This is a genomic window from Nocardioides sp. NPDC057767 (assembly GCF_042798275.1).
In the GTDB taxonomy this organism is placed as follows: Bacteria; Actinomycetota; Actinomycetes; order Propionibacteriales; family Nocardioidaceae; genus Nocardioides.
The window spans coordinates 1-52,454 of sequence record NZ_JBHVKJ010000039.1; the positions used below are offsets into that span (position 1 = coordinate 1).

At 69.5% G+C, this 52,454-nt stretch carries 56 protein-coding genes; 19 read left to right on the plus strand and 37 right to left on the minus strand.

Features of this window, described 5'->3' with window-relative positions:
* The 8 genes from ACFVDI_RS19525 to ACFVDI_RS19560 all read right to left on the minus strand — a co-directional run.
* Nucleotides 1–326, minus strand: a 326-nt coding sequence (locus tag ACFVDI_RS19525; protein WP_378908502.1) for an acyl-CoA dehydrogenase family protein, incomplete at its 3' end; no start/stop codon positions are given.
* 25 nt (nucleotides 327–351) lie between these two features.
* Nucleotides 352–1,200, minus strand: a complete 849-nt coding sequence (locus ACFVDI_RS19530) for a 3-hydroxybutyryl-CoA dehydrogenase (protein ID WP_378908504.1) — start codon at nucleotides 1,198–1,200, stop codon at nucleotides 352–354.
* Nucleotides 1,201–1,345: 145 nt separating this feature from the next.
* Nucleotides 1,346–2,986 carry an L-lactate permease gene (locus ACFVDI_RS19535; RefSeq protein WP_378908508.1) on the minus strand — a complete coding sequence of 547 codons (1,641 nt, stop codon included), beginning with the start codon at nucleotides 2,984–2,986 and terminating at the stop codon, nucleotides 1,346–1,348.
* Nucleotides 2,987–3,055: 69 nt separating this feature from the next.
* A complete protein-coding gene (locus tag ACFVDI_RS19540) occupies nucleotides 3,056–4,384 on the minus strand; it encodes a (Fe-S)-binding protein (protein ID WP_378908511.1) in 1,329 nt (442 codons plus the stop codon).
* A gap of 3 nt (nucleotides 4,385–4,387) precedes the next feature.
* Nucleotides 4,388–5,554, minus strand: coding sequence for an FAD-binding oxidoreductase (locus tag ACFVDI_RS19545; protein WP_378908513.1), 1,167 nt, complete (start codon nucleotides 5,552–5,554; stop codon nucleotides 4,388–4,390).
* Nucleotides 5,554–7,020 (minus strand): FAD-linked oxidase C-terminal domain-containing protein, encoded by a 1,467-nt coding sequence (locus tag ACFVDI_RS19550; protein ID WP_378908517.1) that lies wholly within the window; start codon nucleotides 7,018–7,020, stop codon nucleotides 5,554–5,556. The genes ACFVDI_RS19545 and ACFVDI_RS19550 overlap by 1 nt, the downstream gene beginning before the upstream one ends.
* Nucleotides 7,021–7,168: 148 nt before the next feature.
* A complete protein-coding gene (locus tag ACFVDI_RS19555) occupies nucleotides 7,169–8,116 on the minus strand; it encodes a DUF1214 domain-containing protein (RefSeq protein ID WP_378908520.1) in 948 nt (315 codons plus the stop codon).
* Nucleotides 8,117–8,240: 124 nt separating this feature from the next.
* Nucleotides 8,241–9,317, minus strand: coding sequence for a YbhN family protein (locus ACFVDI_RS19560; protein WP_378908524.1), 1,077 nt, complete (start codon nucleotides 9,315–9,317; stop codon nucleotides 8,241–8,243).
* Nucleotides 9,318–9,551: 234 nt separating this feature from the next.
* Here ACFVDI_RS19560 and ftsH point away from each other — a divergent pair, with 234 nt between their 5' ends.
* Nucleotides 9,552–11,549 carry an ATP-dependent zinc metalloprotease FtsH gene (gene ftsH, locus ACFVDI_RS19565; RefSeq protein ID WP_378908527.1) on the plus strand — a complete coding sequence of 666 codons (1,998 nt, stop codon included), beginning with the start codon at nucleotides 9,552–9,554 and terminating at the stop codon, nucleotides 11,547–11,549.
* A gap of 200 nt (nucleotides 11,550–11,749) precedes the next feature.
* Entirely contained in the window at nucleotides 11,750–13,363 is a 1,614-nt protein-coding gene (locus ACFVDI_RS19570; protein ID WP_378908533.1) for an ABC-F family ATP-binding cassette domain-containing protein, read from the plus strand.
* Here the strand turns inward: ACFVDI_RS19570 and ACFVDI_RS19575 are convergent.
* The 3 genes from ACFVDI_RS19575 to ACFVDI_RS19585 are packed head-to-tail and all read right to left on the minus strand — an operon-like array spanning nucleotide 13,352 to nucleotide 15,917.
* A complete protein-coding gene (locus tag ACFVDI_RS19575) occupies nucleotides 13,352–14,014 on the minus strand; it encodes an enoyl-CoA hydratase-related protein (RefSeq protein ID WP_378908536.1) in 663 nt (220 codons plus the stop codon). The genes ACFVDI_RS19570 and ACFVDI_RS19575 overlap by 12 nt on opposite strands.
* A 17-nt stretch (nucleotides 14,015–14,031) precedes the next feature.
* The gene (locus tag ACFVDI_RS19580; RefSeq protein ID WP_378908540.1) at nucleotides 14,032–15,267 is read right to left on the minus strand and encodes an NADH:flavin oxidoreductase/NADH oxidase family protein; all 1,236 of its coding nucleotides are present in this window, start codon (nucleotides 15,265–15,267) and stop codon (nucleotides 14,032–14,034) included.
* Entirely contained in the window at nucleotides 15,264–15,917 is a 654-nt protein-coding gene (locus ACFVDI_RS19585; protein ID WP_378908543.1) for a TetR/AcrR family transcriptional regulator, read from the minus strand. Before ACFVDI_RS19585 ends, ACFVDI_RS19580 begins: the two co-directional genes overlap by 4 nt.
* 116 nt (nucleotides 15,918–16,033) lie before the next feature.
* Here ACFVDI_RS19585 and ACFVDI_RS19590 point away from each other — a divergent pair, with 116 nt between their 5' ends.
* Nucleotides 16,034–16,774 (plus strand): nucleotidyltransferase domain-containing protein, encoded by a 741-nt coding sequence (locus ACFVDI_RS19590; protein ID WP_378908545.1) that lies wholly within the window; start codon nucleotides 16,034–16,036, stop codon nucleotides 16,772–16,774.
* A 3-nt stretch (nucleotides 16,775–16,777) separates the two neighbouring features.
* Here the strand turns inward: ACFVDI_RS19590 and ACFVDI_RS19595 are convergent, their stop codons facing one another.
* From ACFVDI_RS19595 to ACFVDI_RS19615, 5 genes are all read right to left on the minus strand, one after another.
* Complete coding sequence (locus ACFVDI_RS19595) at nucleotides 16,778–17,278, minus strand: class E sortase (RefSeq protein WP_378908549.1); 501 nt, start codon at nucleotides 17,276–17,278, stop codon at nucleotides 16,778–16,780.
* Between the two features lie 288 nt (nucleotides 17,279–17,566).
* A complete protein-coding gene (locus ACFVDI_RS19600) occupies nucleotides 17,567–18,580 on the minus strand; it encodes a hypothetical protein (RefSeq protein ID WP_378908550.1) in 1,014 nt (337 codons plus the stop codon).
* An 11-nt stretch (nucleotides 18,581–18,591) separates the two neighbouring features.
* Nucleotides 18,592–18,975, minus strand: coding sequence for a hypothetical protein (locus ACFVDI_RS19605; protein WP_378908551.1), 384 nt, complete (start codon nucleotides 18,973–18,975; stop codon nucleotides 18,592–18,594).
* 368 nt (nucleotides 18,976–19,343) lie between these two features.
* Nucleotides 19,344–21,101 (minus strand): LVIVD repeat-containing protein, encoded by a 1,758-nt coding sequence (locus ACFVDI_RS19610; RefSeq protein ID WP_378908554.1) that lies wholly within the window; start codon nucleotides 21,099–21,101, stop codon nucleotides 19,344–19,346.
* Between the two features lie 327 nt (nucleotides 21,102–21,428).
* Entirely contained in the window at nucleotides 21,429–22,502 is a 1,074-nt protein-coding gene (locus ACFVDI_RS19615) for a class I SAM-dependent methyltransferase (RefSeq protein WP_378908558.1), read from the minus strand.
* Nucleotides 22,503–22,727: 225 nt separating this feature from the next.
* Here ACFVDI_RS19615 and ACFVDI_RS19620 point away from each other — a divergent pair, with 225 nt between their 5' ends.
* Complete coding sequence (locus ACFVDI_RS19620) at nucleotides 22,728–22,970, plus strand: hypothetical protein (protein ID WP_378908561.1); 243 nt, start codon at nucleotides 22,728–22,730, stop codon at nucleotides 22,968–22,970.
* Nucleotides 22,971–22,999: 29 nt separating this feature from the next.
* On the opposite strand, the gene ACFVDI_RS19625 is transcribed toward ACFVDI_RS19620, so the two are convergent.
* From ACFVDI_RS19625 to ACFVDI_RS19655, 7 genes are all read right to left on the minus strand, one after another.
* The gene (locus tag ACFVDI_RS19625) at nucleotides 23,000–23,212 is read right to left on the minus strand and encodes a dodecin (protein ID WP_378908565.1); all 213 of its coding nucleotides are present in this window, start codon (nucleotides 23,210–23,212) and stop codon (nucleotides 23,000–23,002) included.
* A 122-nt stretch (nucleotides 23,213–23,334) separates the two neighbouring features.
* The gene (locus ACFVDI_RS19630; RefSeq protein WP_378908570.1) at nucleotides 23,335–24,159 is read right to left on the minus strand and encodes a hypothetical protein; all 825 of its coding nucleotides are present in this window, start codon (nucleotides 24,157–24,159) and stop codon (nucleotides 23,335–23,337) included.
* Nucleotides 24,160–24,203: 44 nt separating this feature from the next.
* Nucleotides 24,204–24,758: a hypothetical protein gene (locus tag ACFVDI_RS19635; protein WP_378908572.1), complete on the minus strand. Its 555-nt coding sequence runs from the start codon at nucleotides 24,756–24,758 to the stop codon at nucleotides 24,204–24,206.
* Nucleotides 24,751–25,182: a hypothetical protein gene (locus ACFVDI_RS19640; RefSeq protein WP_378908576.1), complete on the minus strand. Its 432-nt coding sequence runs from the start codon at nucleotides 25,180–25,182 to the stop codon at nucleotides 24,751–24,753. The genes ACFVDI_RS19635 and ACFVDI_RS19640 overlap by 8 nt, the downstream gene beginning before the upstream one ends.
* A gap of 191 nt (nucleotides 25,183–25,373) precedes the next feature.
* Nucleotides 25,374–26,606, minus strand: coding sequence for a hypothetical protein (locus tag ACFVDI_RS19645; protein WP_378908578.1), 1,233 nt, complete (start codon nucleotides 26,604–26,606; stop codon nucleotides 25,374–25,376).
* A complete protein-coding gene (locus ACFVDI_RS19650) occupies nucleotides 26,606–26,905 on the minus strand; it encodes a hypothetical protein (protein ID WP_378908581.1) in 300 nt (99 codons plus the stop codon). The genes ACFVDI_RS19645 and ACFVDI_RS19650 overlap by 1 nt, the downstream gene beginning before the upstream one ends.
* Nucleotides 26,906–27,025: 120 nt before the next feature.
* The gene (locus ACFVDI_RS19655) at nucleotides 27,026–27,313 is read right to left on the minus strand and encodes a WXG100 family type VII secretion target (RefSeq protein ID WP_008356172.1); all 288 of its coding nucleotides are present in this window, start codon (nucleotides 27,311–27,313) and stop codon (nucleotides 27,026–27,028) included.
* A gap of 166 nt (nucleotides 27,314–27,479) precedes the next feature.
* Between ACFVDI_RS19655 and zwf the strand changes: the two genes are divergently transcribed.
* Nucleotides 27,480–28,925 carry a glucose-6-phosphate dehydrogenase gene (gene zwf, locus ACFVDI_RS19660; protein WP_378908585.1) on the plus strand — a complete coding sequence of 482 codons (1,446 nt, stop codon included), beginning with the start codon at nucleotides 27,480–27,482 and terminating at the stop codon, nucleotides 28,923–28,925.
* Nucleotides 28,922–29,914 carry a 5'-3' exonuclease H3TH domain-containing protein gene (locus ACFVDI_RS19665; RefSeq protein ID WP_378908588.1) on the plus strand — a complete coding sequence of 331 codons (993 nt, stop codon included), beginning with the start codon at nucleotides 28,922–28,924 and terminating at the stop codon, nucleotides 29,912–29,914. The genes zwf and ACFVDI_RS19665 overlap by 4 nt, the downstream gene beginning before the upstream one ends.
* A 29-nt stretch (nucleotides 29,915–29,943) precedes the next feature.
* Here ACFVDI_RS19665 and ACFVDI_RS19670 read toward each other — a convergent pair whose 3' ends face one another.
* Together ACFVDI_RS19670 and ACFVDI_RS19675 are read right to left on the minus strand one after the other, a co-directional pair.
* Entirely contained in the window at nucleotides 29,944–30,300 is a 357-nt protein-coding gene (locus ACFVDI_RS19670) for a hypothetical protein (protein ID WP_378908591.1), read from the minus strand.
* A gap of 389 nt (nucleotides 30,301–30,689) precedes the next feature.
* A complete protein-coding gene (locus ACFVDI_RS19675) occupies nucleotides 30,690–31,931 on the minus strand; it encodes a trans-sulfuration enzyme family protein (RefSeq protein WP_378908593.1) in 1,242 nt (413 codons plus the stop codon).
* 123 nt (nucleotides 31,932–32,054) lie between these two features.
* On the opposite strand from ACFVDI_RS19675, the gene ACFVDI_RS19680 reads away from it, so the two are divergent.
* Nucleotides 32,055–32,528, plus strand: coding sequence for an Lrp/AsnC family transcriptional regulator (locus ACFVDI_RS19680; protein WP_378908596.1), 474 nt, complete (start codon nucleotides 32,055–32,057; stop codon nucleotides 32,526–32,528).
* An 11-nt stretch (nucleotides 32,529–32,539) separates the two neighbouring features.
* Here ACFVDI_RS19680 and ACFVDI_RS19685 read toward each other — a convergent pair whose 3' ends face one another.
* Nucleotides 32,540–33,340 carry an alpha/beta fold hydrolase gene (locus ACFVDI_RS19685; protein ID WP_378908601.1) on the minus strand — a complete coding sequence of 267 codons (801 nt, stop codon included), beginning with the start codon at nucleotides 33,338–33,340 and terminating at the stop codon, nucleotides 32,540–32,542.
* 76 nt (nucleotides 33,341–33,416) lie between these two features.
* Here ACFVDI_RS19685 and ACFVDI_RS19690 point away from each other — a divergent pair, with 76 nt between their 5' ends.
* Nucleotides 33,417–34,328, plus strand: a complete 912-nt coding sequence (locus ACFVDI_RS19690) for a helix-turn-helix domain-containing protein (protein WP_378908606.1) — start codon at nucleotides 33,417–33,419, stop codon at nucleotides 34,326–34,328.
* Here the strand turns inward: ACFVDI_RS19690 and ACFVDI_RS19695 are convergent.
* Nucleotides 34,273–34,671 (minus strand): hypothetical protein, encoded by a 399-nt coding sequence (locus ACFVDI_RS19695; RefSeq protein WP_378908611.1) that lies wholly within the window; start codon nucleotides 34,669–34,671, stop codon nucleotides 34,273–34,275. The two genes, ACFVDI_RS19690 and ACFVDI_RS19695, sit on opposite strands and share 56 nt — an antisense overlap.
* Before the next feature lie 141 nt (nucleotides 34,672–34,812).
* On the minus strand, nucleotides 34,813–35,382 hold the full coding sequence (locus ACFVDI_RS19700) for a hypothetical protein (protein WP_378908614.1): 570 nt from the start codon (nucleotides 35,380–35,382) through the stop codon (nucleotides 34,813–34,815).
* Between the two features lie 89 nt (nucleotides 35,383–35,471).
* Here ACFVDI_RS19700 and ACFVDI_RS19705 point away from each other — a divergent pair, with 89 nt between their 5' ends.
* Together ACFVDI_RS19705 and ACFVDI_RS19710 are read left to right on the plus strand one after the other, a co-directional pair.
* Nucleotides 35,472–36,890 carry an MFS transporter gene (locus tag ACFVDI_RS19705; protein ID WP_378908619.1) on the plus strand — a complete coding sequence of 473 codons (1,419 nt, stop codon included), beginning with the start codon at nucleotides 35,472–35,474 and terminating at the stop codon, nucleotides 36,888–36,890.
* A gap of 198 nt (nucleotides 36,891–37,088) precedes the next feature.
* Nucleotides 37,089–37,670, plus strand: a complete 582-nt coding sequence (locus tag ACFVDI_RS19710; RefSeq protein WP_378908622.1) for a TetR/AcrR family transcriptional regulator — start codon at nucleotides 37,089–37,091, stop codon at nucleotides 37,668–37,670.
* A 5-nt stretch (nucleotides 37,671–37,675) separates the two neighbouring features.
* On the opposite strand, the gene ACFVDI_RS19715 is transcribed toward ACFVDI_RS19710, so the two are convergent.
* Nucleotides 37,676–38,944 (minus strand): oxygenase MpaB family protein, encoded by a 1,269-nt coding sequence (locus tag ACFVDI_RS19715; RefSeq protein WP_378908625.1) that lies wholly within the window; start codon nucleotides 38,942–38,944, stop codon nucleotides 37,676–37,678.
* Nucleotides 38,945–39,005: 61 nt separating this feature from the next.
* On the opposite strand from ACFVDI_RS19715, the gene ACFVDI_RS19720 reads away from it, so the two are divergent.
* Nucleotides 39,006–39,617, plus strand: a complete 612-nt coding sequence (locus ACFVDI_RS19720; RefSeq protein WP_378908628.1) for a TetR/AcrR family transcriptional regulator — start codon at nucleotides 39,006–39,008, stop codon at nucleotides 39,615–39,617.
* Here the strand turns inward: ACFVDI_RS19720 and ACFVDI_RS19725 are convergent.
* The 4 genes from ACFVDI_RS19725 to ACFVDI_RS19740 all read right to left on the minus strand — a co-directional run bounded on the left by ACFVDI_RS19725 (nucleotide 39,601) and on the right by ACFVDI_RS19740 (nucleotide 41,614).
* Nucleotides 39,601–39,876, minus strand: coding sequence for a DUF1905 domain-containing protein (locus tag ACFVDI_RS19725; RefSeq protein ID WP_378908631.1), 276 nt, complete (start codon nucleotides 39,874–39,876; stop codon nucleotides 39,601–39,603). The genes ACFVDI_RS19720 and ACFVDI_RS19725 overlap by 17 nt on opposite strands.
* Nucleotides 39,876–40,253, minus strand: a complete 378-nt coding sequence (locus ACFVDI_RS19730) for a VOC family protein (protein WP_378908634.1) — start codon at nucleotides 40,251–40,253, stop codon at nucleotides 39,876–39,878. The genes ACFVDI_RS19725 and ACFVDI_RS19730 overlap by 1 nt, the downstream gene beginning before the upstream one ends.
* Before the next feature lie 35 nt (nucleotides 40,254–40,288).
* Nucleotides 40,289–41,047: an ArsR/SmtB family transcription factor gene (locus ACFVDI_RS19735; protein WP_378908638.1), complete on the minus strand. Its 759-nt coding sequence runs from the start codon at nucleotides 41,045–41,047 to the stop codon at nucleotides 40,289–40,291.
* Nucleotides 41,048–41,122: 75 nt separating this feature from the next.
* On the minus strand, nucleotides 41,123–41,614 hold the full coding sequence (locus ACFVDI_RS19740; protein ID WP_378908643.1) for a MarR family winged helix-turn-helix transcriptional regulator: 492 nt from the start codon (nucleotides 41,612–41,614) through the stop codon (nucleotides 41,123–41,125).
* Nucleotides 41,615–41,721: 107 nt separating this feature from the next.
* Here ACFVDI_RS19740 and ACFVDI_RS19745 point away from each other — a divergent pair, with 107 nt between their 5' ends.
* Genes ACFVDI_RS19745 through ACFVDI_RS19755 form a run of 3 tightly spaced genes read left to right on the plus strand, consistent with a single transcriptional unit; the run spans nucleotide 41,722 to nucleotide 43,321 of the window.
* Nucleotides 41,722–42,231: a VOC family protein gene (locus ACFVDI_RS19745; RefSeq protein ID WP_378908647.1), complete on the plus strand. Its 510-nt coding sequence runs from the start codon at nucleotides 41,722–41,724 to the stop codon at nucleotides 42,229–42,231.
* Nucleotides 42,228–42,854, plus strand: coding sequence for an alpha/beta hydrolase (locus tag ACFVDI_RS19750; RefSeq protein WP_378908649.1), 627 nt, complete (start codon nucleotides 42,228–42,230; stop codon nucleotides 42,852–42,854). Before ACFVDI_RS19745 ends, ACFVDI_RS19750 begins: the two co-directional genes overlap by 4 nt.
* 29 nt (nucleotides 42,855–42,883) lie before the next feature.
* Nucleotides 42,884–43,321: a DoxX family protein gene (locus ACFVDI_RS19755; RefSeq protein ID WP_378908652.1), complete on the plus strand. Its 438-nt coding sequence runs from the start codon at nucleotides 42,884–42,886 to the stop codon at nucleotides 43,319–43,321.
* A gap of 95 nt (nucleotides 43,322–43,416) precedes the next feature.
* Here ACFVDI_RS19755 and ACFVDI_RS19760 read toward each other — a convergent pair whose 3' ends face one another.
* A complete protein-coding gene (locus tag ACFVDI_RS19760) occupies nucleotides 43,417–45,183 on the minus strand; it encodes an ABC transporter ATP-binding protein (RefSeq protein WP_378908691.1) in 1,767 nt (588 codons plus the stop codon).
* Nucleotides 45,184–45,335: 152 nt separating this feature from the next.
* On the opposite strand from ACFVDI_RS19760, the gene ACFVDI_RS19765 reads away from it, so the two are divergent.
* From ACFVDI_RS19765 to ACFVDI_RS19785, 5 genes are all read left to right on the plus strand, one after another.
* The gene (locus ACFVDI_RS19765) at nucleotides 45,336–45,851 is read left to right on the plus strand and encodes a GNAT family N-acetyltransferase (protein WP_378908657.1); all 516 of its coding nucleotides are present in this window, start codon (nucleotides 45,336–45,338) and stop codon (nucleotides 45,849–45,851) included.
* A 79-nt stretch (nucleotides 45,852–45,930) separates the two neighbouring features.
* Complete coding sequence (locus ACFVDI_RS19770) at nucleotides 45,931–47,148, plus strand: helix-turn-helix domain-containing protein (RefSeq protein ID WP_378908662.1); 1,218 nt, start codon at nucleotides 45,931–45,933, stop codon at nucleotides 47,146–47,148.
* Nucleotides 47,149–47,234: 86 nt separating this feature from the next.
* Nucleotides 47,235–48,650, plus strand: a complete 1,416-nt coding sequence (locus ACFVDI_RS19775) for a fatty acid desaturase (protein WP_378908667.1) — start codon at nucleotides 47,235–47,237, stop codon at nucleotides 48,648–48,650.
* The gene (locus ACFVDI_RS19780) at nucleotides 48,647–48,841 is read left to right on the plus strand and encodes a ferredoxin (RefSeq protein ID WP_378908672.1); all 195 of its coding nucleotides are present in this window, start codon (nucleotides 48,647–48,649) and stop codon (nucleotides 48,839–48,841) included. Before ACFVDI_RS19775 ends, ACFVDI_RS19780 begins: the two co-directional genes overlap by 4 nt.
* Before the next feature lie 2 nt (nucleotides 48,842–48,843).
* Nucleotides 48,844–50,046: an NAD(P)/FAD-dependent oxidoreductase gene (locus ACFVDI_RS19785; RefSeq protein WP_378908675.1), complete on the plus strand. Its 1,203-nt coding sequence runs from the start codon at nucleotides 48,844–48,846 to the stop codon at nucleotides 50,044–50,046.
* On the opposite strand, the gene ACFVDI_RS19790 is transcribed toward ACFVDI_RS19785, so the two are convergent.
* From ACFVDI_RS19790 to ACFVDI_RS19800, 3 genes are read right to left on the minus strand one after another with little or no spacing between them, the layout of a single operon-like run.
* Nucleotides 49,998–50,891: a universal stress protein gene (locus tag ACFVDI_RS19790; RefSeq protein ID WP_378908679.1), complete on the minus strand. Its 894-nt coding sequence runs from the start codon at nucleotides 50,889–50,891 to the stop codon at nucleotides 49,998–50,000. The genes ACFVDI_RS19785 and ACFVDI_RS19790 overlap by 49 nt on opposite strands.
* 35 nt (nucleotides 50,892–50,926) lie before the next feature.
* A complete protein-coding gene (locus tag ACFVDI_RS19795) occupies nucleotides 50,927–51,343 on the minus strand; it encodes a pyridoxamine 5'-phosphate oxidase family protein (RefSeq protein WP_378908682.1) in 417 nt (138 codons plus the stop codon).
* Between the two features lie 14 nt (nucleotides 51,344–51,357).
* A complete protein-coding gene (locus ACFVDI_RS19800; protein ID WP_378908686.1) occupies nucleotides 51,358–52,332 on the minus strand; it encodes a universal stress protein in 975 nt (324 codons plus the stop codon).
* Nucleotides 52,333–52,454 lie beyond the last annotated feature (122 nt).

A 52,454-nucleotide genomic window follows, 5' to 3' on the forward strand; every position in this document is an offset into this window, starting at 1 on the left:
TCCTCCGACCCACCGATCTGCACCGGCAACGACCCCAGCTTGTTCACCGCCGGGATCAACGAGGCCGACACATCCGCACGCGCGATCTCCTCGATCACCAACACCGTCGCCAGCGCGTCCGCACCGACACCCCCGTACGCCTCCGGAACATGCGGCGCGAAGAACTCCGTCTCCACCAGCGCGTCGTGCGCCTCCTGCGGATACCGAGCCTCCTCATCGACCGCAGCCGCAGCCGGCGCGATCTTCGCATCACAGATCTCACGGATGGCCTTGCGGATCTCCTGGTGCTCCTCGGAGAGGGCGAACAACGGGTACTGGTCGGACATGCGGACTCCACTCACGCGTGCGGGCTCAGTAGGCGTAGAAGCCCTGGCCGGACTTCTTGCCGAGCAGACCGGCGTCAACCATGCGGTCGAGCAGCGGCGGCGGCGAGTAGAGCGGCTCCTTGAACTCCTCGTACATCGAGATGCCGATCGCCCGGACGGTGTCGAGGCCGATCAGGTCCGACAGCGCCAGCGGGCCCATCGGATGGCCGCAGCCGAGGACCATCCCGTTGTCGATGTCGGCCGCGGAGGCGTAGCCCGCCTCGTACATCCTGACCGCGCTGAGGAGGTAGGGCACCAGCAGGCTGTTGACCACGAAGCCGGCCCGGTCGGTCGCCTCGATCGGCTGCTTGCCGAGCGTCTTACCGACGAAGGTCTGCATCCGCTCCAGCGTCTCCGGCGAGGTGGTCAGGCTCGGGATCAGCTCGACCAGCTGCATCACCGGCGCCGGGTTGAAGAAGTGCACGCCCATCACGTTCGCGGCCCGGCCGGAGACCGCACCAAGCTTCACGATCGGGATCGACGAGGTGTTGGAGGCGAGGATCGCGTCGTCCTTCTCCAGCAGCGCGCCAACGGTCCGGAACAGCTCGAGCTTGACGTCCTCCTTCTCCGAGGCCGCCTCGACCACGAGGTCACGGTCGCTCAACCGGCCGAGATCGGTCGTGAAGGTGATGCGGTCCAGCACGCCCACGAGGTCCTCCTCGCTGAGCTTGCCGCGGCTCACCGCGCGCTCCAGACTCCCCCGCACCTTCGCCTCGGCGGCCTGCGCCGCCTCCTGGCTGATCTCCACCGTGACGGTGTCCAGCCCGGAACGGGCACACACCTCGGTGATCCCCGAGCCCATCAGCCCGCCACCGATCACGCCAATCCGATCCATCCCCAGCTCCTCGTTCACAGGTCGGTCACGGGTCACAATTACTTGGACACCATAGTATCCAACTACTTGGACATCAAAGCATCTGGCTCGCAGCAGCCTGTTCGACGGGAACGAGACTTCGATCAGCCTCGGGCGGCAAGGGGCGTCAGGGGACCATCCAGCCGAGCACAGGAGTCGACTGGAGGGCGACGAGGACGCACATGAAGGCCAGCATCGCGATGCTCCAGCCGAAGACCTTGCGGAAGATCTCGCCCTCCTTGCCGGCCATGCCGACGGCCGCCGCCGCGATGGCGAGGTTCTGCGGGCTCACCATCTTGCCGAGCACACCACCCGAGGAGTTGGCGGCGGCCATCAGCACCTGGTCGAGGCCGGCCTCCTTCGCAGTGGTCACCTGGAGGAGACCGAAGAGGGCGTTGGAGGAGGTGTCCGAGCCGGTCACGGCCACGCCGAGCCAGCCGAGGATCGGCGAGAGGATCGCGAACGCGCTGCCGGTGCCCGCCAGCCAGGCACCGATCGAGCCGGTCTGACCGGAGAAGTTCATGACGTACGCCAGGCCGAGCACCGCCATCACCGTGACGATGGCGGGAGCGAGCTGACGGTAGGTGTCGCGGTAGGTGGTCGCGACCGCGCCGGGTCGGATCCGCAGGCAGATAGCGGTGATGATGCCCGAGAGCAGCAGCATCGTGCCGGCAGTGGGGAACCAGTCGAACTTGAAGCCGCCCTGAGCGCCGGCGACGTCGCCGAGCCCCGGGAAGACCACGGTCGGGGTGTAGTCGGTCCCGGAGAGCGTGAACGGCCGGTGGGCCAGCGTCTCCTTGATCGCGGGGATGCTGACGATCACGAAGATGACGATGATGATCGCGTACGGCAGGAAGGCCTTGAAGACCTCAGTGCTGGTGTCACGCACGTCGTGCGCCTGGGCGCCCGGGCCCGACCCCGAACCGACGAGCGACTCGGCCAAGATCTTCTCCTGCGGCTGCCAGACCCGGAGCAGCCCGACGACCACGAGGACCGAGAAGAGCGAGGCGACGATGTCGGCCAGCGGGACGGAGATGTAGTTCGACGCGACGAACTGGGCGATGCCGAAGCCGAGGCCGCACAGCAGCGCCGGGATCCAGGTCTGCCTGAGGCCGCGCCTGCCGTCGACCACGAAGACCAGGATGAGGGGCACCACCACCGCCAGGACCGGTGTCTGGCGTCCCACCATCGCGCCCAGCGTCTCGACGCTGAAGCCGGTCTGGTCCGAGAGCGCGTTGATGGGCGAGGCCATCGCGCCGTACGCCACCGGGGCGGTGTTGGCGATCAGCGCGACGGCCGCGGCCTTGACCGGCTTGAAGCCCATCGCCATCAGCATCACCACGGTGATCGCCACCGGCGTACCGAACCCGGCGAGCGCCTCCAGGAGCGCGCCGAAGGAGAAGGCGATGATCAGCGCCTGGATCCGCTGGTCGTCGCTGACTTTGCTGAACGCCCGGCGCAGCACGTCGAAGTGGCCGGTGTGCACGGTCAGGTTGTAGACGAAGACCGCGTTGATGACGATCCACATGATCGGGAAGAAGCCCGAGAGCAGCGCGCCCTGGGCAGCGGACAGGATCGCGTCGTCGACCGGCATCTCGAAGAGGGCGACGGCGACGACCAGGGCGACGGCGAGCGAGATGAGGCCGGCCTGCCAGGCCTTCATCTTCAGCCCGCCGAGGAGGACGAACATGGTGATCAGCGGCAGGGCGCCGCACAGGGCGCTCAGGACGAGCGAACCGCCGACCTGGTCCGGTACTGGCTCAAACATGGCGACTCCGAGGGTCGTTGGTGTGGGAGATGAGCCCCCGAGACGTGGGGGTGTTCAGTTGTCGGAGGATCAGATGTTGCGGCTGCGCAGCGCCTCGGGTGAGGAGCCGCTGATCGAGGCGTCGAGCACCTCGACGAGGTGGGCCATGCCGAGCTGCTGTCCCTGTGCCGTGATCGCCGAGGCAACCTGGAGCAGACAGCCCGGGTTGGCGGTGACGAGCACCTCGGCGCCGGTGGCGACGATGTTGCGCGCCTTGCGCTCGCCCAGCTCGCGGGCGGGCTCGGGGTTGAGGATGTTGTAGATGCCCGCCGAGCCGCAGCAGATCGCACTCTCGGCGATCTCGCGCAGCTCGACGCCGGGGATGCCGCTCAGCAGCGCCCGCGGCTGGGCGCGTACGCCCTGGGCATGGGCGAGATGGCAGGCATCGTGATAGGCGATGGTGAGGTCGAGCGGGTGGCGCTCGGCGACCGGGCCGAGCTCGTCGAGGATCTCGGCGATGTCGCGGACCTTCGCCTCGAACCCCGCTGCCTTGACGGCGTGCGCGGGATCGTCGGCCAGCAGCCGGGCATAGTCCTTGAGCGTCGAGCCGCACCCGGCCGCGTTGATGACGATGTGCTCGACACCGGCGTCCTCGAAGGCGTCGATGATCCGGCGGGCGTACGCCTGGGCCTCCCGCTCGCGGCCGTTGTGCACCGAGAGCGCACCGCAGCAGCCCTGGCCGGCCGGGATGACGACGTCGCAGCCCTCGGCGGCGAGGACCCGTGCCGTGGCGGCGTTGACGCCCGGGAAGAACGCGCCCTGGACGCAGCCGGTGAGCATGCCGACCACCGCCCGCCGCTCCCCCGCCGCGGGCACACGCTCGGGCAACGGCGCGGCCTCGGTGATGGTCGGGGTGAGCCGCTCCATCGCGGCCAGGTGCGGTGCCATCCGCTCGAGCAGGCCGGTACTGCGGAGGCGACGGTCGAGGCCCGTACGCTGCAGCAGCTTCAGCGGACCGCGCATCGCGCGGAGCCGCCTGGGGTGCGGGAAGATCGCGAAGATCAGGCTCCGCAGCGCCTTCTCCTTCGGCGTACGTGCGTGGTTGCGCTCGACCTGAGCGCGGGTCTGCTCGATGAGGGTGTCGTAGCGAACGCCCGAGGGGCAGGCGGTCACGCACGACATGCAGCCCAGGCAGTTGTCCCAGTGCTGCACCATCGAGTCCGACATCGGCTCCCCCTCGAGGCCCTCCTTCATCAGGTAGAGCCGCCCGCGCGGGGAGTCCATCTCCTCGCCCCACAGCAGATAGGTGGGGCAGGTCGGCAGGCAGAAGCCGCAGTGCACGCAGTCGTCGAGCAGGTGCTGGTCGGGCGGATGCTCCTCGTCGAAGGCCCCCAGGTTTCGGATGTCCATGTCCGTCATGGGCTAGATCCCTCCTACGAAGCGGCCCGGGCTGAGCCGGTGATCGGGGTCGAACTCGTCCTTGACCCGGCGCATCAGCTCCAGGGCCGGGACCGGCCCCCACAGGTCCAGCTGCTCCTTGATCGCCTCCGGGGCGTCCAGGACCACGGTGCTGCCGCCGTGACGACCCGTGGTCTCGCGCAGCCGGTCGAGGAGCGTACGGATCTCGGTGATGTCCTGGCCGGCGGGGACGGCGACGTACGCGACGCCGACGCCGGCCGAGCCGCGCAGCCCGAGGTCGCCCGCGGCGCCGACGACCTCGGCGAGGCCGGAGAGCCGGAAGGTCACCTTGATCCCGACGTGGCTGTCGGTGGTGTCGTCCCACGGATAGCGGCCCCAGCCGGCGGGAGGTCGGTCGCTGATCTCGGCGCCGGGGAGCAGTTCTCTCAGCACGGCTGTACGTCCCGCCACGCCCTCCGGGCGCCCCTCGACCAGCACGTCGACCCGCACCCCGTCGGCGGTGACGTCCACCTCGAGACCGGAGGGAACGGTCTGCGAGTGCAGGACCGCCTGGGTGAGCTCCGCGGCGTGCGCGGCGTCGTGTGCGACGACACCGACCCAGCGACGGCTCTGCGGGACCGGGTGGAGCCGGAAGGTCGCTTCGGTGACCACCGCGAGCGTGCCCATCGAGCCGACGAGGAGCTTGCCGACGTCGTAACCGGCGACGTTCTTGACGACCTTGCCGCCGGCCCTGGCGACCACGCCGTCAGCGCGCACCATCGTCACGCCGATGAGCAGGTCGCGCATGGTGCCCGCGTGCATCCGCAGCGGACCGCTGGTGTTGGTGGCCAAGGTGCCGCCGACGGTCGCGCCGGGAACCGTCTCGTCGAGGGCGAGGCGCTGGCCGGCGGTGGCGACGTGCTCGTTCAGCCGGGCCAGCGGCGTCCCTGGTCCGACGGAGGCGATCAGGTCGCCGGAGGCGTGCTCGCTCACCTGGTCGAGGGCGGAGAGGTCGAGCAGGATGTCGGCCGAGGTCGGCGGGTTGCCCCAGCTCAGCTTGGTGCCGGCTCCGGTCGGGACCACGGACTCCCCCGCGGCCACCGCGGCGCGCATGATCTCGGCGACCTCGGCGGTGCTCGTCGGGCGCTCGATGCGGCCGGGAGTGACTCCGGAGACGGTGACGTCGCTCATCAGAAGACCTCCGCCACGCCGGCCTGCTGCAACGGGTGCGCGCCCTGACGGCGGCCCGGACGCTCGCCGCACAGCCGCGGGGTCGGGAAGATCTTGCCGGGGTTGGAGATCCGGTCCGGGTCGAAGGCACAGCGGACGAGCTGCATCGTGTCGAGGTCGTCGTCGGCGTACATCTTCGGCATGTGGGCCGCCTTGTCGGCGCCGACCCCGTGCTCGCCGGTGATCGAGCCGCCGTGCTGCAGGCACAGGTCGAGGATCCCGCGGCTGACCTCCTCGGCGGCCTCCCCGGCACCGGGGACGGCGTCGTCGAAGAGCACCAGCGGGTGCAGGTTGCCGTCGCCGGCGTGGAAGACGTTGGCGACGCGCACGCCGGACCGCTCGGAGAGCTCCGCGATCGCCCTCAGCACCTCGGGCAGGGCGGTCCGCGGGATGACGCCGTCCTGCACGATGTAGTCGGGGCTGATCCGGCCGACGGCCGCGAAGGCGGACTTGCGGCCCCTCCAGATCAGGAACCGCTCCTCGGGAGTCTTCGCGGTGCGGATCTCGAAGGCGCCGGCCTCCTCGCAGAACCGGACCACGTCCGCGTACTCCGCGTCCACCTCGGCGGCCGGACCGTCCAGCTCGATGACCAGCACCGCGCCCGCGCCGTCCGGGTAGTCGCAGTGCACCGCGGCCTCGGCGGCCTCGATCGCGAGCGCGTCCATCATCTCGATCGCCGCCGGTACGATGCCGGCCGCGATGATCGCGGACACGGCGGCGCCGGCGCGGTCGGTCGAGTCGAAGCCCACCAGCAGAGTGACCACCTTCTCCGGCAGCCGGACCAGCCGCACCGTCACCTCCGTGACGATCCCGAGGGTGCCCTCCGACCCGACGACGGCACCGAGCAGGTCGTAGCCGGGGCTGTCGGGGGCGTCGCCGCCGAGGCGTACGCGATCGCCGTCGGCGGCCACGAACTCGGCGGCGAGCACGTGGTTGGTGGTGAAGCCGTACTTGAGGCAGTGGGCACCGCCGGAGTTCTCCGCGACGTTGCCGCCGATCGAGCAGACCTGTTGGCTGGAGGGGTCCGGCGCGTAGTAGTAGCCCGCCGGGGTCGCCGCCCGGGTGACATCGAGGTTGATGACACCGGGCTCCACGACGGCGCGCTGGTCCTCTTGCCGGACCTCCTTGACGGCCCGCATCCGCGAGGTGACCACCAGGACACCCTCCGCGTGGGGCAGGCTGCCGCCGGAGAGCCCCGTGCCGGAACCGCGGGCGACGTACGGGATCTGCAGCTCGGCACAGCACCGCACGATCCCGGCGAGCTGCTCGGCGGTCTCGGGGATCACGACGAGCGCCGGGGTGACCCGGTAGTGGGCCAGCCCGTCGCACTCGTACGTCCGCAGCCGGGCGTGGTCGGTGATCACGCCGTCCTCGGGGAGGAGCGCCCGCGCCCGCCGGATCAGTGTCTCCAGTGGTGTCAGGCCCATCGCTCCCTCGATTTCGTATCGTGGAATCTTCCTTCTGCCCCCTGGAACTTTAGGGCACGGAAGGCAGTGAGGGCAATGGTTTGCTGTGACTCACGTCACCAGCGGTGTCCGGTCGCCCGCGCCGGGACGGGCGAACCCGGCCGACCGATCACGCAACAGGCACGACGGGCGGCACCTGCCAGGTGCCGTCCAATGCCTCGGGCCGGGGGCGGTAGAGCCGGATCAGGAAGTTCCAGCCCTCCATCACCGGGAGGAAGTTGGTCTTGCCGCTCGGGTCGACGCCGAAGTACACGGTCACGGCGCCATCCGGGTCCGGCGTCGCGGTGATGCTGTTGATGTTGTTCACGCCGAGCTCGTTGGGAACGAAGTAGCCCTCGGCGTTGTAGAGCGAGATCGACCAGAAGGCATCGACGGGCGGGTCCACGATTCGCAGGGAGTACTCCCCGACCGACAGCCCGGGGTTGACGTTGACATAGTGCGCCTCGTGCTCCGGAAGCCCGCCCCAGCCCGAGGCGGTGGCGATGAGGTGTCGAACGGGGTCGACCTCGTCCGGCCTTCCGAATGCCCCGCGGAAGTCGGGCAGTCCCTCGGAAAGCTGCAGCAGTGCCTGCCGGGTGCGTTTCATGGACTCCTCGTCGTAGTCGGGGAGCTCGAAGGATGTCGACTGCTCCGAGGACAGCCCGAGGGCGTCCTGCAGACGATTGACCTCGGCCACGTCGGCCGGGTCGCCGGGATCGACGAGGATCCGGGCGGCCAGAAGCACGAAGTCGCTGCCGAGCGCCTCTCGGGTCAGCTCGTACGACCCGGCGTCATGGAAGATCCTCGGGATGTAGTGGTCCTGGGTGACGACCATGACCGACAGGTAGCGGTCCCCCGGATCGGGGAGCGTGAGCGTGGCCGGCTGCGTCACGTCCACGATCGCCGCGCTGTAGAGCGTGTCGCGGTTCTGCCGGACGATGGGCTGGTGGTCCAGCGGAGCCGGCTCACGGTAGTGGACCCACGCACCGACACCACCGGTGTCGGCGACGATCCGGGAGAACATCAGGTTGGACTCGGCCCGAGGGAAGTTGATGGCATTGACGCGTATCGCGGACATTCTGGTGCCTCTCTCCGGGGCCCGGAAGGCCCCCGTCGTTCCGACCCGACGGACTGTTCCGCCGTACCGAACCCTGCGATCTGGGCTTCCGCGACACCTCCCACGGATCGGGTGAACGTGAGCATCAGCCACGAAGGTCATCACGCACTCGCCGGGGAAGGCCGCGCGCCCGAAGCCAGAGATAGGTTGCTCCGGCGACGGGTACGGGCAGCCAGAAACCGAAGAGGCGCCAGGTCAGGACGCCGAGCAGGGCGGCGTCGTGAGCTGTCCCGAAGGACACCAGGACCGGCGCTGCGACGCCTTCGACGAGCCCCAGGCCACCGGGCGTGATCGGCAACAGGGCGATCAGGCCCACCAGGGCGTACGTGGTGATCAGACCGCCCAGGCTGGGCCCGGCTCCGAAGGCGAGCACGCTGAGGTAGAGGCTGGCGGCGTCGAACGACCAGTACCCCAGCCCCCACAGAAGTGTCCGTCGACTCTGCGCACGGTTGCCGAGCACCAGCTGGACCTGGCTGATGATCGCCCGGACCAGCCGTTCGAACGCGTACGGGTGGACCAGCGGCAACCGGCTGGCCACAGCGTGCGTGACGGTCACGACCTGGTCCGGGCGCACGGTGAGCACCGCCACCAGACCACCGAAGGTGACCACCAGGACCAAGGTCAGGACCGAGGCCGTCTTCAGGAACGGGTGCGTCGCCGACAGTGGCACCGCGGCGATCAGGCCGAGCACGAACGCGGCGACGAACCAGAGAACGGTGAGCGCGAACTCCACGGCGCCTGCGGCGACCGCTTCGGCCGGCGGGACTCCGGCTCGACCGAGCAGTCGCATCCGTAGCGCCGCCGCGACCGCTCCCCCGCCGGGAACGACATGGCTGAAGCCGTTTCCGGTCACATCGATCGCCAGCACGGTCGGGTACGTCGGACGCGAGTGCCTCGGAAGAAGCGCGAAGGTGAGCCCGCTGTAGCAGCCGTAGGAGGCGGCCTCGAAGACGAGGGCCAGGATCAGGGCGACCGGTGCGGCGGTGCCGGCCGAGGTCCAGGACTGGCGAGCACCGGTGAGCAGGTCGACCGCGACGTACTCGAGGGCCAGCACCGCCACGATGACCAGGCCGACGCGACGGACCCAGGCCCATACCGATGCGACTCGACGACGCTCACGACCAGCCCGGTCGGCCTCGCGTGATGCAGGTTCCCTGAGCATCGGCCGGCCCGGTCAGCTGCGGGACGGCCCGCGTACCGAAGCATCAGACATGTCCGCTCCTTCCGGAATCACCGTCACCCCGACGACACGACGCCGGAAAGTGTCATTCGTCCCCGATCCCCCAGCCATCGGCCCGGCCAACGGCCCGGCCATCGGCCTCGAGGGACGTTGGCCCTGAGATCGCGCAGACCTCGGCCTCTTTCCCGATCCTCGCTCGGCTGTTGGCCTTGCAACATGTCATACGGAGGGCGTTACGACTGCGGGCACCAGCTGAGGCTGCGCTCCGTCCTTGGCCCGGGGACCCTCCGGTTCTCGGCGCCGGTCAAGTCCGGTCCACCGAAGGAGCCACCGAAGCCGGCGCCGCAGCCCCCACCGCGTTGGCAGCGGTGGCTGCTGCCGATCGCGTTGGCCGTCATGATCGCCCTGCTGTTCGCGCCTCTCCCGGAGGCGAACCCCACCAAGTCGCTCTCCTACACCGACTTCACCAGCAGCGTCACGGCTGGCAAGGTCACCTCGGTCACCATCGACGACGTCGGCACCGTCATCGGAGAGCTGGAGGATGGCACCCGGTTCCGGACCCAGATCCCCACCGCACTCGACACGACCGCCCTCTCCAGCCGGCTGCAGGCCCGGGGCGTGGAGATCACCGCCACGAGCGCCGACACACCGTGGTGGACCTCGCTCCTGGTGTGGCTGCCGCTGCTGCTGATTCTCGGGCTGCTCCTGTGGTCCAGCCGCGCCGCCCAGAAGGCCATGGGCGGCATGGGCGGTGCCGGCGGCTTCGGCCGGTCGAAGGCCAAGATCATCGAGGCCGAGCGGCCGACCACTCGTTTCGAGGACGTCGCCGGCTACGACGGGGTCAAGCAGGAGGTGGGCGAGATCGTCGACTTCCTGCGCCGACCCGAGCGGTACGCCGAGGCCGGGGCCAAGGGTCCACGTGGCGTGGTCATGGTCGGCCCGCCGGGCACGGGCAAGACGCTCCTGGCACGCGCCGTGGCCGGCCAGGCCGAGGTCCCCTTCCTCTCGGTGACCGGGTCGGCGTTCGTGGAGATGTTCGTCGGCGTGGGCGCTGCACGGGTGCGCGATCTCTTCGCCGAGGCGCGCAAGCGCGCCCCGTCGATCATCTTCATCGACGAGATCGACGCCCTCGGCTCGCGCACCGCCAGCCCAGGGCGGATCGGTAACGACGAGCGCGAGCAGACCCTCAACCAGCTGCTGGCCGAGATGGACGGGTTCGATCAGTCCACCGGGATCGTCGTGCTGGCGGCTACCAACCGGCCCGCGTCGCTCGACCCTGCCCTCCTGCGCCCTGGCCGCTTCGACCGTCAGGTGGTCGTGCCGCTGCCCAACCAGTCCGAACGGATGGCGATCCTCGACGTCCATGCCAGGAACAAGCACCTCGACCCCGGCATCGACCTGGCCGTCGTCGCCCGCGCCACCCCCGGCTTCTCGGGCGCCGACCTGGCCAACCTCGTCAACGAGGCCGCCATCAACGCCGTACGCGACGACCGCTCCGTCATCACCGCCGAGGACCTGGACACGGCCCGCAATCGCGTACTGCTCGGTCGGCGGGAGACCTCGAACGCGCTTCTCCCTGAGGAACGTCATGCGGTCGCGGTGCACGAATCCGGCCATGCCCTCGTCGCGCAGCTCTGCGAGCACGCCGATCCGGTCGCCAAGGTCACCATCCTTCCCGCCGGCATGGCGCTCGGTGCCACCGAGCAGCTTCCCGAGGCCGAGCGCCGCCTGTACAGCGAGGGATACCTCAACGACCTGCTCGCGGTCCGGCTCGGAGGCCGTGCCGCCGAGCTCATCGCCTTCGGCGAGGGGTCATCAGGTGCCGCGAACGACCTCTCCGGCGCCACCCAGATCGCCGAGCGGATGGTCGTCGAGTTCGGGCTCTCACCGGCGTTGGGACCGATCGGGTACGGCTCGGAGGCTCCGCAGTATCTCGGTCAGGCGACCGACGAGAACCTACGCCGGCCGTACTCCGAGCAGACCCAGCGCGTCATCGACCGCGAGATCGCCCGACTGCTCGGGCAGGCCCAGGAACGCGCCCTCGCGCTGCTCCGAGCGCACAGAACAGCTCTCGACCACCTGGCGCGGCTGCTGCAGGAGCGAGAGACTCTCGACGGAGCCGTCGTGTCCCAGGTGCTGGCCGAGGAGGCCGGCGACGGCGGTCGAGGTGCGCCGCTTCGATCAGTGCCTGATAAATTCGAGGCGTGGGACTGATCGAGGTGGACAAGTTCTAGCCACCGCACCGCCGGTGGCTCTCGCCTGACGCTTCGCGTCGGCATGCCAGGCGCGTTCGCCTTCGCGGACGCGCGATCGCGACCCTTCGGTCGACCTCGCGGTGCATACGTCTTCGACCTGTCACCCGATCCCGTCGCGCCCTCGTGGCGCTCGACGGCGGAGAAAAGAGAACCCACGCGATGTCCACCGCATCCATCACCCTGCGCGACCTGACCTTCGAATGGCCCGACGGCACGGTCGCGCTCGACGGTGTCACCGGCAGCTTCGGCACCGACCGGACCGGTCTGATCGGCCGCAACGGCGCCGGCAAGTCCACCCTGCTCCGCCTCGTCGCCGGCGAGCTGTCCCCGACATCGGGGCAGATCGAAACCGGCGGCGAGGTCGGCTATCTGCCGCAGACGCTCACTCTCCGTCGGGAGACCACGATCGCCGAACTGCTCGGCATCGACGGCATCCTCGCCGCGATCCGGGCGATCGAGTCCGGCGAGGTCGACCAACACCACTTCGACACCATCGGCGACGACTGGGACATCGAGTCCCGCGCCGATGAGGCCCTGGACCAGATCGGGTTCGCCGCTGCCGATCTCGACCGTCGGGTCGCCGAGATCTCCGGCGGGGAGGGCATGCTGATCGCGATCACCGGCCTGCGGATCCGCCGCACCCCGATCACGCTGCTCGACGAGCCGACGAACAACCTCGACCGAGCCACCCGCGCCAAGCTCGCCGAGTTCGTCGACCAGTGGCCAGGGACGCTGGTGGTCGTCAGCCACGACCTCGAGCTGCTCGAGCACATGGACAGCACGACCGAGCTGTACGCCGGGACACTGAGCACGTTCGGCGGGCCCTACAGCGCCTGGAAGGAACACCAGGAGCAGGAACAGGCGGCCGCTCTCCAGACCGCGCGGTCAGCGCAGCAGGCGCTCAAGGTCGAGAAGCGGCAGCGGATCGAGGCGGAGACGAAGCTCGCCCGCCGCGAGCGGACCGCGAAGAAGACCCAGAAGGACGGCGGGATCCCGAAGATCCTCGCCGGCAACCGCGCCAGCAGGGCCCAGGCGTCCGCCGGCTCCCTGCGCTCGACGCTGGACGACAAGGTCAGGTCCGCCGAGGCCGCCGTCGAGGCGGCCGGTGCCCGCGTACGCAGCGAGGAGCACATCCACCTCACCCTCCCCGACCCCGGCGTACCCCGCGGCCGGCGCATCGCTGAGCTCGAGGACGACGGCCGGACCGTCGTGATCCAGGGGCCGGAACGAGTGGCACTGATCGGCGCGAACGGGTCCGGCAAGTCGACCCTCCTCACCCATCTCGTGCAGGGATCCGATCCGGTGGCCGGGCGGCCGCACGGTCGTCTCCTCACCGACCAGGTGGGCCTCCTCCCCCAGCGCCTCGACGGTCTCGACGAGGAGGCCAGCGCGATGGAGAACGTAGGCGCCGTGGCGCCACAGACGCCGTCGGGCACGATCCGCAACCAGCTCGCCCGGTTGCTGCTTCGCGGCGACAGCGTGGACCGCCCGGTGCGTACGCTCTCCGGAGGCGAGCGCTTCCGCGTCTCCCTGGCCCGTCTGCTCCTGGCCGACCCGCCCGCTCAGCTCCTGATCCTGGACGAGCCGACGAACAACCTCGACATCACCAGTGTCGAGCAGCTCGCCGAGGCGCTCGACGCCTACCGCGGCGCGTTGCTCGTCGTCAGCCACGACTTCGGGTTCCTGGAGCGGATCGGCATCGACACCGTCATCGAGCTCGACGGCGCCGGGCGCATGCACCAGCGGCGCGAGCTGGACGGGTCAACGAGCTGAGGTGTCCTGCAGCGCGGCGACCGCCGTGGCGTACATCGTCGACTTGATCGTGCCGAGCGTCTCGGCCGGCTTGCCGACGAGCGGGGCGACGCGCGCGATCGCCTGCTCCAGGAGTTCGGCCTCGGCTGCGGTGCCGTCGACGATGCCCGCGGCGAGCGCGTCGGGGCCGGGGAACCGGCGGCCGGTGGTCATCGAGTCGGTCGCCGCTCGCGGGGTGAGCTTGGCCTGGATCAGGGCGGCCATGCCGGGGGTGAACGGGATCTGGATGTCGACCTCGGGGAAGCAGAAGAAGCCGCGGTCCTCGCGCATGACCCGCCAGTCGAGGGTCATCGCGAGCATCGCGCCGGCCCCGAAGGCGTGCCCGTTGATCGCGGTCGCCGTCGGCACCGGGAGGACCAGGAGGCGGGCGAGGAGGGCCTGCACCTGGGCGACGTACGGCTCGAACTGGTCGCCGTTCTGCCCGAGCCAGTCGAGGTCGAGGCCGTTGGAGTAGAACTTGCCGGTCGCGGTCAGGACCAGCGGCGCGGGCGCGGCCACGACCTTGTCGAGGGCGTCGTTCACCGACGTCATCCAGTCGGGGCTGAACCGGTTCTCGGTGTCGCCGATGTCGAGGACGTACACGCCCTCTGTCTGGGTCAGGGTCGTCGTCATTGTCGTTCCTTCCGGGGTCAGCCGCGCGGGGAGCGCAGGCTCTCGAGGCCGTTGTTGAGGAGGTACTGGGTCACGTTGAGGGCGGCGTGGCGGTCGGGGGCCGGCTCCTTGCCCTTGGCCATCCGCCACATCTGGACGCTGTAGTAGGTCAGCTCGGTGAGGCTGTCGAGCATCCGGATCCCACTCCGTCGCGGGTTGACGACGCTCTCGTCGGCGCGGCCGGCCAGCAGCTGCGCAGGGAAGTCGGGCTGCACCGTGAGCGGTCTTCCCAGGCCGACGAGGTCGACCGCACCGGACTCGACGGCATCGACCATTCCGGCGGCCGTACGGAACCCACCGGTGAGCATCAGCGGCAGCGCCGGGAGCTCGGCGCGGACACGCTCGGCGTAGGCGAGGAAGTAGGCCTCCCTGCGCCGGGTGCTCGCCTTCAGCGACGGGTCCACGCCGAGCATGGCCGCCGAGGTGTAGGTGCCGCCGGAGATCTCGAGGAGGTCCAGGCCCTCCTCGGCGAGCGCGTGGACGACTTCTAGCGACTCCTCCTCGCCGAAACCGCCCTTCTGGAAGTCGGCGGAGTTGAGCTTGATCGCGACCGGTGTCTGTTGTCCGACCTCTGCGCGGATCGCGCGGAGCACCTCGAGCACGAAGCGGCGCCGCTTCTCGGGGGTTCCACCCCAGGCGTCGGTGCGCTGGTTGGACAGCGGGGAGAGGAACTGGCTGATCAGATAGCCGTGCGCGCCATGGATCTGTACGCCGTCGAAGCCCGCCCCGGTGACGACCCTCGCGGTGGTGGCGAAGCGGCGGATCAGGTCCTCGATCTCGGCTTCGGTGAGCGCGCGAGGCTCGGCGAAGAGGCCGCCGGTCCCTGGCACTGCGACCGCCGAGGGCGCCACCGGGTGGGCGGTGAGCGTACGCGGCGTCTGCCGGCCCGGGTGGTTGATCTGGACCCACACCTTCGAGCCGCCTGCTCTGGCGATCTGTGCCCACTCCGCCAGGTCGTCGGCGCTGCGCTCGTCCTCGACCACGACGTTGCCCGGCTCGCCGATCGCGGTGCGGTCGACCATCACGTTGCCGGTGATCGAGAGTCCGACGCCGCTGCCGGCCCAGCGCCGGTAGAGGTTCTTGATCCGGCTTCCGGGCGTGAAGTCGCGACGCCCCAGGCCCTCGCTGAGAGCGGCCTTGGCGAGCCGGTTCGGGATCACGAACCCGTTCGGCAGCTCGAGCGGCTGGGCCAGGATCGACTGATCTCGGGTCACGGGTTGCTCCTCGGTGTGGACGTTTCGGTGGGTGATGTCTTGGACGAGCGTGGCTCGAGCGGGACGGCGAGGATGGCGCGTACGGCGGCCTCCAGCCGGGCAGCGGTCGCCTCGTCGGCCTCGCGGCCCTCGAGGAGGCGACGGCGCAGGATGCCGCCGGGCAGGTCGACGACGCAGACCGCGATCGCCTCGACCGCGATCCGGTCACCGCGGTCCCACACCCCGCGCGCCAGCGCGATCAGCACCTTGACGAACTTCTCCTGCACGGAACTCAGCTCGGTCTCGACCTCGGGCGGAAGGTCGGCGGAGAAGAGCTGGTCGCGGCGTTGGGCGAAGAACAGCCGCGCGCTGGCCGGGAAGCGGCGTACGAACTCGACGGGGGTCAGTGCCACCGCCACGACCGCATCCGCGCCCGTGGCGCCCTCCCTCATCGCCTCTGCCATCAGGTCGCCCAGCCGGCACCAGGACCGCAGCCAGAGCCGCGCGAGCAGCACGTCCTTCGAGCCGAACGCGTGGTAGATCGTCCCGTTCGACGCCCCCGCCGCGGCAGCCAGCGATCGCAGCGTCAGCCCGGAGGGGTCACCGCTCGTCACGATCTGCTCGGCGACGTCGAGGAGGTCGTCGAGCGTGTGCAGCCGCTGTCGGGACATGCGGAGACTCTAAATAGAGCATGTGCTCTAGATCAACGGTTCTCGGCTGTGTCCGGCGTCACATTCCGGGTGATAACCGGATGACTCTACGTCCATCGAACCGGCACGATCTACGCATGACTGCTCCGAACCGTCCGGATCCTGTTGCGGCCGCGCGGGACCTGGTCCTCGCCCGTTTCCCGTGTGCGCAGCAGGGGTGGCTCGGCGGGTCGGTGGTCCTCGGCGGAGCAACGCCGATGTCGGACCTCGACATCACCGTGCTCGACCCGACCGCGACAGCCCATCGCGAGTCGCTGCGTCATCTGGGCTGGCCGGTCGAGCTCTTCGTGCACACCGAGGCGAGCATCCGCCACTTCGTCACCCAGAACCTGGCCGAGCGCAAGCCCACGATGGCGCGGCTCGTCGCCCGAGGCGTACCCCTTCTTCCCGGTGACGGTGGAGCGGCCGTACGTCACTACTGCGACGAGGTGCTCCGAGCCGGCCCCGCTCCCCTGCCGACCGAGACGTTGACCGGCACTCGATACGCACTGAGCGATCTCGTCGACGACCTGCAGGGCGTCGGCGCGGGGCCGGAGCGCACCGCGATCGCTGTCGAGACGTGGCGGCGTACGGCCGAGCTCGTCCTCGACGTCAACGGCTGCTGGCGCGGCGGCGGGAAGTGGCTGATGCGCGAGCTCATCGCCCTCGATGTTGCGGCCGGGACCACCTGGGCGCCCCGCCTCGACACCGGCCTCGCCTCGGCCATCGCCGGCAACATTGGGCCGCTCCGGCGGGCCGCCGAGGAATGCCTCGCCCTGGCCGGCGGTCGCCTCTGGGAGGGTTTCCACCAGGCGGCCTCGATCGATCAGCGTCGCTGACCTTCAGCGGATGGCGATGAGGACGCCGATCTTGTCGATGCGGTGCTCCGGGTTGTCGAACCCGTCGGCCCAGTGGTTGGCGGCGGCGTGGTCCTCGGGCGTCGCGCAGGTCGACAACGTGATCATCGCGCGGGTGGGCTCCTCGCCCGGCTTCCCCGGGACCGGCGCCCGCTGCGCCCGCAGCGAAGACTCCGACCGGAACGACGTCTCCCGGGTGCTGGTGATGCGATAGACGTACGTCGCCTCCTCGGTCCGCACGGAGACCCGGTCGCCTCGCCTCAGCTCGGGCAGCCTGAGGAACGCCTGCGTGGACGAGAGCCGGTGGGCGGTCACCTGGTAGTTGCCGATCCCGCCCGGCCCGGTGCCGCCGCGAGGACCGTACGGGCTGGCCGCGACGCCGCCGTTCTGGATCTCGGTGCCCGGAGCGTCGTCGGTCCAGCCTCGGTAGGGCACGACCTCCAGGTCGCCGACGCCGATCGCGGGGATGGACAGTTCACCCCGCATCGGTCTCCCCTCGGATGACAGTGATTCCGACACGGTGGCGGTGGCAGTCGGTGACGGTGTGGATGTCGAAGATGCCGCCGCCGAGGGCGAGGATGACGGCGGGCCCGTCAATGCCGGGGTCTCTGCTCCGCAGCCGCCGAGTACGAGTGTGGCTAGGGCCGCGGCAATGATCGGCGATGGTGCGAACGTCATGGCGCCGCCTAGGGCAAACTGCTGGATGAATCCACGGTACGCCGAGACCCCTCGCCATGCAGGGCTGAATCCAGGGAGACCCGGATTCGCCGCGTCTCACGAAGGCTTGAGGGCCGCCGGCGGGAGCGCCTCGGGTCCATCCCATGAGTGCGGCTGATCCAGGCCATCCTTCACGAACTGATGCAGTTCCTCCACCAGTTCGTCCTTGAGGAACATCTCCACCAGCGGAAGCCAGCAGTGCTTCCACACCGTCTCGTGTCCGACCGGATCCGGGCACATGATCAACGCCAGAACTCGGAGCTTGGTGACAAGCAGTTCGATCTCGGCAGCTGGTCCAGCCATCAACCCATCAAGCGCGAGCTTGACCACACCGGCGACCGCGCCCTCGAGGACCGCGGCGTCGAGACCAGCCTCCTGGTCTGCCTCCGAGCGCAGCCGAGCTTCTGCCCTCGACTGCGGGTGGTAGCCGTGAGACGAACGGCGAGATCCCAGAATCCTCCCCCATCCCAGCGCGGCCAGTCTCCCGGATGCACCGGAGGTCTTGCTCTTGATCTCTTCCTGGACCGCCGTGACCTCGTCGATCGTCGCCACGATGGCAGCGAGGCAATCGCACCAAAAATGATCTGCCAACCGCCTCTGAACTCGACGCCGGGTCTCGACGTCCGACCTCGCCAGCTTGTCGAGCGTCGATACCCCTAGTTTGCTGATCTCTCCAGCCAGCCACTCGATCTGCTCCCGCTCCTCATCGTGCTCCACAAGCCAGTTCACCGTCACCACCGTGCGCACGTACTCGGCAGCTCCCGTGGCCCGCGCAGTGGTGAGAGAACGTGCCGCACTCCTACGCGCTTCCTTCTCAGACTGGTTTCCCGGCTTTGGCTTCAGCGCGCGAACCAGCTTCGCCAACCGGGACTTCGCTGCCCTCTTGGCTGTATCCCACTTCTTGACTCTCGCCGCTGTTTCAGGGCTGTTGTCGCCTGCAGCAGCCGCAGCACTCGCGGACGCCCACCGGATCCTGCCAACGCCGTGGCCAGCCCCGCCACAGTGACACTCGCATGACCACCCAACAGCGGTCTGGCAGCCCGCACTACAAGTCGTCTCCAGGTTCGACATGTCCACTCCGCTCACTTGATGAGGGACGATGCGACACCGATGGCCGCTACGAACAACCCGAGAGTGGCTACCTGCTGCTGCGCCCCCGTGAACCAGCCGCGAAACACGTTGCCAGCGGTATCGAGGCGGGTCAGGGCGCGGATACGCTGCCACTTGTGCTGGCGATACGTGCAGCCGCGAAGCAGGCCCGACGAGTTCATTCGGCACGGCTCGCCAGTCCGGGTCATGGCCCCGCACCATGTCGGCGCAGCGACCAGGATCCAGACGAAACAGAGCGCGAACGTTCCCGCGAGCACCAGTGGCCCGACATCGAAGCCGAACAGCAGGACCACCGCGCCGGCCAGGAGCAGATAGCCCCAGTACCTGCCGACAAATCGAGACTTCTTCTTCCCCATAGCACTGGCCTCCCGAGAGCGCGCGTCCCCGCTTCTCAAGCGTAGCCACGTTCTCACCCGTGCACCTGGGTTCGCGCAACTGACTGATCAACACCTGAGTCCGTCCCACGCTCGGGGTCGATCTACTCGATCTTCTCGGTCGTTGACCGACTACGACCGAACGCGGGAGTGGCGTTCGCGTTCGAGTGCGTGCAATGGACCTGGTCCGCGAGCGTTCTCCTGCCGCCGAGCAAGACTGTCTCGGTGGGTCGCCTGCGACCGCCGGCGCCCGCGCCTGCTGGGTCGACCGATCTCAATGGCCGCGGCGACGACCGCGTCGAGCCCACCGTGCTGCTTTCAGGGGCCCGCGCGGTCGCTGCCGTTGCGGCTCAACCCTGGCCGGTGTCCTCGAAGATCCACAGACCACTGTCGCGGTCGCTACCGAGGATGATCGTCCGGCCGTCGCGGACGAACACCTCGACGCCCCAGAAGTTGTTGCCGCCCTCGTCGAGGTAGCCGCCGACCTCCACCAGCTCGGTGCCCTGGATCTCGAGTGCTCGGAGCCCGCCGGAGTAGTACGACAGGTACGACCGCGCCGGATCGTCCGGGTGGGTGGCCACCTCGTGCACCGACAGGTCGCCGTGCCCCGTCGCGTAGACCTCCTCGTGAGCCTCGTCGATCGCATAGGTGTCGAGCTCGGCGAACTTGCCGTTGGTCGCCGTGTTGCTGAACAGGTGGACGTAGCCCCAGCCGTCGAAGGCAGCTGTCGCATCGATGCGCTCGCCGACGGTCCCGATCGCCGGTCCGTCGGGATAGGTCCACGGCGGCGCGAACGGTCCGGTGTTGAACATCTTGTGGTACGCCTCGTGGTTGGTGCAGACACCGACCACCGAGTCGACGAAGGCACCCGAGCCGCAGAACGGCGGGTTCTCGGTGCCGCCGTGCCGCTGGACGAAGACCACCGCGTCCCAGCCGGCTTGCACCGCCTGGTGCGCCTTCTCGCCCGGGAAGCACGCCGCCTCCGGCGCACTCGGGTCGCCGGTCGGCCCACGCTGCAGCACCACGATGCTCTCCTCACCCGCTGCGAGCGAGGCCTCGTAGCCGGGGATCGAGCTCGGCGACGGGATCGGTGCCGAGTCCGGGCAGCCGTAGCCGCCGTAGACGACGGGTCCGTTCAGACGCTCGTCGGGGAGGACCACGATCGGGGCGGATCCGGGCACCGGCACGGACGGGTAGCCGCCGGCGAACGCGCCGCTGGAGATCTGGAAGTCGGTGGCGCCGTAGGGGGCGAAGTCCTCGTCGGTGCCGATGAAGTACTGGTTGTCCGCCGTGAACTCCGCCTGGTGCCCGTTGCCTTCCGGCAGCAGGGCGGTCCCCGTCGACTCCAGCAGCTCGGGATCGGGGTTGGTGAAGTCCGTGTCACCGATCAGGGTCGGGTTGGCCGGATCGTCGACGTCGAGCTGGACGTACCCGCCGTCCCAGTACGACAGCAGCATCACCCAGCGGCCGTCGATCTTCTTGACGACGACGTCGTGCAAGTTGATCTGCACGAGCCCGAGCTGGACCTGGGTGATCCCGGGGAACATGGAGTCGAGGTCGAGCTCGCGGACGAGTCGCGGGCGCTTGGGGTTGGTGATGTCGAGGATGTCGACGTCGGTCGTCTCGAAGTTGTCGACCATGACCGCGTAGGCCTTGTCTCCGGTGTCCCAGGCGAACGCGCTGTGGATGTCGTTCGTGTCCCCGCGCGAGATGTTGGCGCGGTCGCCGAAGTGCTCGGAGAGCTTGACCGGCTTTCTCGGGTTGGTGACGTCGTACAGGGAGATCCCGCCTCGGCCGTTCTTGCCGCACTGCTCGTTGTTCATCACCAGGACCTCGCCGCTGAACTTGGGCGTGGTGATCGTGACCACCTGCATCCCCTCGCCCGGTCGGGTGTCCTGGCTGGAGGGGATGAAGCCGACCTTCTTCGGATCCTCGAGATCGCTGATGTCGACGACCCAGGCGCCTGCGTCCGGCGAGGTCTGGCCGCCGACCTCTGGTCCGGCGCAGTCAGGCTCGCCCCAGTTCGCGAGGTACGCCCACTGCCCGTCCGGGCTGACGGCCACGTCGGCGACGAGCTCGGGCGTGGTGGTGAGACGCTCGACCGACAAGAGGTCGATGGTGCCGAACGCCCCGCTTCCGATCAGATGCCCCTCGGTCGGGCCATGCTGACCAGGGTGCGAGCTCACTGACCCCGCTGCCCACAGTTGTCCGCCGAGCAGTAGGCCTGCTGCGACGAGCGCTGACAAAAGACGACCCTTGCGACCCATTTCGGGCTCCTCTCGGTGCCGATCGAGCGCCGATCTCCCGAGAGACGCCCGTCCTCAAATATGCCACCGCGCGCGGGAATCGTTCCCCACACATTTTCGGTATATCCGCGCAGGGGTCGGAGCGTGCGCGGGTCGGGCGATCTCGATCACGCCGCTGCGGCGATGCGGTCAAGACAGCCGGTAGAAGCGCCAGAATCCGAAGTCTTCGATCGGGAGCACCTCGAACCTGCTGAAGCCCGCCGCTTCGCCATAGCTCTTCAAAGTCGACGGCCGCATGACCGTCCCGGTCCCGACGCTCGGAGGCGACGAGAGCCCGTCGGGCAAGCACACCAGCAGACTGAACCCGTACATGATCCGCTCCAGCTCGTCGCCGTCCGGAGCGAAGCTGTCCGCCACGGCCTCGTCCATCACCACCATCGATCCCCCAGGCGCCAGCGTCTGCCGGACCGCGCCGAGGACGTCGACCGGCCGCGGCATGTCGTGCACGCACTCGAACGCGAACGCCACATCGACCGTTCCCTCGTCCAAGGTGGCGGCGTCCTGGCACAGGAACCGCACCCGATCCTCGACCCCCGCCTCGCGGGCGTTCGCCACGGCCATGTCGACCGAGGGCTGGTCGATGTCGATGCCGAGCACGGTGGCCTCCGGGTAGGCGCGGGCCAAGGCGATGCTCGACCATCCCCCACCGCAGCCGACGTCGAGAATCCGACACCCTCTCGCCGAGAGCGCCTCATGGACCTCGGGCACTCCGGCGAGCGCCGGCCCGAGCTGCTTCTCGTACCACGGCCGATTGGCGTCCGCCTGCGACTGCCGAGCGTCATCCCCCAGCTCGTCCCAGCTCACCCCACCACCGTTCCGGTACGCCTCGAGCAACTGAGGCAGCGCCGGCCCGACCGCCGCGAACATCCTGGCGATGGGCGCCAGATAGGCCAGGCTCGTCGAGTCCGTCATCACCTCCGCCGTGCTGGCCGGGATCGCGAACCGCCTCTCGTCAGGACCGCCGTCCTCCGCGACCACCAACAGACCGCTCACCGCCTGCTGCTCGAGCCACTCCCGTGCGTACCGAATCTGCGTCCCCGTACGCTCCGCAAGCTCGACCGCACTCGCCGGCCCCTCATCCGCCAGCGACCGATACCAACCGAGCCGATCCCCGATGAACACCGAGACGATCTCCACCGTTCCGAGCAACGACCCGAAGAGCCGCTCCGCCACCTCATCCGCCGTCTGCTGCGATGCATCCATCACTCAACCATCGTCCGATTCGCAATCACCCCGGCGGTCCAGTTTTGGCGATCATTGGTTTGAGGTACGGCACCCTCGACCGTTGACGCGATGCTCATGTTGTTGCCGCCTCCGGTCATCGCGCTTCGCCCGATCCTGCCTGGAGATACCACAGATCGAGTACGCAGATGCGACAGCGCTTTGTCAGCGGTGGTGCTGCTGGGCAAGTACACACTGAATCGTGTGGTGCTTACGCACGACCCAGTCACCTACTGCAGCTACCGCCGCGCCTCATCAGCCCCGTGGGATGCACTGGACAGGGTCGAGATCACCCCTGAGCCGAAGGTTCAGCTGCTCATCTGCGGACCTGGCACCGCGATCGAGGTTCCCCTGGGTCTCATGGCCAGCGGTCCGGTGCCGCTTGCGGCGTACGTCGACGATCTGCTTCGTCACCCCGAGCGACGGCCTGGCAAGGCCCGCACGAGCTAGGCCTTCCTCCTGCGGGAGGACACGCGCCGTCAGTCGTCTTCCATGCGGAAGCCGACCTTGAGCCCGACCTGGAAGTGCTGGATCTCGCCCTCCTCGAGGTGACCGCGGATCTGGGTGACCTCGAACCAGTCCAGGTGGCGCAGAGTCTGGGAGGCGCGGGCGAGGCCGGAGCGGATGGCGTCGTCGACGCCGACCTCGGAGGAGCCGACGATCTCGGTGACGCGGTAGGTGTGCGCAGACATGGCGTGCCTCTTCTCGTGTTGGGTGTCATCCGGCAGGCCGAGGTGAATCCGGCGCTGGCACCACCATGAGCGCTCCATCGAGACCGTGCAAGGGTCGGCCCACAATCGCCCGCGACCGGGGCTCAGCGACGATCCTGCTTGGCGTCCCAGGCCGCTTCGGTCAGCTCGTCCGCGTCGTCGCGGTGGTCGCGAGGTAGGTCGAGGATCGCGGCCAGCTTCGAGGCACCGATCGGGCCAGGCGTACGGTCGAGGTCTGTTGCGCCGCGGAGTCGTGCGCGCTCCGCGGCATGTGCCCACAGGCTCTCCAGATGGGCGAGGTCGACCTGCTCGCGACGCAACCGCGCCTCGAGCTCCTGCGTGGCTTGAGCGCGTTCCTCCGCGAGCGACGCCCGCGCCTCGCGACGTGCCCGGAGACCGGCGAGATCGCGGATGCGCGCAGCCTCGGCATCACGCGAGCGCCCGAGGTGCATCCAGACCACAGCAGCAGCCGTGACCACCACCGAGATCACGAGCGACGCCCGCTCCCAGGGCTTCACGCCGGGCAGGAACAGGGTGACGCCGCCAGCGACGACGACGAGTATGAGCGCGAACGTGCTCAACCTTGTCGAGTTCTGCCCCGCTGGCCGACGAAAGGACGCTGCCGCAAGCAACACGACCAAGACGGCCACCACGGGTGAGAGAGCGGGAGGCATCCAGGTCAGCCCCGGAGACTGCCCGAACCTGCCGAAGATCCCCCCGGCAGCAGCCGCGGCGATCACCAGCGCCAGCAGACCCACACAACCCAGGAACGGTCCGTCCTCGTGTGCGTGGGTCCCGTGTTCCGCGGACTGTCTGGTCTGCTTCGCCGAAGTGAAGAGATCTTCGAGGATGCCGTCGTGACCCGTCGCGCTCAGGACGATCTCGTCCAATCGAGACGAGGTCAGATCGATCTGGGGTGTGGCTGACACCGCATCATCGATCTTGGATCGTACGGCCTCGTCGCTGCTGTCGTTCAAGCTGTGACCTCCCAGGTCGATATCACCGGCTCGACAAGGGCCAAGACCATACCAGCGGCGGGAGACGACGCTGGAGAGAGCGCGACCGTCCCCAGCTTTCCGGCGATCGAGACGACGTAGGTTGTCTGCGTGAGATGCAAGGCGGTCGCATCCGTTCCCACGCTCCTTCCGACCTCAGCCGGATAGAGCTCAGAAACCCGATATCCGCGCACTCGGCCGAGCTCGACGGGGACGACAGTCGGCTCCCACGATCCGACCTGACCCCCAGTGACGAGGTTCAGCGCTTCAGGCACGGTTTCAGCGGGTTCCCTGTCGGTGTAGAGCGAGAACGTCGCCACTGCGTACAACGAAGACCGTGGCTCTTGCAGCAGCAAAGTAAGGTCCCCAGACGTTGAGCGGGCAGCGATCGCAAGCTTGGCCATCGTTGTAGCAACCCGCTCGCTGATCTCGTCGAGCCCCTCTGAGCGCTCTTTGACGAACTGCGCTTCCTCGGACGAACCGGGCACTTCGTGCCAGAGCGCAGGGTCGGGTTGGATCGTGAACTCAGCCATCGCGCTTCCATCGGAACGTACCGACGATGCTGTCGCTGAGAAGGGTCATGGCCGAGATTCCCTCGTCATCGATGTGGTTGCCCTCCGCGCCGTTCAGGATCGTGGCACGGATGATGAGCGCGGTCTCTGGGGCGTGAGGCACACGGATCAGATACGTGGGCTGGACGGTGTGCACCACACCGCCGTCGACAGGAAGATCTACACGGTCAACCCACCGAAGGATGGCGCCACTGTCGTCAAGCGGGCCCGCGCCGCGGCCGCTCACGAGTTGCTTGGCCAGGGACGTCATGGACCTTCCTGGGGGTGCCTCCAACCAGGCCAACGCCAGACTCATCGGAGCGAAGTCATCTACTGAAACGTCCTGCTGGGTGATCCAGGCGATCAGTCGCTCGTGTGACTCCGGGTTCCCTGCCTGGGCGATCACGGAGTCCACGCTCGCGCGTAGGCGAGCCCCGTCGGCACCCGGCACCCGCGCTATCGCTGACTGAACCTGTGCACCCAGCGATTCCATATCAGCCGGTCTGGCTACCCATCCTTCAGGCAAAAGCATCCCGAACGCTGGTGTCTTCGCTGTGGCTCCGAAGAGCTCAGCTCGTAATCCGTCTGCGATACCCATCAGCCGCCCGTCACTAGATCGCCCATGCCGACGATGTTGGATATCGAGGTCCCCACACCCTGGAACGTTCCTGCGATCGCATCCGCGGTCGATGTCGGCACCTGGCCTGGCTTGAAGCCGCACAAGCCGTGCAAGACCTGGCTGTACGTGTTGGGCCTGACATCCGTCGCCAGTGTAAAGGTGCGCAGCATGTTGCGCGTGTTCAACCCGTGACGCACCATCCAGTCCGCCGAATCGACTCCGAACTTACTCATGGCGGAGTTGTCCAGAGCGCGTCCCCACGTCCTTGCCGAACCGGCGAGCCGGGAGAACTTGAGAGATGAAAGCCCGTCAGCGAGTTTGCCGAGACTGGCAAACTTCCCAAAGGGAACCACGCCAAGTGCCGCGAGCGCCATACCTCGCCACGAACCGCGATCGCCCAAGAACTTCGACGCTTCCAAAGCGAGGGTCAACACACCCGCGACGATCCCGATCACCGCGGCGATGGCGGCGATGGGGCCGGTGAGGCAGATTGCGATGATGAGCGCCACGAAGCCGATCACCTGGAGCACCTTCAGTGCCCCCTCGACGAAGGGCATCGCGTCGTCCCAGAACCCGTCCTCGACGCCGTTCTCGTTGACCTCTTCGAGGTCGTCGCGGGTGTTCTCGTACGCGTCCTCCCATGTCGACACAGGGGCGTCGTAGCTGCCCCAGTATGTTTCCCAGTCCGAGACGGCCGAGTCGAAGGCCGCTTGCTCACCCGAAGCGTCGGGCCGCTGCGCTTCGGACTCGCCGTCGCTCTCGCCTGCGGGTTTGTTCTCGGCCTCCTGGTCGTGCTGCTCCTGCGCCTGCTGGACCTCGAGTAACGCGAAGGAGGTGGTGTTGACCGATTCCCAAGCCGTCTCGGCATTGGTGACGAGACTGTCGGTTTCGTCCTGAACGGTCTGGAGTGCTTGTGCGTACGCCTTCAGCGCCTCACCGCTGGGCGCGTAGCGCTGGCCCGCGGTGCGCAGGTCTGCGTAGACCTCTTTGGCCTGTTCGCGGATCTTCTCCAGGGAGTCGCCGATACCGAGGTCACCGTCGGCGAACAACTGAAGCGTGTCGGCCGCGGTGGACATCTTCTTGCCGAGGTCGATGATCGCGTCGGCACGAGTGCCGATGTCGCCTGCGTCGCCGTCGATCTTGAGCAGTTCCCGTCCACCGTGCGTGTCCGGCATCGACGGCCGGCGGTACTTGGGATCGTTCTCGGTCATCAGGAGCCCTCCTGCATCTGCGCGAGTTCGGCATCCAAGTCGGCCCAAGCCTGCCGGTTCTCGTCGACCCGCTTCTTCATGTCTTCGAGCTTCTCGCGCAACGTTTCACGCTTGTCGTCCCACTTCGACTCGAAGTCGCTTGCTCGGTCCCTCAGCGCAGTCCAGCCTGGAAGCGGGGTGCGAATGGCGTTCTCCAGCTCGCCCGTGCGCGAGCTCGCTTCTTTGAACTCGGTGATGATCAGACCGAGTGCGTTGCTCAGCTCCTCCATCCGCGCGAACGGAATCAACACGTCTGCCACGAAGTTTGCCTCCAGGTCCTTGCTGGTCTACACGATCGCGCCGAGGCCGCGAGCGACCTCGCAATGGTCAGGGGAAGCTGGTGGGGACGGTTCGTGTCCCCACCAGCTTGGGATCAACTCTCAGCCGCCGGCGAGCTGGCTGTCGAGGTCCTGGATGGCCGTGGCCATGTCACGCAGAGCCTGCGCCATGTCCTCGACGCCGGCAATAGCGTCCTTGAGGCCGGTGGTCATCTCGGTGTAGCCGTCCTGGAACTTGCCCGACGCCTTCTCCGTCTTGAACCCGTCCTGAACCAGCTCATCCACGTAGCCCTGGCACTCATCCAGAGCCGACTCGATCGTGTCCTTGCCCTGGTCGAGCTTGTCGGCGGTGCCGGTCATCTCGTCGTAGGTTGCCCCGAAGTCACTCATCGATCATTGCCTTCCTGTGATCTCGTTGGGCGGCACCCCAGCGGGGCACCGTTCGTCATCGTCGAGGGGGTTCTACCCACGACTCCGAGGTTTAAACATCTCACAAAGTAAAATGACGCCGCGCCGCCGGTCCGGTCTCCGTGGTCTCGAGTGGGAGACTGAGCACGTGTCCTCGAAACCAGCCCCGCACGTACTCGTTCTCTTCGGCGCGACCGGTGATCTGGCCGCGCGCAAGCTGTTTCCCGGGCTGTACCGGCTTGCGCTCGCCAGACGGCTCCCCGACCAGCTCGCGGTCATCGGCAGCGGGCGGCGCTCGCCGGGCACGGACGAGGAGTTCCGCGCCCTGGTTCGCCAGGCGCTGAAGGAGTTCGTCGGCGACATCGACGAGGCAGTCGCCGGGCCGCTGCTGGAGCGGATCCGCTTCGTCGCCTCCTCGGCCGAGGACGGTGCCGCGCTGGCCGAGGCGGTGCACGACGCCGAGGACCGGCTCGCGCTGGAGAGCGGGCAGACGGTGGGCGACGTACAGCGTCTCCTCTATCTCTCCGTGCCGCCGCAGGCGGTCGAGCCGATGGTCGGGATGCTCGCGCGCGAACGGCTGAACGTGCGCAGCCGGCTGGTCGCGGAGAAGCCGTTCGGCACCGACCTCGCCTCGGCACGCGAGCTCGACGCCGTGCTCGGCGAGGCATTCGACGAGCCGCAGATCTTCCGGATCGACCACTTCATCGGCAAGGAGGCCGTGCAGAACCTGCTGGCGCTGCGTTTCGCCAACGGTCTCTTCGAGCCCGCCTGGAACCGGCACAGCATCGAGTCGGTGCAGATCGACGTTCCGGAGAAGCTCACCGTCACCGGGCGCGGCAGCTTCTACGAGGGCACCGGCTGCCTGCGCGACATGGTCACCACCCACCTGTGCCAGCTGCTCGGGTTCGTGGCGATGGAGGATCCGCACGCCTTCCGTGAGGGCGCGATCCGCGCGGCGAAGGCCGCCGCCTTCGCGGCCGTGCGGCCGCTGGACCCCGAGCGCGTGGTCTTCGGGCAGTACGACGGCTATCGCGATGAGCCCGACGTCGCCGCCGACTCCGACGTGGAGACGTACGTCGCCATCGAGGCCTGGATCGACAACGACCGCTGGCGCGGGGTGCCGTTCTACCTGCGCACCGGCAAGGCGCTCGCCGCCGGACGACGGACCATCACGATCCGGTTCATCGACCCGCGACACCGCTGGCTGCAACCGGTGGATCCCGGCTCGGCGGAGCCCAACGAGCTGGTGATCGAGCTCAGCGACGACGCCCGCATCGAGATCGAGGTCCGGGCCAAGCGGCCCGGTCCCGGCATGGCGCTGACCGAGGGCGTCTTCCGCCTCGACCTCGCGTGCGACGCCCCGGACGCCGGTCCGCTGGAGGCCTACGAGCGGCTGCTCCTCGACGTCATGAACGGCGATCGCACCCTGTTCACCAGTGCGCGGGAGGTGGAGCGGCTGTGGGAGATCTGCCAGCCGGTCCTCGAGCATCGGCCCGCCGTGCACAGCTACCCGCAGGGATCCTGGGGCCCGGAGACTGCGCTCGAGCTGCCGGAGGGCGGCTGGCGGCTGGGACGGAGCCGCCCGACTCGATGAACAGCTCGCCTCGCCGCCTCCTGCTCGTCGTCGACGCACCGTCGCTGCTCCACCGCAACCATCACGCTCGCGCGCACACCCGGATGGTCGACCGTGCCGGGCGGCCCGCCTGGGCGCTGCACGGCATGCTGCGCCAGATTCTCGACTCGATCGACGCCTTCGCTCCGGACGCGGTGCTCTTCGGCCTCGACGACCGCACCGCGTCCGTACGCCGCGACGCCTACCCCGACTACAAGGCCGGGCGCGCCGAGAAGGACCCGATGCTGGTCGAGCAGCTCGGTCGGGCCGGTGCGATGCTCGACGCCCTCGGGCTCGCGACCCTCACTCCCCCGGGCCTCGAGGCCGACGACGTGAACGCCTCCGCTGCGGCGTGGGCTGTCCGCAACGGGTGGAACTGCGTCGTGATCACCTCCGACCGCGACGCGTTCGCGCTGATCAGCGACCACACTCAGGTCCTGCGGCTGATCAACGGCGGGATCAACGGCTCTCCCCTGCTCAACCCCGCCCGGCTGTATTCGATGTACGGCGTGCCTGCCTCTCGCTACCTCGAGTACGCGGCCCTCCGCGGTGACGCCAGCGACAACCTGCCAGGGGTGAGCGGCATCGGCGAGAAGACCGCCGCCGCACTCCTGGACCAGTTCGGCCCGATGGACGGCGTCTGGGCCGACATCTTCGACAACGGCGGACAGAAGGTGACCGAGGTTCTCGACGCGTGGGCGGCCGACACCGGCGTACGCCGCATCGGCGGCCGCGTCGTCCGCGCCCTGTCCGCGCCCGGCGCGCGGGAGCGCTACGACTTCAACCTGCGGATGATGGCCTGCCACGACGACCTCGACCTCCGTCTCACCCCGGACATCCCCGGCACCCCCGGCCTCCTCCCGCTCGACATCGATCGGGTCACCCGGGTCGTGGGCTTCCTCGGGGTCGAGGCGACCACGGCCGTGGCACAGCGGGTGCTGAGCACGAATCCCGCCTCGACGGTCTCGTAGACCCTCCGCTCACGGTCAGCAGCTCCGGCTCACGCCCAACGGTCCTGGAGCTCAGCGACCAGCCTTTCCGCGTCGCCGGTGTCGGGCGCACGACGTGCTGTCTCGACGCGCGATCTCGGAAGCACCACGTATCGATCTCCTCCGTTCAGACCGAGCTCCTTCAGTGCGTCGATCGAGTCCGTCTTGGGAAGGTCGACAACGTGGATGTCGTCGCCGAGCTGCTCGAGAAGGCTCTTGCCGGAGGCTGCCTTCACCTTCTTGATCTGCGAGGCAAGCTCCGAGGCGGCGGCACGGGTGTCGCGTACGGCGACCTCGGCGACCTTCATGTTGTTCTCCGCCGCCTGCATGTTCTGCATGGCCGCGCCGTGCTGCTTCTCGGCCTCCATCTTGTTCTTGTCGGCAGCGGTGGCAGCGGCCCTTCGCCGCGGCGCCGGTGACCGACACGCCGAGGAGGGCGCCGAGCACGAACAGAGCGATGTTCTGGACCCGGTCGATGATGCCGAGCAGCTGCTCCCAGTCTGCGCGCTCCTGCGCCTCGTTGTTCTGGACGATGTAGGCCCAGCCGAGTGCGAGGACCAGCAGCACAGCGATCAGGGCGACGGCCGCGATGGCCGCGGAGATCTGCCACGGCCACTTGCCGACCGGAGGTGGGCTCTGTACGTCGGGGCTCTCCTCGACCGGTTCCGGCTTCTGGAGCTCGGTCGGCGCCTCCGCCTCCCCGCCGACGTTGGTGTCCTGCGTCATCGCGTCTCCCAAGGCTGTGGATCAGGTGGCGTCAACGCTCCACGCTGGTGAATGCGCGATGTGGAACCGCGAGGTGAGGTACCGATTTTTCGGCACCCGGAGAACCGCTCGAGAACGCCGCGTCGAGGTCGCTCATCAGATCCTCCGGGCTCTCGAGGCCGATCGAGAGGCGTACGAGGTTCGCGGACGGTTTGGCGTGGGCGGCGACGGGGCGGTGGGTGAGGCCGGCGGGGTGCTGGATGAGGGAGTCGACTCCGCCGAGAGAGACGGCGTGGGTGAAGAGCTCGACCGAGGAGGTGAGGCGGGCAGCGGCTTCGTACCCGCCGCGCAGCGCGATCGTGACCATGGCACCGGGGCCGCGCATCTGCTTGCCCACCAGGCCGCGGTCATCGTCCTCCCCTGGGAAGTAGACGTGCTCGACTGCTCGGTGCGACCGAAGCCACGCCGCGATCTCGATCGCGCCGGCCTGCTGGGCGCGGACGCGGGTGGGCAGGGTGGCGAGGCCGCGGTGCAGGAGGTAGGCACCCAGCGGATGCAGGAGGCCGCCGGTGACGGCTCGGACCTGACGCAACCGTGCAGCGGTCTCCTCGTCGCAGGCGATCACGCCGCCGACGACGTCGCCGTGGCCGCCGATGTACTTGGTGGCACTGTGCAGCGACATCGCCGCTCCCAGCGTGAGCGGGTTCTGCAGGACCGGGGTCGCGAAGGTGTTGTCCACGAGCACCGGTACGTCACCGGCCGCTGCGACGACACCCGCGATGTCGACGAGGTCGAGGGTCGGGTTGGCCGGCGTCTCCAGCACCACCAGCGCCGTGTCGGACCGGACCGCCGCGGCGACCTCGTGCTCGGCGCAGAACGTCACCTCCACGCCCAGCAGGCCGGAGGCGAGCAGGTGGTCGGTGCCACCGTAGAGCGGGCGGACGGCGACGACGTGCCGCTTCCCGCTGAAGGACGTGCTGGCGATGATCGCCGCGGTCATGGCCGCCATGCCCGAGGCGTAAGCGACCGACGTCTCGGCCCGCTCCAGCCGCGCCAGCGCCGACTCGAACCGCGCGACGGTGGGGTTCCAGAGCCGCTGGTAGACGAACCCACCCTCGGGGTTCGGGTGACCGCCGGTCGCCATCGCCTCGTAGGACTCGCCGCCGCGCTCGATGTCGGGCAGCGGGTTGGTCGAGGACAGGTCGAGCGGCAGGGCGTGGACACCGAGCATCGTCAGGTCCTCCCGACCTGCGTGGACGGCGAGCGAGTCGAGGTGAGGGTTCACGAGCGGCATGCCAAGATGGTGGCGAGAATCACAAGATCGAGCCAGATCTCTTGCTGAAGATCCCGAAGAATCTTCGAATCCGCTCCATTCGAGCAATGCAACCAGCGATCAAGGGTGTCCAAATTGGCGAACGTGCAACCGTCCCTCGACTCCGTCGACCGGCGCATCCTGAGCGAGCTCGGCGACAATCCCGAGCTCACCAACAAGGCGCTCGCGGCGCGTCTCGGCCTCGCCGAGTCGACCTGCGCCTACCGGCTGCGGGCGCTGCGCGAGAGCGGCGTGATCGCCGGCCGCCGCCTCGACGTCGACGTCCGCTCCCTCGGCTACCCGCTGCAGGCCGTGATCAAGGTCCGGCTCGGCAGCCACAGCAAGGAGCACGTCGAGAAGCTCTACGACGACCTGGCCACCACGCCTGGCGTGATGCAGGCCTTCCACGTCGCCGGCGCGGACGACTTCCACCTCCACGTCGCCGTCGAGGACGCCGAGGCGCTGCGTGACTTCGTGCTGCAGCACGTGACCGTTCACCGGGTCGTACGACAGACCGAGACGCAGCTCGTCTTCGAGCTCCGCGAAGGTCCGGGCGTGCTGCCTCGCGAGACCGCATAGAGGCGCCGAGCTCAGCCGAGGACCTCGAGCAGCAGCTGGGCCGTCTCGGCCGGTGCCTCGAGCATGGCGACGTGCCCGACGCCCGCGAGGTAGGCGACGCGGCTGCCCGACACCGTGTCGTACGCCTGCGCGGACGCCGGATCCCACCGCGGGTCGGCGTCCCCGAAGATCACGAGAGGCTGCCGCCCGATCCGGTTCAGCCGCTCGGGGATGCTCTGCTCGGCGAGGTAGGCGCGGTTCGCCCGCATGATCGCCCGGAACGTCTTGAACGACGTGCGCCTCAGGTCCTCGACGGCTTCGTCGCTGATCGTCACGGGCTTCGCGGCGGTGGCGGCGACTCCCTTCCGGAGCAGCGCGTCGGTGCGCAGCGGCCAGATCACCGCACCGAGCACGGCCCCGGTGAGCAGCTTGACCAGAGCAGGCTCCGGACGCAGCGCCTCCATGGTCGGTCCGGTGCTGATCAGCACCAGCGGACCCACCAGGTCCGGTCGTCGCTCGGCCAGCGCAGTGGCAACGTACCCGCCGCTGGAGTGGCCGACGACCGCCACCTTCTCGAGGCCGAGCTCGTCCAGCACGGCCGTGACCCGATCGGCCTGATCAGGAACGGCATAGGTCGCCGCCGTACGCGACCTGCCGCAACCCGGCAGGTCGATCCGGAGCACATGGAACCGCTCCGCGAGCGCCGGAACCATCGGCTCCCAGGTCGACCCGCTGGCGCCGGAGCCGTGGATGAGCAGCAGAGGTGGCGCCGTCGCCGGTCCGTCGTGGACGAGGTGGACACCGTGGACGGTCGGGGTCTCGTAGGAAGTCATGCTCCGACGATCTCCCACGGATCGACAGGTCGTCTTGAACGAATGTCGGCCTTGCCCGCAGCTCTAGCCTGAAGCCATGGACTGGTCGCAGGTGGATGTCGCCACACCCCGCGGGTCGCGCTTCGCCACGTCGATCCCGGGCGTCCACATGGCCGGGTTCCGCTATCGCGGCACCGATCGTGTCGACCTCGAGATGGTCGCCCACCCGGCGGTCACGCTGCTCTTCGACCTCGGCGACCACGACTGGGCCGTCCACGACGGCACAGGACCACGTGCGCCGGGCGACGCCGCGATCGGGCTGCTGCCCGACAAGTTGTCGATCACCGGCTCGGACGCCGGCGAGTGCCTCCAGGTGCGGTTGTCGCCGGTTCTCGCCGCCCAGATCCTGAACACCTCAGCGCTCGTCGGCACCGTCACCGGCCTCCAGGACGTCCTCGGGCCTGCGGCGAGGCGACTCAGCGCCGATCTGCGAGGCACGAGCTCGTGGGAGGAGCGGTTCGCACTGACGTTCCGCTTCCTCGCCGGCCGCCTCGATGTCCGTCGCACGGTCGACCGCGAGGTCGAGTATGTCTGGGAGCAGATCCACCTTCGACACGGCCGACCCGACATCCACACCCTCGCCGAGGAGACGGGCTGGTCTCGCCAGCGGCTCTGGTCCCGTTTCCGCGCCCAGGTCGGACTCTCCCCCAAGCAGGCCGCCCGACTCGTACGCTTCGACCGCGCCGCGAGGTTCCTCGCCATGGGCACCCCGCCCGCCGAGGCAGCGGTTCGGGCGGGATACGCCGATCAGCCACATCTCAACCGCGAGGTCCGCTCGATCGTGGACGCAACTCCCCGAGACGTCGCCACCAGGCCCTGGCTCGCGGTCGACCAGGAGGCCTGGCCGACTCTCATGCGCCGAGCCGTGGGCATCCCCGCGCCGGCCCAGCGCCTCACCGCCCCCGACCGAGCGATGCACGGGCGAGCTGCGCCACCCGTACGTTGCTGATGCCCGTCTCCGCCGCGATCCGGCCGAACGACCAGCCGCGACGCCGCAGCAACCGGACCGCCTGGGCACTCTCCTCGTGCAGGTCCTCGAGGCGCTTGTCGACGGTGCAGCGCAGGCGCTCCAGGTCACGGAGGACGGCCACCGGGTCGTCGACATCGGCATCCACCGGCAGCGGCGCCCCCTGTCTGCGGGTCGGGGACGCACCCACGGCCAGCGCGGCCGGCGGGTTGAACGCCCACATCGTGTAGTCGTCCGCCCAGCGGATGAATCGAGCCATGCGAGTCTCACGGTGGGCCGTGAGCGGGACGTCGGTGTCCCGAGCGGGGCGTGTTTCGACTGCCATCTTCGCCTCCTTCACTGGAGCTGCAGGGACTGAAGGATCCTCGGTATCCAGCATGCCCGGCAGCGATGACTGCGCCGTTGAGGGCGGGTAACGGCCAGGTAAGGACTCGGCCGCCCAGCGTGCCGAACGCCACTCAGGCCGTCATCCGATGATCGCCAGCGTGATGGCGGCCGCACCGAAGAGGACGTCCAGGGCGATGCAGAACTCGGCCATGGACCGCGGAACCACCGCGTCGCGGCGCCAGTGGAGATAGTCCCAGGCCGCATGGCTGGCGAGCGCGACACCTGCCAGAGCCAGGCCGAGTCGAGGCGAGATCAGCACGGCTGCGACCGCGAGTCCGCCGAACCCGACCATGGCGAGCACCTCGGCGGAGAGCCACCGGACGGGAGTTCGCCGCAGCAGACCGATCACGACGAGGACCGCGGCCAAGACCGCGAGGCCGAGCCACCACGGAGCGCCGGCCAGCTCGCTCAGGACGGCCACGATCGAGCCGGCGAGGATGCTCACCCAGGCGATCCAGCGCAGCCCGAAGGCGGCCGCGGCCAGGTAGCAGCTCGCGGCGACGGCGACGGTGAGGGCGACGGCTTCGGTCGCCACCCCCGTCACGATCTGGAAGGTCGCCGCCGCGAACCCGAGCGCGGCCGGCCAGTGTCCCCAGATCGGGCGTTTCAGGAAAGCCGGCGCAGCCAGAGCGGTCGTTGTCGAGTCCATGAGTCTCCTGCAGTCGTGATTCCGTTTGTCGAACAGCACTGTTCGAGATAATCTCGAACAGCAATGTTCATGTTAGCCGAGGAGACCCGATGACCGAAACGACTTACGACCCCACCACGGAGCAGCCCGCAGACCCTCGCCGATGGCGGCTGCTCGGGCTGCTGGGACTGGCCCAGTTCATGCTCATCCTCGACGTCACGGTGGTGGCGATCGCGCTGCCGCACATGGGCGCCGACCTCGGGCTCGGGCGCGACGCGCTGACCTGGGTGGTGAGCGCATACACGCTCGCCTTCGGCGGCCTGATGCTGCTCGGCGGCCGGTCCGCCGACCTGTTCGGCCCGAAGCCGGTCGTGCTGGCGGGGTTGACCGTGTTCACCGTGGCCTCCCTGGCCACGGGCCTCGCCACCAGCGCGGAGCTGGCGATCGGCGGCCGGGTCGCTCAGGGGGTCGGGGCAGCGATGCTCTCCCCCGCCGCACTGTCGACCCTGGTTCGGCTCTTCGACGGTGACGAGCGCAACCGCGCACTCGGGATCTGGTCGGCGCTGGGCGCCGGCGGCGCGGCGATCGGCGTGCTCCTCGGCGGAGCCCTGACCGCCGGACCGGGCTGGGAGTGGGTGTTCCTGATCAACGTACCCGTCGGCGTGGTCGTCGTGGTCCTGCTGGCCCGACTGCTCCCGCCGCTGCCCGCATGGGGAGGCAACGTACGTCTCGACCTCGTCGGCGCGCTGATCGTCACCGTCGCCACCGGGCTCCTGATCCTCGGCTTCATCGAGGCCGGCGACGGCGGCTGGACGTCGTCCCGCACGGCCGGACTCGTCCTCGCCGGCGTCGTCGGCTACGTCCTGCTGGCCGGCTGGCTGAGGCGTACGCGACACCCGCTGATCGACCCGGCGCTGGTCTCGCGGCGACCGGTCCTGTCCGGCACGTTCGTGCTGTTCGTCGCGACCGCACTGATGGTGGCGGTGTTCTTCCTCGGTACGTTCTACCTGCAGAGCTCCGCCGGACACGGCCCCCTGACGACCGGGCTGCTGTTCCTGCCCGTCGCCGCGGCGACGATGCTCGGCGCACAGCTGGCCGGCAGGTTCATCGGTCGTGTCGGCGCGCGCCCCCTCGGCGTCGTCGGGCTGCTGATCGCCGGCGCCGGCCTCGTCGTACCCGCGATCAGCATGAGCACCCTCACGACCGTGATCGCGGTCAGCATCGGCTCGGCCGGCCTGGGCTCCCTCTTCGTGGTCGCCTCGGCCACCGCGCTGGGCCAGGTCGAACCTCATCTCGCCGGCGTGGCCTCCGGCGTCCTGAGCACCTTCCACGAGCTCGGCGCCTCGCTGGGCGCAGCGGTGATGTCGGGCGTCGCCGCGGCCAGCCTCGTCGAGGGCACGACCGCCGGCTTCGAGAGGGCCTACCTGGTCGCGGCCGTGATCGCGGCGCTCGCCGCCGTCCTCGCCGGAGCGCTCATCCCCGGCCGGCCTTCCGCAACCCTCGAGACCCACCAGGAGGCCGCGTCATGACGACAAACCTGCCGACCGAGGTCGCGCGCTCACCTTCGCGCTCCAATGTCTGCCGATCATCATCGCGATGCTCGTCGGGACGACGGCGCTCTACCCGGAGGCCATGCCCACCACGCGCACGCCCAGCGGGACGTGATGCGAACCCAGGAGGCCTAACCTGTACTCTGATGTTCATCATCTCGCGGAAGGTACTGGCCGATGACGACCCTGAAGCGCGCCGACGCGCGCAAGAACATCGAGTCGATCATGGATGCGGCGACGGCCTGCCTCGCGCGCGACCCAGACGTGAGCGTGGCCGAGATCGCGAAGGCGGCGGGCGTCGGGCGGGTGACCCTCTACGGCCACTTCGAGTCCCGGGCCACGCTGGTGACCCAGGTCGTCGAGCGCGCGATCCAGCACTCCGACGAGGCGCTCGCCGCCGTCGATCTCGACGGTGATCCGCGCGCGGCCCTGACCCGGCTCCTCGAGGCGTCCTGGGGGCTGACCCAGCAGTACGGCGCGCTCATCGTCGCGGCCGAGCAGAGCATGCCCCACGAGCGGTTCCAGCAGGTCCACATCGGGCTGGTCGACCGCTGGAAGCCGCTCATGGAGCGTGGCCGCCGAGACGGCAGCTTCCGCAGCGACCAACCGCTCGAGTGGCAGCTGACGCTGCTCCAGAGCGTGCTCCACGCCGCGTCCGGTGCCGTCTATCGGGGCGAGGTGAAGGCTGCCGACGCCGCCGCCCTGATCGACGGCACCCTGCAGGCCGCCCTCAGCCCTCCCGGCACCACCCGCGACTGAGCCGTTCACTCCGGCAGGTTGCCGACCGCTGCTCGCTCGCCGCCGAAGTAGCCGGCCAGCAGCGTCTCGGCGTTGCGATCCCCTCGCCTCTCCAGGCGAGTCCGACCCTTCGCGGTCCGCCCGAGGATCCGATACCTGACCAGGTTCAGCGGCACCACGTACGCGTGCGCCCAGGGCGGTCTCGTCGGCAGACCGAGCTCGTGCATCGACCTGGGCCCGAGGAAGACGGTCAGCATCGAGAGCAGCCGCTCCGCCTCGTACCAGCCCCGCAGCCGCCGCAACGATCCCGGCCAGCCTGGGTAGCGACGCTCGCGCTGGGCCTCGACCGCCGCCCGCGCCAGCTGCGGTCCGGCCTCGGAGATCTCCGCCTGGGAGAGCAGCACGTGGTAGTTGATCCGGTGCCGCTCCCACTCGTCGTCGACGAGGAAGTCCTCCTCGACGCCCATCAGCCAGCCGACGTACTTCCACAGATGCATCAGCGCCCGCGCGTCCCGCCCGGAGATCGGCACGCCCAGCGCGCGGCACCCGATGATGAGCACCCCGTCGAACAGGCCGAGCGTGGCCGCCTGGTCGGCCTGGTTGATCGGCAGCCCCCACCGAGCGGTGTCCCACCGTTGCTCGAACCCGGCGTTGACCAGCGCATGCATGGCCCGTACGTGCACCGTGAGCCGCCACGCCTCCCCCGATCTCGAACCCGATCCCGGCTCCGGCGGTCGCAGCGCACCGGACCGGCGGAGGCTCACCGCCCAGTGCTGGGTCTCGGCCAGGCGCCGGCGGGTGGTGCTGCCGGTCAGGCCACCGGTGGCCACGAGCAGGTCCGGCGGGCCGCCGAACCGGTAGCCGCTGATCAGCGAGAGCTGCAGGAGCACGTCGGCCGCGTTCTGGCCGAGTCGCGTGAACACCCGGCCGCCCTCGTCGACGAGGTCCCAGTCGACCCACTCGGGGGTCGCCTCGACCTGCGCGAAGAACTCGGCGAGCGCCGGAGGCGGGGATTCCACCGCGGCGACACCGTTCTCCAGGGCCGTACGCAGCTGGTTCATCGTGACCTTGCCGACGGTCCCGGCTCGCATCCGGATCGCCTCCGCCAGCCGCGCGCCGGCCTCGTCCCGCTCGCAGAAGGCTCGCCCGATCCGCTCCATCAGCTCCTCGTCGACCTCGTCGATGCGCCCCAGGAGGCGCAACGGCCGCCCGAGACGGCGCCCGCGCGCCTCACCTTCACGAAAACGTGTGGGGAATCCGGTGGGTTGGGTGCCCTGCGTCGCGAGTGTGGTCATGTCTCCAGCGTGATGCGAGCTAGAGCTCGCTTTCAATTCGCGTTCCACCTACGGTTACGACATGCGCAAGACACCCACCCAGGCGCGCTCGAAAGCGACGGTCGAGCGCATCCTGGCGGCCGGACGCCAGGTCCTGGTCGATGACGGCTACGAGGCGTTCTCGACCAACCGGGTCGCGGCCGCCGCGGGGATCAGCCCCGGGTCGCTCTACCAGTACTTCTCCGACAAGGCCTCGATCCTCGACATCGTGATCGGCCGCTACTGGGAGGACGTCTCCGAGCGCACCGCCTCAGCGCTCGCGCTCCAGGCGGACGCCGTCGGCACACCGGCGATCCGGTCGGTCGCCGACGCGCTCCTCGCCGGGCTGGAGCAGGACCCGACCCTCCTGCGCGTCCTGACCGAAGAGCTCCCCGCGTCCCGCAACCGGGACCGCCACGCGGCACTCCTCACCCGCGTACGCGACCTCACCGCCGCCTATCTGCACGCCGGGGCGGTCCCGAGGACCCGCCCCGACGCGCAGCTCACCGCGTGGGTGCTGGTGGTGGCCATGGAGAACATCGCGCTGCGCTGGGTGCTCGACCGACCGCCCTACCCGCGCGAGGCCGTGCTCGAGGAGATGGTCGCACTCACCGCGGGCTACCTGAGCCAGAGCGATCTCAGCGACGTTCGGTGAGGTGGATGGTGACGGCGTCGCCGGCGGACTTGCCGAGCGCCTCGCGGAGCTCGGCCTTGAGCGGCAGCTTGTGGGTGCCGTCGCCCAGAGCCATGAACGAGGCCTCGAAAGGGTGCGCGTCGATCGTCCCGGCGACCCTGACGAGCCCACGGGTGCCGAAGAAGTCGGCGGTCCAGTCGGTCACCACGTAGGTCCAGCCGCCCTTCGCCTCGCTCCGAGTCAGGGTCGCGGTGAAGGTCTTGTCGATCGGGGTGCTCATCACGCCTCCCCGTTGGTCTGCTCGATGATCACGAAGCGGTTCCCGTCGGGATCGTCGAAGGTGAACATGGGCGGCACGCCCGGCCACGTCAGCAGCTCCCCGACGTTCACGCCACCGGAGCCGAGTGCGTCGCGCTCAGCGGCCGCGTCGGGGACGTTGAAGCGGATTCCGGTCTCGCTGATCTCCCCGGCCGGGCGTTCGCCGGCCTCGAGAGCGAGCGAGACACCGCCGCAGGCGGGTGCGACCTCGATCCAGCGGGTCGGGCCGTCGACGTCGAGTCCTACGTCGAAGCCCAGGGTGTCGCGGTAGAAGGCGAGGGCCTTGTCCTGGTCGGCGGTGGTGATGCCGACGGTGCGGATATCGGTGATGGTGCTCATCAGGTTTCCTCTCGGTCGATGACGTCGGTAGCGGGTCAGCTGGGGCCGTACATCTGCGATCCCGGGGTGGTCAGGGTCTCCCCTGTCTCCAGCCACGTCTTGAGGCCGGAAAGGATCATCGGCCAGCCGCCGTAGAGCTCCGGGGGCGCGTCGCCGCGCAGCTGGTCGTGGGTGACGGTGAGGCGGCAGGAGTCGCCCACGGGCTCGATCTCCCAGGTCACCCGGGTGGTGCCTTGCTCCTCGGCCGCGTCGGACCAGAGCGTGCGCATCGATTGCACCAGGCGCGTGGGCGGCTCGACGACGACGTTCTCGCCCTCGGCGAGCGGTTTGTCCGCGCCGGGGTGCACCATGGTGAAGCCGGAGCCAGGGGTCCAGTCGGAATGGACGCCCGCACCGAAGTGGTACTTCGCGCGGATCTGTGGGTCGGTGATCGCCTCCCACAGTCGCTCCGGCGTTGTGCGGATGTAGATCTCGAAGACTTTCTCCATCGTGCGCTCCAGGTCTCGTTTCAGCTCGGCGAGGCCACTCGCCCAGGTCTCGGTGTATTTCGTCACCCAGCGGTCATGGATCTCGCGGATCGGCACCACGTTGAGGAAGTGGTGCTTCTCGCGTCCCCTGCGAGCGACGACGACCAGGCCCGCGTCCTCCAGGATCGCCAGGTGCTTGGCGACCGCGGGGCGAGTCATGGAATGACGGCTCACCAGCGAGGACAGCGTCTGCCCGTCCTCCTGGAGCAAGGCATCGAGCAGCGCCCGCCGAGTCGGGTCACCAAGAGCTCGAAACACCTGTTCCACAACTCCACAATAGGAAACCATTTGGTTTCATGTCAAGGGAGACGACCATCCCGTCCAGGAGGGGGGCCGCAGCGCCTACGACTCCTCGGGCCGATACAGGGCCGTCATCTTGCCCTTCGGGTCGAGGCGGGCGAGCAGGGCGTCGCCGACCTCCGTCAGCTGCCGGACCTGCTCCGCGGTCAGCCCGTCGAGCACGTGGCTGCGTACGTTGGCGACGTGGCCGGGCGCGGCCGCGACCACGGCGTCCCAGCCGGCGGCAGTGAGCCGGGCATTCGTCGCACGCGCGTCCTCCGGACACGGAAACCTCTCCACCAGGCCCCGCTCCTCGAGCCGGCGCACCACATGGGAGAGCCGCGCCAGGGTCGAGTTGGTGCGGTGGGCCAGAGCAGTCATCCGCAACGTCCGGTCGTCGGCCTCGGAGAGCACCGCCAGGACGAAGTACTCGAAGTGGGTCAGGCCGGCATCTCGCCGCAGCTGGGAGTCGAGCACGCCGGGGAGCAGCTCCACGATCGCGATCAGCCGCAGCCAGGCGGCCATCTCGTCGTCATCCAGCCAGACATCGTCCACAGGTTCATGGTAGCCCGCCCACTTGTCGCTACAACCAACAACTTGACGCTACAACTATTTCGTGAGAGTTTTGTTGTAGATACAACTTTCCGTCCGAGGAGTCCACGATGAGCGTCAACCCGGTACGTCTCAACCACGCCGTCCTGTTCGTGGCCGATCTCGAGCGCAGCATCGCGTTCTACGAGGCTGCCTTCGGGATGACGGTCATGGCTCGCGAGCCGCGTGCGAACGCCGCGTTCCTGCGGCTGCGCCGGTCGGGCAACCACCACGACCTCGGACTGTTCGGGGTCGGCGCCCAGCCGCCGCGCCCGCGCGGCTCCATCGGTCTCTACCACCTCGCCTGGCAGGTCGACACGATCGACGAGCTGGAGCAGGCGCGGATGACCCTGGCCGAGCTCGGCGCCTTCACCGGAGAGTCCAGCCACGGCGCCACCAAGAGCGTCTACGGCGCCGACCCCGACGGCAACGAGTTCGAGGTGATGTGGATGCTGCCGCGGGCCGACTGGGGCGACTTCGAGAACGCCGCGCCCGTCGACCGGCTCGACCTGGCCAAGGACGTAGCCCGCTGGAGCGGAGTCCGTACGGCCGCCGAGCTGAACCGCACGGAGGAGCGATGAGCGCCCCGGTGCACACCGCGACCCACGGCAGCACCGATCCCGAGGCACCCCTGGTCGTCCTGCTGCACGGCCGCGGCTCCCACGAGCGCGAGATCATCGAGCTGGCCGAGCACCTTCCTGAAGGTCCGGCCTATGTGGCCGTGCGGGCCCCGATCGCCGAGGGCAGCGGGTACGCCTGGTTCGCCAACCGCGGGATCGGCCGCCCCGTCGCCGCCTCCCTGGCGGAGACCATGAACTGGTTCCGGGAGTGGCTCGACGACGTCGCGCCACAGGGCCGTCCGGTCGTCCTCGTCGGCTTCAGCGGCGGCGCCGCCTTCGCGGGCGGGCTGGCCCTCCAGGAGCCCGGCCGCTTCGCCGGCGTCGCCGTCCTCCACGGCACGCTTCCGTTCGACGCCGACGTGCCCGTCGAGGCCGATCGTCTCTGCGACCTGCCGGTGATGGTCGCCCAGGGCGACGCCGACCACGTCATCCCGCGCGAGCTGCTGGACCGCACCTGGCGCTACCTGCTCGAGGAGTCGGGCGCGCCGACCGTGGCGCACCGCGATCCCGGTGGGCACGGCATCACCGCCGCCGCGCTCCACGAGCTCGCCTCGTGGGTCGCCGCCCGCGTACCTCACGCCTGAACACCCTGCACAACGACAGAAGGAACATCATGAAACTCGGACAGTCGCTCCCTGCTCCCGCCACCGACCTGGGCCTGCTCGCCGCCCGGCTCCTCGTCGGCAGCGTCCTGATCGCCCACGGCTGGCAGAAGTTCGCCACCTACACGCTCGACGGGACCGCGCAGTCCTTCGAGGCGATGGGTGTCCCGGCCGCCCAGGCGGCCGCGACCTTCGCCGCTCTCGTCGAGCTCGCCGGGGGTGCGCTGCTACTGCTGGGCCTGCTCACCCCCGTCGCCGCCGCCCTCGTCGTCATCGACATGATCGGCGCCTTCTGGTTCGCCCACCGCAGCTCCGGCGTGTTCGTCGACCAGGGTGGCTGGGAGCTGGTCGCGGTCGTCTCGGCCATCGCCATCGCCCTCGCCGTGGCCGGTCCCGGCCGCGCCAGCATCGATCACGCCATCGGTGGGAGGCTCCGGGCCGAGGCCTGAGGATCGCCCGGCGAACACCTCCGCCGTGCCTCCGCGAACTCGTCGCGACGCGGAGGCACGGCGAATCCGATGCTCGGCACCCACGGCGGTGTTTCCTAGACCTGGTCGGCGAAGATCTCGGCGAAGCGGCCGGGTGAGGCGAGGAGCTCGTCGTAGGTGCCGCACTGCACGATGCGACCGTTGTCGAACACGTAGATCCGGTCCATGCCGCGCAGGGTCCAGGCGCGGTGGGAGACGACGATGGTGATCCGGTCCTCGCGGGTGGCCTGGAGCTGCGCGAAGACCTCGCGCTCGGCCTCGGCGTCGATGGCGCTGGTCGGCTCGTCGAGGATCCAGATCCCTGCCCGGCGCAGGGCGACCCGCGCCAGGGCGAGGCGCTGCCACTGGCCACCGGAGAGGCCGACGCCCTCCCACTGGGCACCGAGCTGGCTGTCGGCCTGGCCCGGCAGGTCTCTGACCAGGTCCGCCGCCAGAGCCGTACGCAGCGCCCGGTCCAGGTCGGGCTCAGGGATCTCCGGGCGCGGATCCCCCAGGCCGACGGTCTCGCGGACGGTGAACTCGTAGCGGCCGAACTCCTGGGTGAGCAGGCCGAAGTGCGCCAGCCGCTGTCGCTCGCTCATGGTGAGCACGTCGACGCCATCGATGAGCACCTCGCCGGAGTCGGGCGCCAGGGCACCGAGGATCGCGTTGATCGTGGTCGTCTTGCCAGCACCGTTGACGCCGACGAGGGCGATGATCTCGCCGCGTACGGCGTGCAGGTCGGCATCGACGACGGCCGGACGCCTGCCGCCGGGGTAGGTGACGGTGAGATCGCGTACATCCAGGCGGCCGACGGAGGCGACCACGTCCGCCGCGTCCTCGGCCGAGGCCAGCTCGAGGGCGTCGCGGTAGAACCGTGAGTGCGGGCTCGCCGAGATCAGGCCACCGAAGGAGTAGCTCGCCGACCTCACGGCCGCGAGCCCGGAGAGCACACCCGCGACCGCAGCGGCGGTCAGACCGCCCGGTAGGTCGGCGGTCACCATCGACAGGACTGCGCCCGCGACGAGCAGGCCGGTGAGGCCGGCGCCAACAAGCTGCCAGCGAAGCTCGATGTCATGGATCCGCTCGATGACCCGCAGCGCACGCAACGCATGCACGGAAGCGATCCCGGCGACCTTCTCCCCCGTTCCTGCGACCGCGAGCTCCGTGCCCGAGCGCTGTTGGATGAGTTGCTCGGTCGCGTAGCCGGCGTAGCGGGAGGCCTTGGCGTACTCGGGCCAGTGCTTCGTCTCGTGCCGGGCGACATACGCGTGAACCACGATGGTGGGGCCCATCGCCGCCATCACGAACAGTCCAGCGAGGACGTTCATCGAGGAAACGGTGACGCACAGTCCCACCGCGGTGATCAGCGTGCCTGCCGCCGCGAGCGCGTCTCGCGGCATCCAGGTCAGGTACGTACCACCCTTCCGCGCCGCCTCGAGCGCGACCACGATCGCCGGGTCGGCGAGCTGGGCCGGACGTAGGCGCCCCGCGGCGTGAGCGAGCTCGTTGGTGTAGTGGTATTCGAGCTGGTATCTGATCCGGATCGCCGCGGTCGAGGCGACCTGACCGATCGGGTCGCTGACCGCGAGCACGAGGATCAGTCCGGTCAGCGGAGCGACGACCGTGCCACCCACATCACCCTCCCGCCCGAGGGCGAGCACGGTCCGGGCCAGCAGCCACACCTGCGCGGCTGGGAGGAGCGCGTCGACGACGCCGAACCCGACCGCCACCAGCAACCATCGCGGCGAGTGGCGCGCCGCGTCCCGTAGACCGCTCCACGACGCCACCGCCGTCGCCACCAGCGCCTCCTGCCAGCTCGTCGTCGACGCGGACGGGTTCACCGTCAAGAGCTCTCCTCCCAGGCAAGAAGACCGTGTGGTGGTTCCTTCCTACCGGGTTTCGCGCCGCTTCGACGGATGACCACGCATTCCTCTCGCCCGCGACACGCCTGAAAGCGTTCGACAGGCGAATCCGGTCGTGACAGGTTCCGTCCATGCACCTCAGAGACGGGTCCGTCAGCGACCTCCCCGCCGCCATGAGCCTCCTCGACGCCGCCGTCGCCTGGCTCGCCTCGCAGGGCCGCACCGGGCAGTGGGGCGCGAAGCCGTTCTCCTCGGTCGAGGCCCGGGTCGAGCAGATCCGGCAGATGCTGTCCGAGCGCATCGCCCGGATCGCGGAGGAGGACGGAGTGGTCGTCGGGGTCTGCGTGCTGGCCGAGGAGCCACTGCCGTACGTCGAGCCCGCGCCGATCCCCGAGCTCTACCTGCAGCTTCTGGTGACCGACCGGGAGCGGAGCGGCTCCGGGATCGGCCGGGTGCTGGTCGACGACGCCGTCGAGATCGCGCGACAGCAAGGTGTGGAGCAGATGAGGCTCGACTGCTACGCAGGTGACGACGAGGCGCTGATCGGCGTCTACGAGCGGTTCGGGTTCACCCTCGAGCGACGGTTCACCGTCGACACCGGGCAGGCCGAGCCGTGGCCCGGCGCGGTGCTGCGGATGGACATCTGAGCGTCGTCTCCGAGCCACAGACACGGCGCCGACCTTTGTAAACTGCCCGAAGCCCGCGTGGGCGAGAGGGGTGGAGGCGATGACCGAGATCAGTGCCTGGTTGGCGGCGTTCGCCGACCAGCAGCGCCGACCCGAGGAGGTGGCCCGCTGGGCCGCGGCGACCGCAGACGCGATCCTGGCCGACGGCGAGGTCGACGTCGCCGATCTCAGACCGCTGATCCTGGAGGCCGTCGAGCAGCACTGGTACGCCTTCCTCGACCGCATCACCGTGCCGGAGGCTCCGTTCGAGCTGGTCCCGTCGGCGCAGGCCGTGGCACTCGAGGCCGCCCGTCGTCATATCGGCCTCCCACTGCTGCTGAAGGTCTATCAGCGAGCGCAGGAGGCGAGCTGGGACTTCGCGGTGCAGGTCGTCCGGCAGGCACCTGACGACCTCGACCACGAGGCTCTGCTGGTCTGGTTCTGGACGAAGGCCAACGCCTGGTTCGGCTCCTCGGTCGAGCAGTCCGTGCTGATCCATCAGACCGAGACGAACCGGATCCGGCAGCGTGGGGACGCCCGTCGCTTCGAGGTGGTCTCGGAGGCGCTGGACACCCGGAGCGTCTCCCCCGCCGAGCTGTCCGCGGCACTGGCCGGCCATCCGATCAACATCCCCGGCCACGTCGCCCTGGTCGCGCACGCCCTCACCGCCGACTCCATCGAGCAGCTCGAGCCGGCCCTCACCGCGGTGACCCGCCGCGCCGGCCATGTCCGGTCGGTGCTGGTCCGACCCGGCGGTAGGGACATGTGGGCCTGGCTGGCGGCGGGCGAACGGCCGGACGCCGTGACCGACACCGGGATCGACCCGAGGGCCGTCCGGGTGACGATGGGCGTCGGCGGAAGCGGCCTCGGCGGCTTCGTCGCGGCGCATCTGGACGCGCAGGCAGCCCAGCGGGTCGCCCTGGCGCCAGGGCGCCGGGAACCGGTGACGTTCTACGACGACGTGGCCGCCCTGGTTCTCGTCTCGCACGACCCCGACGCCGCCGAGCGGTTCGCCCGCACGACCCTGCGCGGTCTGGCCGACCCTTCCCAGCGCCGGCTTCGCGAGACCGTGCGCGAGGTGCTCACCTCGGCAGAGACGGCGGACAGGCTCGCCGAACGGCTCGGCGTCCACAAGAACACCATCCGCTACCGCGTGGCGCAGGCCGAGCGGCTCCTCGGGCGCCCGTTGCGCGAACGGGCCGGCGACCTGCTGCTGGCGCTCGACTACCACGACGTCTTCCTCGCGAACACGACTGTGAAAATGCACAGTAATTCGTGAGCGATTCGGCCTGATCCGCCAAAGACTCCGGCGGTTGCCTACGTCCATTCTGACAAGGACGTAACCGGCATCACAGGAGGCATCAGATGACACTCGGCGCCAGCGGCACCGTCGACAGGGGCTCCACCGAGAGGTGGCGAGACCGGAAGCGCTATCTGTGGCTCCTCGGCCTCGTGGTCCCGTCGTTCGCCTTCATCGCCGTCGGTGGCTACGTCCTGACCGGGTGGGGCGCCTTCTTGTGGACGGGGCCGATCGTCGTCCTCCTCGTCGTCCCGGCCATCGACTTCGCGGCGGGCCTGGACCGCTCCAACCCGCCCGACGACATCATCGAGGAGCTCGAGGAGGACAGGTACTACCGCTACATCACCTTCGCGTTCCTTCCGATCCAGTACGCCGGGTTCGCCTTCGCGATGTACCTGATCGCGACCCAGGACTGGCCGCTGGCGCACAAGATCGGCCTGGCCCTCACCATCGGGTTCATCGGCGGCATCGGCATCAACACCGCCCACGAGCTCGGCCACAAGAAGGAGAGCCACGAGCGCTGGCTGTCCAAGATCGCGCTCGCGCAGAGCTTCTACGGACACTTCTACATCGAGCACAACCGCGGCCACCACGTACGCGTCGCGACACCGGAGGACCCGGCCTCCTCCCGGATGGGCGAGACCCTCTACGGCTTCTGGTTCCGCACCGTGCTCGGGTCGCTCGAGAGCGCCTGGGGGCTGGAGGCGAAGCGCTACCGGCGCAAGGGCACCCACCCGTTCCACCTCGGCAACGACGTCCTCAACGCGTGGCTGATGAGCGTGGCCCTGTGGACCGCGATGACGCTCTGGCTGGGCGTCGGGATCCTGCCCTACCTGGTCCTCCAGGCCGTCATCGGGTTCTCCCTGCTGGAGATCGTCAACTACCTGGAGCACTACGGGATGCTGCGACAGAAGACCACCTCCGGACGCTACGAGCGGGTGCTGCCGATGCATTCGTGGAACTCCAACAACATCGCCACCAACGTGCTCCTCTACCACCTGCAGCGGCACAGCGACCACCATGCCAACCCGACCCGGCGCTACCAGACGCTGCGTGACTACCGGGAGTCCCCGGTCCTGCCGACCGGCTACGCCGGGATGATCGTCCTGGCCCTGGTCCCGCCGTTGTGGCGCCGGGTGATGGACAAGCGCGTGGTCGCCCACTTCGACGGCGACGTCCGGCTGGCCAACGTACGTCCCGGCCGGCTCGACAAGCTGCTCGCGAAGTTCCCACCTCCCGCCGATCCCGCGCGTGAGGAGATCGCGGCGATCGACGACGTCACCCGGCAGACCTTCGACGACGAGGTCGCCGCCGGCCGGTGCCCGGGATGCGGCTACGTCTACGAGGTCGCGGCCGGCAACGAGCTGGAGGGCTTCGCCGCCGGCACCGCCTGGCGAGACATCCCCGACGACTGGTGCTGCCCTGACTGCGGCGTACGCGAGAAGGTCGATTTCATCCCGCTGAAGGAGTCCACGCTGTGAGTGCCATCGAAGCCGACAAGACGATCTGCGAGGGCATCGGGATGTGCGAGGCCCAGGCCGACAACTACTTCCAGATCGGCGACGACGGACTGGTCGACGTCCTGACCACCGAGGTGCCGGAGTCCGACCGCGGGTACGTCCGAGCCGCCGTCGACTCCTGCCCGGTCTCCGCGCTCCGCCTGAAGGAGTGAGCATGTCCGCTGACCACGACCGTCATCTCCTGGTCGTCGGCGCCGGCCTGGCCGGGCTCCGTGCGGTCGAGGGCGCACGTCAAGCCGGGTGGACCGGACCGATCACGATCGTCGGCGACGAGCCGCACCCGCCCTACGACCGGCCACCCCTGTCCAAGGCGGCGCTCTCCGGCGAGGAGCAGCCCGCCGTGCCGGTGCTACGGTCGAGCGAGGTGATCGAGGAGCTGCGGGTCCAGCATCTCGCCGGGGTGCAGGTCCACGGCCTCGACGCCGAGCGCCGCACGGTGGCCACCAGCGCCGGGGAGCTCGGCTACGACGCGCTCGTCATCGCCACCGGCAGCACCGCGACGACGCTTCCCGGGCTGTCCGGTCTCCCCGGTGTCCACGTGCTCCGTCGCTACGACGACGCGCTCGAGGTACGCGACTCCCTGGCCCGCTCGCGACGGGTGATGATCGTCGGGGCCGGGTTCATCGGCTCCGAGATCGCCTCGGCGGCCCGCGCCCGCGGCGTCGAGGTCACCGTCCTGGAGGCGAGCAGCCGCCCGCTGGAGCGGGCGGTCGGCCCGCGTGCGGCCGGGCGGCTGATGGAGCTGCATGCCGAGGCCGGCGTCCGGCTGCTCACCAGGACCACCGTGTCCGGCGTACGCACCTCCGACCGCGGCGTCGACGCGATCGAGCTGAGCACCGGCGAGACCTTGACCGCCGATGCCGTCATCCTGGGCATCGGCGCCCGCCCGGCGACGGCGTGGCTCGCCGGCAGCAACGTCGCCCTGGACGTACGCACCGGCGGTGTTCTCTGCGACCGCACGCTGGCGACGAGCGCTCCCGGGGTCTGGGCCGCGGGCGACGTGGCGTGCGTCGCCGGCGAGCGCCACGAGCACTGGACCGCCGCCGGCGAGCAGGGCCGGCTGGCGGGCGCGAACGCCGCCGGGGCCGGCGAGGTCTTCGCCTCGGTCCCCTTCGCCTGGTCGACCTGGCACGGTCGCCGGATCCAGGTCGTCGGGGAGACGACGGCGGCCGACGAGGAGGAGCGCGAGCCCGGGTTCATCGTCTACCGGCGCGACGGGCACGAGGTCGGGGCCGTCGGCATCGACAGCCCCGGCCACGTCGCCCGGCTCCGCCGCGCCCTCGCCGCGCAGGCTTCGGACCGACGCGCTCAGACGGCGGTTGCCGGAGGCGTGTCGGCGCGCGAGTCGCGGGAGTAGGCGGACGGCACCACCGCGACCACGCTGTGCGCATGGTCCAGGAGGTGGCCGGCGGCCCCACCGGGACCGCTGGTCACGACCATGTGCATAGTCCGGGACTGCTCGGCGAGCACGTGGGCGAGGCTTCCGGAGTGGATCCGGACGCGCGGGTGCAGGTCCGGGTAGCGCTCCCGGAGCCCGGCGACGCACTCCGCGACCAGGGCCCGGTCGTCGTCCGTGCCGTCCGAGCCGCCGGCGTGGTAGCAGTACAGCACCGTGACCGGCAGGTTGCGCTGGGCCGCCTGGTCGAAGGCGAACTCGAGGGCGGGGATCGAGTCACCGGTCCCGTCGATGCCGACGAGCACGCCTCGGCCCACTCCCCCGCCACCGGGACGCAGCACGACCACCGGACAGCGCGCGTCCTTGACGGTCGACCTGCTGACCGAGCCGAGGATCCGGCTGCGGATCGGGCCTCTCCCCCGCGACCCGAGCACCAGCAACGAGGCATGGGCGGAGGCGGCATCCAGCACACGTGCCACGGACCCGGCCTCCAGCTCCACGCTCACCTCCGGACGCCGGTAGCCAACGAAACCGGGAGCCCGGGAGAGCTCGTCGAGACGACGGTTGGCGTAACGGCTGGCGCTCGCCAGCACGGTCGCGCCGTAGTCCTGCTCGGGCTCGGAGGGAGCTCCCGCCCGGAACTCTGGCGGGGTGTCCAGGGTCGCGGCGGAGACGACGTGGAACAGGCACATGTCTCGCCCGTCCCGAAACGCCTGCTCGGCCGCCCAGGACACGCTCTCGGTCGCCTCCGGCCAGTTCTCGACGCCGACCAGGACGGCGCCCTCGGGGATCGCTGCGTACGTCATCTCGACTCCTTCGGCTCTACTCGTCTGCCACGTGCTCAGGTCGGCACGACGCGCCGGCCGGTGATCTCGGTCGGCGTGATGCACACGAACAGGGTCCGCTGTCCGTTGGTCCACGGCTCGGGCTCGACGTCGTGCGCCTTGAGCCAGACGCCGTCGACGAACTCCGCGGTCCCCCGGGCCAGCACGCTCCAGCCCGAGGAGGTGTAGGTGTCGAACTCGTCGATCTGATAGGACACCGACCCGGTGCCGACGTGGTTGGAGATCACGGTGCGCGGAGCGGTGCGGAAGACGATCCGCTCACCCACCATGACGTGGTTGACCGGCAGGACCAGTGGCCCGGCCGGGTCGCCGAAGGCGACCCGGCCGACCTCGTTGCGGTCCAGCAGGTCCAGGCACTCGGCGCGGTCCATCTGGGTCAGGTGACCGGGGAACCATCGGGCTGCGAGGTACATCGTCGTCTCCTTCGTCACCGTCGTCCGGCTCCGGCCGACCGGTTGTTCGCTGTGGTGGGGCCGTCCGTGGCCCCGGCGCCCCCCTCGAACGCCGGGGCCACGTGCGGGTCGATCTCGACCGGACAGGTGCTCTCACGGAGCACCGCGCGGGCGGTGCCGCCCAGCTGTCCGAAGTCGAGGAAGTGGCGGGCGCGGCCCAGGATCAGCAGCTCGGCACGGCGGGATGCCTCCACCAGGGCGAAGGCCGTCTGGGCGTGCACCACCTCGATGTGGGCCTCGACCGCTGCCGCCTCCGGTCCGCACTCGGCACGAGCCGCCTCGAGGACGCCGTCGAGCTCCCGCTCGGCCCGCTCCGTCCACTGGTGCTCCTCGCTCCCGACGGTGAGGTAGTCCTGGTAGGCCCCGAAGGTGTGCCACGCGTGCAGGAGGCGCAGCGCCGCGCCACGCGCGGCCGCCACCTCCAGCCCCCGGCGTACGAGAGCGATGGATGTGGCCGCGTCGTGGACCCCCACGACGATCTCGTGGGGCGAGCCCTCGCGCGGCCAGGCGGCCGGGACGACGACCATGGGCACCGGCGAGTGGGCCGCGACCGGGCCGATGATCGAGGAGGTGATGATCCGGTCGAACCGCTTCCGCGGCTGGTCGCCGAGCACCAGGAGGCGGGCCTTGGCCGCCTCTTGGGCCAGCACCGCAGACGGCTTCCCCAGCAGCAGGTACGTGCTCACGACCGCGCCGCTGTTGGCCACCGCCTCCTCCGCCTCGGCGAGGATCGCGCGGCCGAGCTTGCCCATCCGCGAGTCGGGGTCGGTGTGGGCCGGCGGCCAGGTCGGCAGCGGCGGCGCGTACGGGTCGACCACGTAGACCAGGTGCAACGCGGAGTTGGATCGGACCGCCTCCGCGGCGGCGTAGCGGGCGGCAGCGATCCCGGCCTCGGTGCCGTCGACTCCTGCCAGGACGAGGTTCCTGGTCCCCTTGATTACTTCAGCCATGGCTCCAGCGTCGCTCTGCGGGGCGGTTCCCTGACAGGGACCGTCGGCCCCGGCCAAGGGCCTTTGGTCGCTCATCACGACTCCTCCTCGGCAGCGAGCACCGTCTGCGTCACGGCGACCAC

What these genes read in the sequence shown, in the direction of transcription:
- ACFVDI_RS19530 (WP_378908504.1), bottom strand. Translation starts at nt 1,200, where the DNA reads ATGGATCGGATTGGCGTGATCGGTGGCGGGCTGATGGGCTCGGGGATC.
- ACFVDI_RS19535 (WP_378908508.1), bottom strand. Translation starts at nt 2,986, where the DNA reads ATGTTTGAGCCAGTACCGGACCAGGTCGGCGGTTCGCTCGTCCTGAGC.
- ACFVDI_RS19540 (WP_378908511.1), bottom strand. Translation starts at nt 4,384, where the DNA reads ATGACGGACATGGACATCCGAAACCTGGGGGCCTTCGACGAGGAGCAT.
- ACFVDI_RS19545 (WP_378908513.1), bottom strand. Translation starts at nt 5,554, where the DNA reads ATGAGCGACGTCACCGTCTCCGGAGTCACTCCCGGCCGCATCGAGCGC.
- ACFVDI_RS19550 (WP_378908517.1), bottom strand. Translation starts at nt 7,020, where the DNA reads ATGGGCCTGACACCACTGGAGACACTGATCCGGCGGGCGCGGGCGCTC.
- ACFVDI_RS19555 (WP_378908520.1), bottom strand. Translation starts at nt 8,116, where the DNA reads ATGTCCGCGATACGCGTCAATGCCATCAACTTCCCTCGGGCCGAGTCC.
- ACFVDI_RS19560 (WP_378908524.1), bottom strand. Translation starts at nt 9,317, where the DNA reads ATGCTCAGGGAACCTGCATCACGCGAGGCCGACCGGGCTGGTCGTGAG.
- ftsH (WP_378908527.1), top strand. Translation starts at nt 9,552, where the DNA reads ATGTCATACGGAGGGCGTTACGACTGCGGGCACCAGCTGAGGCTGCGC.
- ACFVDI_RS19570 (WP_378908533.1), top strand. Translation starts at nt 11,750, where the DNA reads ATGTCCACCGCATCCATCACCCTGCGCGACCTGACCTTCGAATGGCCC.
- ACFVDI_RS19575 (WP_378908536.1), bottom strand. Translation starts at nt 14,014, where the DNA reads ATGACGACGACCCTGACCCAGACAGAGGGCGTGTACGTCCTCGACATC.
- ACFVDI_RS19585 (WP_378908543.1), bottom strand. Translation starts at nt 15,917, where the DNA reads ATGTCCCGACAGCGGCTGCACACGCTCGACGACCTCCTCGACGTCGCC.
- ACFVDI_RS19590 (WP_378908545.1), top strand. Translation starts at nt 16,034, where the DNA reads ATGACTGCTCCGAACCGTCCGGATCCTGTTGCGGCCGCGCGGGACCTG.
- ACFVDI_RS19595 (WP_378908549.1), bottom strand. Translation starts at nt 17,278, where the DNA reads ATGCGGGGTGAACTGTCCATCCCCGCGATCGGCGTCGGCGACCTGGAG.
- ACFVDI_RS19600 (WP_378908550.1), bottom strand. Translation starts at nt 18,580, where the DNA reads ATGTCGAACCTGGAGACGACTTGTAGTGCGGGCTGCCAGACCGCTGTT.
- ACFVDI_RS19605 (WP_378908551.1), bottom strand. Translation starts at nt 18,975, where the DNA reads ATGGGGAAGAAGAAGTCTCGATTTGTCGGCAGGTACTGGGGCTATCTG.
- ACFVDI_RS19615 (WP_378908558.1), bottom strand. Translation starts at nt 22,502, where the DNA reads ATGGATGCATCGCAGCAGACGGCGGATGAGGTGGCGGAGCGGCTCTTC.
- ACFVDI_RS19625 (WP_378908565.1), bottom strand. Translation starts at nt 23,212, where the DNA reads ATGTCTGCGCACACCTACCGCGTCACCGAGATCGTCGGCTCCTCCGAG.
- ACFVDI_RS19635 (WP_378908572.1), bottom strand. Translation starts at nt 24,758, where the DNA reads ATGGCTGAGTTCACGATCCAACCCGACCCTGCGCTCTGGCACGAAGTG.
- ACFVDI_RS19645 (WP_378908578.1), bottom strand. Translation starts at nt 26,606, where the DNA reads ATGACCGAGAACGATCCCAAGTACCGCCGGCCGTCGATGCCGGACACG.
- ACFVDI_RS19655 (WP_008356172.1), bottom strand. Translation starts at nt 27,313, where the DNA reads ATGAGTGACTTCGGGGCAACCTACGACGAGATGACCGGCACCGCCGAC.
- ACFVDI_RS19665 (WP_378908588.1), top strand. Translation starts at nt 28,922, where the DNA reads ATGAACAGCTCGCCTCGCCGCCTCCTGCTCGTCGTCGACGCACCGTCG.
- ACFVDI_RS19670 (WP_378908591.1), bottom strand. Translation starts at nt 30,300, where the DNA reads ATGGAGGCCGAGAAGCAGCACGGCGCGGCCATGCAGAACATGCAGGCG.
- ACFVDI_RS19675 (WP_378908593.1), bottom strand. Translation starts at nt 31,931, where the DNA reads ATGCCGCTCGTGAACCCTCACCTCGACTCGCTCGCCGTCCACGCAGGT.
- ACFVDI_RS19685 (WP_378908601.1), bottom strand. Translation starts at nt 33,340, where the DNA reads ATGACTTCCTACGAGACCCCGACCGTCCACGGTGTCCACCTCGTCCAC.
- ACFVDI_RS19690 (WP_378908606.1), top strand. Translation starts at nt 33,417, where the DNA reads ATGGACTGGTCGCAGGTGGATGTCGCCACACCCCGCGGGTCGCGCTTC.
- ACFVDI_RS19695 (WP_378908611.1), bottom strand. Translation starts at nt 34,671, where the DNA reads ATGGCAGTCGAAACACGCCCCGCTCGGGACACCGACGTCCCGCTCACG.
- ACFVDI_RS19700 (WP_378908614.1), bottom strand. Translation starts at nt 35,382, where the DNA reads ATGGACTCGACAACGACCGCTCTGGCTGCGCCGGCTTTCCTGAAACGC.
- ACFVDI_RS19705 (WP_378908619.1), top strand. Translation starts at nt 35,472, where the DNA reads ATGACCGAAACGACTTACGACCCCACCACGGAGCAGCCCGCAGACCCT.
- ACFVDI_RS19710 (WP_378908622.1), top strand. Translation starts at nt 37,089, where the DNA reads ATGACGACCCTGAAGCGCGCCGACGCGCGCAAGAACATCGAGTCGATC.
- ACFVDI_RS19715 (WP_378908625.1), bottom strand. Translation starts at nt 38,944, where the DNA reads ATGACCACACTCGCGACGCAGGGCACCCAACCCACCGGATTCCCCACA.
- ACFVDI_RS19720 (WP_378908628.1), top strand. Translation starts at nt 39,006, where the DNA reads ATGCGCAAGACACCCACCCAGGCGCGCTCGAAAGCGACGGTCGAGCGC.
- ACFVDI_RS19725 (WP_378908631.1), bottom strand. Translation starts at nt 39,876, where the DNA reads ATGAGCACCCCGATCGACAAGACCTTCACCGCGACCCTGACTCGGAGC.
- ACFVDI_RS19730 (WP_378908634.1), bottom strand. Translation starts at nt 40,253, where the DNA reads ATGAGCACCATCACCGATATCCGCACCGTCGGCATCACCACCGCCGAC.
- ACFVDI_RS19745 (WP_378908647.1), top strand. Translation starts at nt 41,722, where the DNA reads ATGAGCGTCAACCCGGTACGTCTCAACCACGCCGTCCTGTTCGTGGCC.
- ACFVDI_RS19750 (WP_378908649.1), top strand. Translation starts at nt 42,228, where the DNA reads ATGAGCGCCCCGGTGCACACCGCGACCCACGGCAGCACCGATCCCGAG.
- ACFVDI_RS19755 (WP_378908652.1), top strand. Translation starts at nt 42,884, where the DNA reads ATGAAACTCGGACAGTCGCTCCCTGCTCCCGCCACCGACCTGGGCCTG.
- ACFVDI_RS19765 (WP_378908657.1), top strand. Translation starts at nt 45,336, where the DNA reads ATGCACCTCAGAGACGGGTCCGTCAGCGACCTCCCCGCCGCCATGAGC.
- ACFVDI_RS19770 (WP_378908662.1), top strand. Translation starts at nt 45,931, where the DNA reads ATGACCGAGATCAGTGCCTGGTTGGCGGCGTTCGCCGACCAGCAGCGC.
- ACFVDI_RS19775 (WP_378908667.1), top strand. Translation starts at nt 47,235, where the DNA reads ATGACACTCGGCGCCAGCGGCACCGTCGACAGGGGCTCCACCGAGAGG.
- ACFVDI_RS19785 (WP_378908675.1), top strand. Translation starts at nt 48,844, where the DNA reads ATGTCCGCTGACCACGACCGTCATCTCCTGGTCGTCGGCGCCGGCCTG.
- ACFVDI_RS19790 (WP_378908679.1), bottom strand. Translation starts at nt 50,891, where the DNA reads ATGACGTACGCAGCGATCCCCGAGGGCGCCGTCCTGGTCGGCGTCGAG.
- ACFVDI_RS19795 (WP_378908682.1), bottom strand. Translation starts at nt 51,343, where the DNA reads ATGTACCTCGCAGCCCGATGGTTCCCCGGTCACCTGACCCAGATGGAC.
- ACFVDI_RS19800 (WP_378908686.1), bottom strand. Translation starts at nt 52,332, where the DNA reads ATGGCTGAAGTAATCAAGGGGACCAGGAACCTCGTCCTGGCAGGAGTC.